This is a genomic window from Hugenholtzia roseola DSM 9546, from assembly GCF_000422585.1.
GTDB lineage: Bacteria > Bacteroidota > Bacteroidia > Cytophagales > Bernardetiaceae > Hugenholtzia > Hugenholtzia roseola.
In genome coordinates this window covers 1-57,671 of record NZ_AUGI01000043.1, presented here as the reverse complement: position 1 = coordinate 57,671, position 57,671 = coordinate 1, and the positions used below count along the sequence as shown (strand labels likewise).

The 57,671-nt window shown below is 40.3% G+C and carries 47 protein-coding genes and 1 tRNA gene (1 of these 48 running past the window's edge); 26 read left to right on the top strand and 22 right to left on the bottom strand.

All coding sequences use genetic code 11. The features are described from left to right. From G500_RS0105325 to dinD, 3 genes are all read left to right on the top strand, one after another. Positions 1 to 75: the final stretch of a VWA domain-containing protein gene (locus G500_RS0105325; RefSeq protein ID WP_161626082.1), read on the top strand. Its footprint begins 1,602 nt before the window's first position; 75 of the gene's 1,677 nt are visible here — the last part of the coding sequence; its start codon lies off the left edge, out of view; the stop codon is at positions 73 to 75. Positions 76 to 289: 214 nt separating this feature from the next. Then, a complete protein-coding gene (locus tag G500_RS0105315; RefSeq protein WP_027001834.1) occupies positions 290 to 700 on the top strand; it encodes a SpoIIAA family protein in 411 nt (136 codons plus the stop codon). 65 nt (positions 701 to 765) lie between these two features. Beyond that, positions 766 to 1,620 carry a DNA damage-inducible protein D gene (gene dinD / locus G500_RS0105310; RefSeq protein WP_027001833.1) on the top strand — a complete coding sequence of 285 codons (855 nt, stop codon included), beginning with the start codon at positions 766 to 768 and terminating at the stop codon, positions 1,618 to 1,620. A 120-nt stretch (positions 1,621 to 1,740) separates the two neighbouring features. Here dinD and yaaA read toward each other — a convergent pair whose 3' ends face one another. After that, positions 1,741 to 2,550: a peroxide stress protein YaaA gene (gene yaaA / locus G500_RS0105305; RefSeq protein ID WP_027001832.1), complete on the bottom strand. Its 810-nt coding sequence runs from the start codon at positions 2,548 to 2,550 to the stop codon at positions 1,741 to 1,743. Between the two features lie 142 nt (positions 2,551 to 2,692). Between yaaA and G500_RS0105300 the strand changes: the two genes are divergently transcribed. The 3 genes from G500_RS0105300 (at position 2,693) to G500_RS0105285 (ending at position 6,254) form a co-directional block, all read left to right on the top strand. Then, the gene (locus G500_RS0105300; protein ID WP_027001831.1) at positions 2,693 to 4,099 is read left to right on the top strand and encodes a TIGR00341 family protein; all 1,407 of its coding nucleotides are present in this window, start codon (positions 2,693 to 2,695) and stop codon (positions 4,097 to 4,099) included. 307 nt (positions 4,100 to 4,406) lie between these two features. Next, complete coding sequence (gene folB / locus G500_RS0105290; RefSeq protein ID WP_027001829.1) at positions 4,407 to 4,772, top strand: dihydroneopterin aldolase; 366 nt, start codon at positions 4,407 to 4,409, stop codon at positions 4,770 to 4,772. A gap of 102 nt (positions 4,773 to 4,874) precedes the next feature. Continuing rightward, positions 4,875 to 6,254, top strand: coding sequence for a protoporphyrinogen/coproporphyrinogen oxidase (locus G500_RS0105285; RefSeq protein WP_051203302.1), 1,380 nt, complete (start codon positions 4,875 to 4,877; stop codon positions 6,252 to 6,254). Positions 6,255 to 6,545: 291 nt separating this feature from the next. Here G500_RS0105285 and G500_RS0105280 read toward each other — a convergent pair whose 3' ends face one another. Continuing rightward, a complete protein-coding gene (locus tag G500_RS0105280; protein ID WP_027001827.1) occupies positions 6,546 to 7,157 on the bottom strand; it encodes a hypothetical protein in 612 nt (203 codons plus the stop codon). A 111-nt stretch (positions 7,158 to 7,268) separates the two neighbouring features. Here G500_RS0105280 and G500_RS25940 point away from each other — a divergent pair, with 111 nt between their 5' ends. Both G500_RS25940 and G500_RS0105265 read left to right on the top strand, forming a co-directional pair. Continuing rightward, the gene (locus G500_RS25940; protein ID WP_161626081.1) at positions 7,269 to 7,439 is read left to right on the top strand and encodes a hypothetical protein; all 171 of its coding nucleotides are present in this window, start codon (positions 7,269 to 7,271) and stop codon (positions 7,437 to 7,439) included. A gap of 425 nt (positions 7,440 to 7,864) precedes the next feature. After that, positions 7,865 to 7,940, top strand: a tRNA-His gene (locus G500_RS0105265). A 263-nt stretch (positions 7,941 to 8,203) separates the two neighbouring features. Here G500_RS0105265 and G500_RS0105255 read toward each other — a convergent pair. From G500_RS0105255 to G500_RS0105235, 4 genes are all read right to left on the bottom strand, one after another. Next, positions 8,204 to 9,157: a hydrogen peroxide-inducible genes activator gene (locus G500_RS0105255; RefSeq protein ID WP_027001824.1), complete on the bottom strand. Its 954-nt coding sequence runs from the start codon at positions 9,155 to 9,157 to the stop codon at positions 8,204 to 8,206. 70 nt (positions 9,158 to 9,227) lie between these two features. Then, a complete protein-coding gene (locus tag G500_RS0105250) occupies positions 9,228 to 11,453 on the bottom strand; it encodes a S9 family peptidase (RefSeq protein ID WP_027001823.1) in 2,226 nt (741 codons plus the stop codon). Between the two features lie 101 nt (positions 11,454 to 11,554). Further along, positions 11,555 to 12,112: an AAA family ATPase gene (locus G500_RS0105240; protein WP_027001822.1), complete on the bottom strand. Its 558-nt coding sequence runs from the start codon at positions 12,110 to 12,112 to the stop codon at positions 11,555 to 11,557. A 93-nt stretch (positions 12,113 to 12,205) separates the two neighbouring features. Beyond that, on the bottom strand, positions 12,206 to 12,739 hold the full coding sequence (locus tag G500_RS0105235) for a hypothetical protein (protein ID WP_154657026.1): 534 nt from the start codon (positions 12,737 to 12,739) through the stop codon (positions 12,206 to 12,208). A gap of 242 nt (positions 12,740 to 12,981) precedes the next feature. Between G500_RS0105235 and G500_RS0105230 the strand changes: the two genes are divergently transcribed. Next, positions 12,982 to 13,758 carry a metallophosphoesterase family protein gene (locus G500_RS0105230; protein ID WP_051203301.1) on the top strand — a complete coding sequence of 259 codons (777 nt, stop codon included), beginning with the start codon at positions 12,982 to 12,984 and terminating at the stop codon, positions 13,756 to 13,758. An 11-nt stretch (positions 13,759 to 13,769) separates the two neighbouring features. Here G500_RS0105230 and G500_RS0105225 read toward each other — a convergent pair whose 3' ends face one another. Further along, a complete protein-coding gene (locus tag G500_RS0105225; protein ID WP_027001819.1) occupies positions 13,770 to 14,855 on the bottom strand; it encodes an acyltransferase family protein in 1,086 nt (361 codons plus the stop codon). 175 nt (positions 14,856 to 15,030) lie between these two features. Here G500_RS0105225 and G500_RS0105220 point away from each other — a divergent pair, with 175 nt between their 5' ends. Next, positions 15,031 to 15,774, top strand: a complete 744-nt coding sequence (locus G500_RS0105220) for a tetratricopeptide repeat protein (protein ID WP_027001818.1) — start codon at positions 15,031 to 15,033, stop codon at positions 15,772 to 15,774. 227 nt (positions 15,775 to 16,001) lie between these two features. After that, positions 16,002 to 16,514, top strand: a complete 513-nt coding sequence (locus tag G500_RS0105215; protein ID WP_027001817.1) for an HNH endonuclease — start codon at positions 16,002 to 16,004, stop codon at positions 16,512 to 16,514. Between the two features lie 95 nt (positions 16,515 to 16,609). On the opposite strand, the gene G500_RS0105210 is transcribed toward G500_RS0105215, so the two are convergent. From G500_RS0105210 to G500_RS22405, 4 genes are read right to left on the bottom strand one after another with little or no spacing between them, the layout of a single operon-like run. After that, positions 16,610 to 19,336, bottom strand: a complete 2,727-nt coding sequence (locus G500_RS0105210; RefSeq protein ID WP_027001816.1) for a peptidase associated domain and porin domain-containing protein — start codon at positions 19,334 to 19,336, stop codon at positions 16,610 to 16,612. 13 nt (positions 19,337 to 19,349) lie between these two features. Beyond that, positions 19,350 to 20,111 carry a GLPGLI family protein gene (locus tag G500_RS0105205; protein WP_027001815.1) on the bottom strand — a complete coding sequence of 254 codons (762 nt, stop codon included), beginning with the start codon at positions 20,109 to 20,111 and terminating at the stop codon, positions 19,350 to 19,352. 12 nt (positions 20,112 to 20,123) lie between these two features. After that, entirely contained in the window at positions 20,124 to 22,013 is a 1,890-nt protein-coding gene (locus tag G500_RS0105200; RefSeq protein ID WP_154657024.1) for a M56 family metallopeptidase, read from the bottom strand. A gap of 10 nt (positions 22,014 to 22,023) precedes the next feature. Further along, entirely contained in the window at positions 22,024 to 22,410 is a 387-nt protein-coding gene (locus tag G500_RS22405; RefSeq protein ID WP_035756366.1) for a BlaI/MecI/CopY family transcriptional regulator, read from the bottom strand. A gap of 335 nt (positions 22,411 to 22,745) precedes the next feature. On the opposite strand from G500_RS22405, the gene G500_RS0105190 reads away from it, so the two are divergent. Further along, positions 22,746 to 23,657 carry a DUF58 domain-containing protein gene (locus G500_RS0105190; RefSeq protein ID WP_035756364.1) on the top strand — a complete coding sequence of 304 codons (912 nt, stop codon included), beginning with the start codon at positions 22,746 to 22,748 and terminating at the stop codon, positions 23,655 to 23,657. Positions 23,658 to 23,867: 210 nt separating this feature from the next. Here the strand turns inward: G500_RS0105190 and G500_RS0105185 are convergent, their stop codons facing one another. Beyond that, positions 23,868 to 24,581: a head GIN domain-containing protein gene (locus tag G500_RS0105185; protein ID WP_161626080.1), complete on the bottom strand. Its 714-nt coding sequence runs from the start codon at positions 24,579 to 24,581 to the stop codon at positions 23,868 to 23,870. Between the two features lie 497 nt (positions 24,582 to 25,078). On the opposite strand from G500_RS0105185, the gene G500_RS0105175 reads away from it, so the two are divergent. Continuing rightward, entirely contained in the window at positions 25,079 to 25,624 is a 546-nt protein-coding gene (locus G500_RS0105175) for a DUF6702 family protein (protein ID WP_154657023.1), read from the top strand. Between the two features lie 53 nt (positions 25,625 to 25,677). Here G500_RS0105175 and G500_RS0105170 read toward each other — a convergent pair whose 3' ends face one another. The 4 genes from G500_RS0105170 to G500_RS0105150 form a co-directional block, all read right to left on the bottom strand. Next, positions 25,678 to 26,337 (bottom strand): ABC transporter ATP-binding protein, encoded by a 660-nt coding sequence (locus tag G500_RS0105170; RefSeq protein ID WP_211220140.1) that lies wholly within the window; start codon positions 26,335 to 26,337, stop codon positions 25,678 to 25,680. A gap of 91 nt (positions 26,338 to 26,428) precedes the next feature. Further along, positions 26,429 to 27,370, bottom strand: coding sequence for an FKBP-type peptidyl-prolyl cis-trans isomerase (locus G500_RS22400; RefSeq protein ID WP_154657022.1), 942 nt, complete (start codon positions 27,368 to 27,370; stop codon positions 26,429 to 26,431). A gap of 121 nt (positions 27,371 to 27,491) precedes the next feature. Further along, positions 27,492 to 28,460 carry an FKBP-type peptidyl-prolyl cis-trans isomerase gene (locus G500_RS24820; protein ID WP_051203299.1) on the bottom strand — a complete coding sequence of 323 codons (969 nt, stop codon included), beginning with the start codon at positions 28,458 to 28,460 and terminating at the stop codon, positions 27,492 to 27,494. Positions 28,461 to 28,708: 248 nt separating this feature from the next. Then, on the bottom strand, positions 28,709 to 29,788 hold the full coding sequence (locus G500_RS0105150; protein ID WP_027001809.1) for a DHH family phosphoesterase: 1,080 nt from the start codon (positions 29,786 to 29,788) through the stop codon (positions 28,709 to 28,711). Positions 29,789 to 30,103: 315 nt separating this feature from the next. Here G500_RS0105150 and G500_RS0105145 point away from each other — a divergent pair, with 315 nt between their 5' ends. Beyond that, entirely contained in the window at positions 30,104 to 30,283 is a 180-nt protein-coding gene (locus G500_RS0105145; protein WP_027001808.1) for a Lacal_2735 family protein, read from the top strand. An 83-nt stretch (positions 30,284 to 30,366) separates the two neighbouring features. On the opposite strand, the gene gldC is transcribed toward G500_RS0105145, so the two are convergent. Beyond that, positions 30,367 to 30,708, bottom strand: a complete 342-nt coding sequence (gene gldC, locus G500_RS0105140) for a gliding motility protein GldC (RefSeq protein ID WP_027001807.1) — start codon at positions 30,706 to 30,708, stop codon at positions 30,367 to 30,369. A gap of 254 nt (positions 30,709 to 30,962) precedes the next feature. Here gldC and G500_RS0105130 point away from each other — a divergent pair, with 254 nt between their 5' ends. The 7 genes from G500_RS0105130 to G500_RS24815 all read left to right on the top strand — a co-directional run bounded on the left by G500_RS0105130 (position 30,963) and on the right by G500_RS24815 (position 40,041). After that, positions 30,963 to 31,460 carry a SixA phosphatase family protein gene (locus G500_RS0105130; RefSeq protein WP_027001806.1) on the top strand — a complete coding sequence of 166 codons (498 nt, stop codon included), beginning with the start codon at positions 30,963 to 30,965 and terminating at the stop codon, positions 31,458 to 31,460. Positions 31,461 to 31,505: 45 nt separating this feature from the next. Continuing rightward, the gene (gene nuoK, locus G500_RS0105125) at positions 31,506 to 31,817 is read left to right on the top strand and encodes an NADH-quinone oxidoreductase subunit NuoK (RefSeq protein WP_051203297.1); all 312 of its coding nucleotides are present in this window, start codon (positions 31,506 to 31,508) and stop codon (positions 31,815 to 31,817) included. A gap of 60 nt (positions 31,818 to 31,877) precedes the next feature. Further along, positions 31,878 to 33,272: a class II fumarate hydratase gene (gene fumC / locus G500_RS0105120; RefSeq protein WP_035756362.1), complete on the top strand. Its 1,395-nt coding sequence runs from the start codon at positions 31,878 to 31,880 to the stop codon at positions 33,270 to 33,272. A 496-nt stretch (positions 33,273 to 33,768) separates the two neighbouring features. Continuing rightward, complete coding sequence (locus G500_RS0105110) at positions 33,769 to 34,956, top strand: serine hydrolase (RefSeq protein ID WP_086047819.1); 1,188 nt, start codon at positions 33,769 to 33,771, stop codon at positions 34,954 to 34,956. A 189-nt stretch (positions 34,957 to 35,145) separates the two neighbouring features. Beyond that, positions 35,146 to 36,123, top strand: a complete 978-nt coding sequence (locus G500_RS0105105) for a hypothetical protein (protein ID WP_027001801.1) — start codon at positions 35,146 to 35,148, stop codon at positions 36,121 to 36,123. A 62-nt stretch (positions 36,124 to 36,185) separates the two neighbouring features. Beyond that, a complete protein-coding gene (locus tag G500_RS22390; RefSeq protein WP_035756360.1) occupies positions 36,186 to 38,048 on the top strand; it encodes a DUF4209 domain-containing protein in 1,863 nt (620 codons plus the stop codon). Next, positions 38,035 to 40,041, top strand: a complete 2,007-nt coding sequence (locus G500_RS24815) for an N-6 DNA methylase (RefSeq protein WP_051203296.1) — start codon at positions 38,035 to 38,037, stop codon at positions 40,039 to 40,041. Before G500_RS22390 ends, G500_RS24815 begins: the two co-directional genes overlap by 14 nt. Positions 40,042 to 40,354: 313 nt before the next feature. Here G500_RS24815 and G500_RS0105090 read toward each other — a convergent pair whose 3' ends face one another. Continuing rightward, positions 40,355 to 40,816 carry a hypothetical protein gene (locus G500_RS0105090; protein ID WP_027001800.1) on the bottom strand — a complete coding sequence of 154 codons (462 nt, stop codon included), beginning with the start codon at positions 40,814 to 40,816 and terminating at the stop codon, positions 40,355 to 40,357. 183 nt (positions 40,817 to 40,999) lie between these two features. Between G500_RS0105090 and G500_RS0105085 the strand changes: the two genes are divergently transcribed. Then, a complete protein-coding gene (locus G500_RS0105085; protein WP_027001799.1) occupies positions 41,000 to 42,253 on the top strand; it encodes an ABC transporter permease in 1,254 nt (417 codons plus the stop codon). A 91-nt stretch (positions 42,254 to 42,344) separates the two neighbouring features. Here the strand turns inward: G500_RS0105085 and scpA are convergent, their stop codons facing one another. Further along, on the bottom strand, positions 42,345 to 44,510 hold the full coding sequence (scpA, locus tag G500_RS0105080; protein ID WP_027001798.1) for a methylmalonyl-CoA mutase: 2,166 nt from the start codon (positions 44,508 to 44,510) through the stop codon (positions 42,345 to 42,347). 640 nt (positions 44,511 to 45,150) lie between these two features. Between scpA and G500_RS0105070 the strand changes: the two genes are divergently transcribed. Continuing rightward, complete coding sequence (locus tag G500_RS0105070) at positions 45,151 to 49,176, top strand: LamG-like jellyroll fold domain-containing protein (protein WP_027001796.1); 4,026 nt, start codon at positions 45,151 to 45,153, stop codon at positions 49,174 to 49,176. Positions 49,177 to 49,275: 99 nt separating this feature from the next. Here the strand turns inward: G500_RS0105070 and G500_RS0105065 are convergent, their stop codons facing one another. Next, complete coding sequence (locus G500_RS0105065) at positions 49,276 to 50,523, bottom strand: nucleoside recognition domain-containing protein (RefSeq protein ID WP_027001795.1); 1,248 nt, start codon at positions 50,521 to 50,523, stop codon at positions 49,276 to 49,278. Positions 50,524 to 50,540: 17 nt separating this feature from the next. Continuing rightward, a complete protein-coding gene (locus G500_RS0105060; protein WP_027001794.1) occupies positions 50,541 to 54,119 on the bottom strand; it encodes a PAS domain S-box protein in 3,579 nt (1,192 codons plus the stop codon). A gap of 10 nt (positions 54,120 to 54,129) precedes the next feature. Between G500_RS0105060 and G500_RS0105055 the strand changes: the two genes are divergently transcribed. Then, positions 54,130 to 54,318, top strand: a complete 189-nt coding sequence (locus tag G500_RS0105055; RefSeq protein WP_027001793.1) for a hypothetical protein — start codon at positions 54,130 to 54,132, stop codon at positions 54,316 to 54,318. A gap of 269 nt (positions 54,319 to 54,587) precedes the next feature. Then, positions 54,588 to 55,685, top strand: coding sequence for a tetratricopeptide repeat protein (locus tag G500_RS0105050; RefSeq protein ID WP_027001792.1), 1,098 nt, complete (start codon positions 54,588 to 54,590; stop codon positions 55,683 to 55,685). A 47-nt stretch (positions 55,686 to 55,732) separates the two neighbouring features. On the opposite strand, the gene G500_RS25635 is transcribed toward G500_RS0105050, so the two are convergent. After that, the gene (locus G500_RS25635; protein WP_154657021.1) at positions 55,733 to 55,894 is read right to left on the bottom strand and encodes a hypothetical protein; all 162 of its coding nucleotides are present in this window, start codon (positions 55,892 to 55,894) and stop codon (positions 55,733 to 55,735) included. 85 nt (positions 55,895 to 55,979) lie between these two features. Between G500_RS25635 and G500_RS22380 the strand changes: the two genes are divergently transcribed. Continuing rightward, the gene (locus G500_RS22380; RefSeq protein WP_051203295.1) at positions 55,980 to 57,269 is read left to right on the top strand and encodes a chorismate-binding protein; all 1,290 of its coding nucleotides are present in this window, start codon (positions 55,980 to 55,982) and stop codon (positions 57,267 to 57,269) included. The last annotated feature ends 402 nt before the right edge of the window (positions 57,270 to 57,671 follow it).

Here is a 57,671-nt window from a genome sequence, read left to right as displayed (position 1 = left end):
TATGACCCCGAAGAAAAGCAGGTCATCAAACAAATTTGGGAAGATTTGCAAATCATTCGCCACCGCGAACTTTAAAGCCGCTAAAAAAACTAAAAAAAATTTCAACACAACGAAAACGCTTTTCTGACGTTTCTAAGAGAGTGTACCTTTCATAAAAAATTCTAAAAAAAATCGCGTCATATTGACACAAAAACGCGAAAAAGTCCTATCTCCTTTTTGAATACCTAAAAATTAGCGGCATTTTTTCAGACAATTATATTTCCCTTTTTTAAGATTCACAAAAATTCACATGGAAATTTTGATAGAAAAAGAAGGCGTTTCGCTTACTTTCGAGCCGACGCAAAACTACATGCGCCTGCTTTTCAAGGGCAGCGTTTCCGACGACGACTACAAAGCCGTCTTTAATATGGGCTTGGAAAAGTCCATCGAGCTAAATTGCCACCGCCTACTCTTAGACCACCGCAAAGCAGGCTACGTGAGCATGTCGGCACGCGCTTGGCTTGTAGTCAAATGGATTCCCGAAACCAAAAGGCGTATCCCCGAACAGACGCATCGAAAGACTGCCATTCTGTCTTCTTCGCATATCCTACACAAAACAGGCATGAACTATATCTTGGAAGCCGTTTCGAAAAATACAAGCCAGCAAACGCGCTATTTTAGCGACGAAGAGGCGGCTTTGGCTTGGCTTTTGAGCGAATAAGGGGCTGCTTCCAGACCGATTAGGCGAATTATTTTTGTTATTATCTCACTCAAATACAGATACTTATGAACAAACTTACCATTGAAAAGCTCCGCAAACAGTTTGAAGAATCGGCACACAAAGACAAAGAGGAAGTAGAATTTTGGTATGCTCGCGAATTGAAAGCCTTGCTCAATTATAGCCTTTGGCAAAACTTTCAGAATGTAATTGAAAAAGCAAAGGTTTCCTGTGCTAATAGCGGTCAAAAAGTAGCCGACAACTTCAAAGATGTGCAGCGCGTCCAGACCATGTGGAATGGGGGCGAGCGAAAAGTAGCCGACCTACAACTGACGCGCTACGCCTGTTATCTAATTGCACAAAATGCCGACCCCGCTAAAAAAGAAGTCGCTTTTGCACAGACCTACTTTTCCCTACAAACGCGCAAGCAGGAACTTTTAGAGCAAAGGCTCAAAGAAAAAGAACGCCTCCAAGAGCGCAAACTCCTGCACCAAACCGAAAAGCAATTGAGCCGAAGTATGCTCGAAAGAGGGTTGGAAAAAGACGAAGTGCGCCACATCAGGCGCAAAGGCGACAAAGAACTCTTTGGCGGTATGGGCAGTCGCGACCTCAAAGCCCAGCTCGATGTGCCACTGCATCAGCCCCTTAATAATTTTTTGAGCAGTGTTGTTTTGAGTGCCAAGCGTTTTGCAGCCTCCCTGACCTTCCTCAACGTCGAGCATCAAGACCTACAAGACAAAGACAGCATTTCGGCGGCACACAAAAGCAGTAATCAGGCTGTGCGCGAAACTTTTATCGCCCAGACGCAAATCAGACCCGAAGAACTCCCTGCCGAAGAAGATTTGAGTGCCATTCGAAGCCGCCTCAAAGAAGAGGAAAAAGTGGTCTTCAAATTAGAAATTAAATCTAAAAAAAGAAAATAGTCCGATTTGAAAATATGTAGTTAGGACAATACCAATATTGTCCTAACTATGCCCAAACAGGCTAAAAACGTTTTTCAAACCTACAAAGAAAATAAAAAATTAAAAGATAAAAAAACGAAGCTATCTACCAAAAACCCAATCGCACTCGGTAGAAAGGTCGGCTAAAAATTGATAACGCTCGTCCTGAAAACTTTTAAGGGCTTCGGGGTCTTGTATTTGGTGCTGAATGGCGAAGCGTGCCATGCGCCCTCTGGCTTTTTTGGCAAAAATGGCAACAACGCTATAACGGTTGCCCTTTTTTTCTTTAAAGTGAATATTGATAACTTTTTCTTTAAGTTTTTTTGTAAAACTTTTTGTCTGAATGGCTTTGAAATATTCCTGCGAAGCCAAATTGACTATCTTTTGCTCACCTGCCAACGCCAAAAGACGCTGGGAAAGTTTTTCGCCCCAAAATTCGTATAAATTTTTAAAGGTAAAATCAGATTCGCCTTCTTTTACTTTGCCTTTTAAAGCAGTTTTCATTTCTAAGCGATAAGGCTGTATGGAGTCCAAAGGTTGTAAGATGCCATACAGACCCGACAAAATAAGTAGGTGTTTTTGTGCAAAAAGCAATTCTTTTTCCGAAAAATCGCGTGCTTCTAACCCTTCATAGACATCGCCTTGAAAGGCAAAGATGGCAGGTTTCTGTTGGTGCGCCCTTTCAAAGGTAGGGTCAAAGGTTTTGAAGCGTCCCTGATTGAGCAGTGCCAATTTGGGGCTAATTTGCATCAAAGATTCCAATTCGGCAGTGTCGAATTTTTTTAATAAAGCCACCAAATTTTCGATTTCTGTCTGAAAATAAGGCTTCTGCAAAGGCAGGGTTTGCTTTTTTTCCAAAAGGTGTGCCGTTTCAAAATCTTGCGTCTTGGAAGGCGATAAGAGTAAAATCATAGGTAGGAAGGTTGTGAGATTGCAAAAATAGTGTATTTTTGCCGATAAGAAACGGCAATTCGAAACGCTTATCAGAAGCAACACCCTATTTTGCAAGCCTATCTTTTTTTATTTTGCCTACGTTTTATCTTATCCAAAAGACATGGAAAACCTAATCTTTCGCGTGCGCACTTTTTTGAATATTCGTGATAGCTCGGATATTCCCAAAACCATTTCAGAAATAGAAACAAACATAGAGCTAAAAGGCTACAATGTTTGGATTTTAGCCTGCGCCGCGCTTCTTGCTTCCATTGGTTTGGATACCAATTCTACGGCGGTTATCATTGGTGCGATGTTAATTTCGCCGCTGATGTCGCCCATTTTAGGGGTTGGGCTTTCTTTGGGCATACAAGATAGAGAGATGCTCATTCGCTCGGTGCGCAATTTGGCAGTGGCAACCTTGGCAAGTTTGGGAACAAGTTTTATTTATTTCAATATCACGCCTTTGGGCGAGGCTACCCCCGAAATTTTGGCACGCACACAGCCTACGCTTTTAGATGTTGCTGTTGCACTTTTTGGAGGTATTGCAGGTATCGTTTCGGGTTCGCGCAAAGAAAAGACCAACGCCATACCGGGCGTAGCGATAGCAACGGCTTTGATGCCGCCACTTTGTGCGTCGGGGTTTGGCTTGGCAACGGGAAATTGGGCGGTTTTTTTGGGTGCTTTTTATCTCTTTTTTATCAATGCCGTTTTTATTAGTCTTTCTACCTTTGTAGTAGTCAAATATTTGCGCTTTCCTGTAAAAGAATATTTAGACAAAAAAACAGAAAATAAAGTAACACGACTTTTGTTAGCATTTTTAATCGTAATCCTAACGCCAAGCGTCTATTTTCTATACACTGTTTATCAGCAAACACAAACACAAAAGCTAATAGAAACCTTAGTAATCAATAAGTTACGTACCAACGAAAGCGAGGTTTTGAAGTGGGAGGTCTATGACGCTGATAGCCTACAACAGGTAAAGATATACCTTTCGGGAACAAATATTTCCGAAGCCCAAAAACAAAGTTATGATAGTACCTTAGCGGCTAATGGGCTTAAAAAGCACAAAGTTTCTATTTTTAGAGTCAATATGTCGCGCGAGGAAGTGGCAAAATTGAGTGCCGAAGTCATGCAAAATACCCTCAAAACCATCGAGATACAGACGCGCGAATTGGCAGCCAAAGTAGAAGAAAAGAAAGAAGAAATTTTACAACAAGAACAAAACATTGGCGAACTAAGGGGCGAAATGGAAGCCCTCTTTCCCGACCTCGAACATTTTTCTATGGGCGAAGTGGTGAGCAGCCGTCGAGATTCGCTTTTGCACTTAGATACGCTCACTACTGTTATCATTTCTTGGAAAATGCCGCAAGAAGACCCCAAAATCAGCCGCTACGCACAGCAACTCAAAAGGCAGGAATGGCAGGCAGAAAAGGCAGAGAAAAACCAGAAACTATACCGTTTTTTCAAACAAAGACTCAATAAAGATACGCTTTATTTGGTAAATGAGCCATTGCCAACCCTCAAATAAATGGCGTGTTTTGAATCAAAAAAAACTTCAACGTTTTACTATTACAACAAAAAACAATAACTTTGTGCCATAAAACAAGGCGTTGTTACAACGGTCAGAAAGTCAAAAAAAGTGGGGGCTTCGCACAAACCTCCTGACCCCCCACCCTGCCCTCCCCCCATAGGGGAGGGTTCGAAAACCAAATCATTTTTTTATGCGAGCATAAAAAAATGATACCGAATAAAAGCCCCTCCCTTTGGGGGAGGGGTTTGGGGTGGGGTGCATTTAAAGCTTTTATCCTTGCAACAATGCCATAAAACAACCGACTATGGGAAAAATCAGTTTAGAAGGCATGGAATTTTTCGCCAAACATGGCGTATATGAGCAAGAGCGCGTTATCGGCAATCGCTATCGCGTAGATGTGGAAGTGGAAGCCTCACTTTGGCAGGCAGCATTGAGCGACAAGGTCGAGGATACGATAGATTATGGAAAAATTTATCATATCGTAGAAAAAGAAATCTATAAGCCCGCTCACCTTTTAGAGCATTTGGCAGGCAATATTTTAAACCATCTTTTTCTACAAATTGTGGAAATAGAAAAAGCGCAAGTAAGCGTCTATAAGTACAATGCACCCATTGGGGGGCTTTGCACTTGGGCAAAAGTTACGCTTTCAAAGAGCCGCAGCGAAAAGTAGCCGCCTACAAAAGGCAAGCAAGCGGCTTATTTTGCACCCCAAAGGAAATTTTTTGTAATTTTGAGCGCATCAAATCCTCACCCTCTTTCCCATTCGATACCGATGGCACAACAAACGACTCCTCACGAAAAAACGCAACCTACCGAATTGCTCGATGTCTTGGTAGTAGGTGGCGGCTTGGCAGGGCTTACAGCAGCGGTGCGCCTGCACCGTCGCGGTTTGCACGTAAAGATTTTAGAAGCGACAGAGCGCGTAGGCGGACGCATCAAAACCGACGTACTACATGGGTTTCGTTTAGATAGAGGCTTTCAGGTCTTGCCTTTGGCATACCCCGAAACCAAGCGCATGCTTAACTATAAAAAGTTGAATTTGAAGAAGTTTGGGACAGGCGCATTAGTACATTTAGACAATGGCAAGATTGCAGAAATTGCAGACCCCCTACGTAGCCCCGCCACAGTAGGCAGGACGCTCAAAGCTCCTATCGCAAGTTGGGCGGATAAAATTCGTATGCTCTTAGTCAAGACCGAAATTTTAGCCAAAACAGAAAAGGAAATTTTTGAGCAACCCGAAACAACGACCTTAGCAGCCCTACGCCAATATGGTTTTAAGTCTAAAATGATAGAAAACTTTTTCGAGCCTTTTTTAGGGGGCATTTTTTTAGAAAAAGACTTGCAGACTTCTAACCGTATGTTCGATTTTGTCTTTCAAATGTTTTCTGCCGACTCTGTCGCGATTCCAGCCTTAGGCATGGAGGAAATTCCCAAGCAGTTGGCTGCCGAATTGCCGCAGGAGTGTATTCTCTGCCAAGAGCGCGTTGTGGCAATAGAAGAAAAATCATACCAAAAAGCAAACCAAGATTTTAGTTATTACAGTGTGCTAACAGAAAAAGGCGAGCGATTCGAGGCGCGAAAGGTCTTGTTAGCCACAGAGGAAAATTCCTTTTTGGCGCAATTTCGCCCACAAAGGCTTGCCCAGTCGCGCCCTCCGCGTCAGGTTACCTGCCTCTATTTTTCAGCCACCGAAGCACCCTACAAAAAGCCCATCTTAGCCCTCAATGCAGCAAAGGCGAGCTATCAAAATCAGGCGCGTTTGGTCAATAATTTTATGGTCATGGATAGCGTTGCGCCCGATTATGCACCCAAAGGGCAGCACCTTATCAGCGTTTCCATCAATGATTACTATGCCGATTCGATGGGCTACCTTGCCCCAGAGGAGGAGCAAACGCTTGTCGAGCGCGTAAAGCGCGAACTTTCCCTTTGGTATCCGCAGTCTGTTGACACGTGGCAATTTCTCAAAAGCTATTCCATTGCCTATGCCCTGCCAAACCAAATGCACGTCAGGCAGCAGAGTGCAGCAGAGGAAATTCGTATCCAACCCAATCTCTACCTTGCAGGCGACTATCTCCTTAATGGCTCTATCAATGCAGCCATGAAAGCAGGCAGAACTGCCGCCACGCTTATTGGAGATGATTTAGAGGGATAAATTAGCTACGCAACTTAGGGAAATGATTTATGTTTTTTGTTTTAAAACAAGATAAAATAAGATTTTCAAGTTGTATCCTATGGCGTTGTTCTAACGGTAAAATCTCATATTGCACCCCTGCACTTCTCGAAAGAGCGGGCAGGGGTGCAGCCTTTTCAAATGCTGCAAAAAATCTTGTGCCTCAAATTTTGAGCAAAATAAAATTTGGTCTGAACTCTATTTTTTGGTCTGGAAACGCTTTTTTATTTCAATCTCAATACGGATAAAGCCGTAACTTTCCCCTCTGCCCTTTTATTCTTTTATATATTTTTCCGTTTTTTCGTATAAATTCGGATTTAGGAGATTGCGTAAGATATAATTTTTTAGTTCAATGCTATTATTAAACTTAGGATTTTTTTCAGAAAGCAACACCAACTCCACTTCTTGGCTTGTCAGGGTTTGTACTTTGTAGAGATAATAAACCTCTGTGGGCGCAACAGCCGTCATTTCTGTTCCTTCCAAAACGCGCACCTGCAAGAAAGGCACTCCCTTTAAATAGGTCAGATGCCCTGCATAAAAACGCTTTTCATACACGCCTGTCGTTGCATTGTAGGCGTTTTCCTCTATTTTGTAGCGAAATCTATCTTGTCTATCAATCGTGAAAAAGTTTTTAGAGCCACTTTTTAGTCGCCATCTTCCTAAAAAACGCTGTTCAGTTGGCACTTTGGGCAAATCTATGGGTACATCTGATTCATAGGGGCAGGCAGTACAAAAAAATAGTGTAAAAAGCAAGAAAAGTAACTTTATAGTTGTATTTTTTTTACAATAAAAAAGAGAATTGAATAAAGGCAGCCGCTTCTCCTTTGCCGTCTTGTCCTTTGAACCCATTAAAATAAGACTTGAAAATACAACAACGCGCTTCATAACTTAGGTAAGAAAATTGTGTTTTTTGGTCTGAAACAGAAGATAGCAACTTAGCAGTTTCTAAAAGAAACTAAAAAAAACACGTTCAAAGACATTTTTAAAAACTTTTCCATGAAAATACATAATCTTTTTATCCTTAGGCAAAAAGAACGCCAAATCTTTTTCCGCATACCTCATGCCTCGCCCTTGAAAAACACTGAAAAAACACGACTCAAAACACAAGATAGGTGCGTTTTAGGCTACAAATTAGCCCAAGCCACCTCTTTTTTCGGCTTTTTCTAAAAGAACACAACTTTGCAAACCTTTGACCTTATCGGATAGACGTGCCAAAAATACAAATTCAATGCCCTACCTGCAAATTTAAAAGCAGAAAGATAAGCAGAAATCCACAAAAGGCAAAACGCGAAGGGAGAAAGCAGTAGCCTTTTGCGAAAAGCAGGGAGGTAGGAAAAAAGGTAAAAAGTATGGCTAAAAGGGATTTTTTTTCGTTTTCTTACTGTTTTCTCCTCGATTCGCCCCTAAAAATAGCTTTGAAAAACAGACAGTTAGCGATAAGCAGGCTTTTTTTCGTACTTTTTTGCAAAAAAACAGCGAAAAAAATTTGGAGCTTTCGAAAAAACGCACTACCTTTGCATCATCAAAACGGACGGAAACTAAACAAAAGCCAAAAGCGGTTTACTTTTCATAAGTTTTGGCAAAAATAAGACGGAGGTTGTAGCTCAGCTGGTTAGAGCGTCGGATTGTGGTTCCGAAGGTCGTGGGTTCGAACCCCATCAGTCTCCCTGATTAAAATATGAAAAAGCACCTTATTTAAAATAGGGTGCTTTTTTTGTGTAATGACCTTTGTAGCGCGAAATTACAGCTTCGCACGTCTGAACGCAACGCAAAACAAGAATTTTGTGCTAACTTCGGACAAGGCTCTCACCTGTAGCGCGAAGCTCCAGCTTCGCACGTCTGAACGCAACGCGAAACAAGAATTTTGTGCTAACTTGGGACAAGGCAATGCCTTGTCCCTAGATTTAGGCAAAAAAATAAAAAAACTGTTTTTATGATTTAATAGGTACAATTTTTTTTAGGTCAGATTCTCGCTCTATGTGGCTCGGTAGTTGGCTTAAAATCTCTTGTTTGAGTGCCAAAATGAGCCGCTCCTTGACAAAATACCGATAGCTAACCATGCCAATCTGACGCACAGGTGCGGGCGGCTCGAAATAGCGAATTTGCCCCTTTTCCTCCGCCGATAAGTCCAACAACGCCAAGGCGGGCAAAATCGTGATGCCCTGATGCAATTTCACCATTTTTTTGAGCGTTTCCAGACTTCCCGTTTCAAAATCTAACTGATTTTGTGAAGCATCACGCGCCTTCAATTCACACAAATTCAAGACCTGATGGCGCAAGCAATGTCCCTCTTCTAAAAGCCAAAGTTTAGAAAAATCTAAATCTTTTGGTAAAATATAAACTTTATCTTTTTCTCTATGCGAAGATGCGAAAGTAGGTGAAAAAGCAACAAACTCCTCGTAGAAAAGCGGCATTTCTTTGATTTGCGCCTCGCCCAAAGGCAGGGCTAAAATTCCCACATCAATCGTTTGATTTTCTAACTGTTTTACAATTTCTTCCGTAGTCAATTCATTGATTTTGAGTGAGATAGCCGAATATTTTTCCAAAAAAGATTTCACAAAAAGCGGCAACAAATAAGGCGCAAGCGTAGGGATAATTCCTAATTTTAGCTCGCCTTGTAATAGCGTTTGCTCCTGCTGCACAATTTGGTGCAGACGCTCCTGCTCCTGCAAAATTAGTTGCGCTTGTTTGATGATTTTAAAACCAATTTCGGTAGGAACGATAGGCAATCTGCTTCTATCAAAAATCTTAACTCCCAATTCTTCCTCTAATTTTTTAACCATCTGGCTCAAAGTAGCCTGCGTAACCGAACAGAGGTCGGCTGCCTTGACAAAATTTTGGGTTTGCGCAAGGGCTGTTATGTATTGAAGTTGTTGAAAGTTCATTTTTTTAGCTATAAAAAGTCCTTTTCTATGCTTTGAAAAAGAATAAGAAAAGGACTTATCAAATGAAAAACTATAAATTAAGTAGCCAAAATTTAAGCATTTTATTGTATAAATGAATACGGGTCATGCCCCCATAAATGCCGTGATTTTTGTCGGGATAGTAAAAGGAATCGAAATCCTTATTTGCCTGAATCAACGCCTCCTGAAAGATGACCGCATTTTGAAAATGCACATTGTCGTCGCCTGTTCCATGCACAAGCAAAAACGCACCCTTCAATTTTTTTGCGTGCGTGATGGGCGAATAGGCATCATAACCCGTCGGATTGTCTTGCGGACGCTGCAAAAAACGCTCGGTATAGACCGTATCGTAATAACGCCAACTCGTTACAGGCGCAACGGCGATACCCGCCTTGAAATAATCCGCCCCCAAAGTCATCAGCAAAGACGACATATAACCGCCGTAGCTCCAACCCCAAATGCCTATGCGTGTGGCATCTACATAAGGTAGCGTCGCCAAAAATTTTGCACCATCAATCTGGTCTTGCACCTCTAATTTACCCAAATTTCGGTAGGTAGCTTTTTTGAAAGCCGCTCCACGCGCCTCTGTGCCTCTGTTATCTACCGTAACGACAATGTATCCTTTTTGTACTAAAATTTGATGAAAATAATCATTAGGTCTGCCACCCCAAGCGTTTCTAACTTCTTGTGAAGCCGGACCGCCATAGACATACATCAAAACAGGTAGTTTTTCCTTCTTTTTAATGGAAGCAGGTTTATACATTTGATAATAAATCTTATCACCATTTGAATTAGTAAATTCCCCTATTTCCTTTTTTACCATGCCAAATTTTTGGGTAGTGGTCAGAACCAAACTGTTTTCCGCCAAAACTTTTAGTTCTTTATTTGAATTGGTTTCAAATAAGCGAACCGTAAGGGGAGTAGTTGTGTTAGAATGATTCAGAATATAATAACTAAAATCTTGACTCATATTGACTTCGTGAAAGCCTGCCATAGATGTAAGTTTTTCTTTGTTTTTACCATCTATTTGCATGCGATAGAAGTGTCGTTCTAAGGGCGATACCTCCGTAGAAAGGAAATAAAGCGTAGAAATTTCGCTGCTCTCATCAATGCCAAGTAGCTCTGTTACTTCCCAATTCCCGTTGGTAATTTGAGAAACTAACTGACCATTCATTTCATAAAGATAAAGATGATTGTAACCACTTCGCTCGCTCATCATCACGAATTGCTTGCCGTTCTTCAAATAATGTAGGTCGGAAGTGTATTCGATGTCGATATAAGTATCTTCTTTTTCTTTCAAAACCAAGACACTTTCACCCGTCTGTGCGTTGGTATGATAGAGTTCTAAATTTTGCTGCAAACGGTCTAACTTTCTGATAGCCAGCAAGTTTGCATCTTTTGTCCATTGAACGCGCGGAATGTAGATGTCGGTTTCATTTCCAATTTTTGCTCTTATTTGCGAATCATTTTCTAAATTAAAAATAGAAATGCTAACTTTAGAATTTTGCTCGCCAGCCTTTGGATATTTAAAGTGATAATCTTGGGGATAAAGACTTTTACTGCTCCATAGTTGCATATTGTACTCCTTGACTTGGCTTTCATCAAAGGTATAATAAGCTATTTTTTTGCTGTCTGGCGACCAATAAAAAGCCTGCGCAAAGCCAAATTCCTCTTCATAAACCCAATCCGTAGAGCCATGTATGATTTCATTCCTTTTTCCATCTTTTGTAATGGCAGTTTCCTTCTTCGTGGCTAAATCATAGACAAAAAGATTGTTGTTCTGCACATACGCAACCTTTTTGCCATCAGGCGAAAGCGTCGCATAAGAAATCATTTCACCATTTTTTAGTTTTTCAAATGCTTTATCATTTCTATTGTAAAGATAATAAATGGCTTGGTAGGAACGCCTATAAATAGACTCCTGATTGGTAAGGATTAGAATTTGTGCCTCGTCGCTACCCAACTGATAATCAGACACTTGTATATTGAAATCGCTACCTTCGAACCAAGTTTCTACCGCCTGCCCTGTCGTCAGGTCATATTTTACGATAGCATTGTTGGTAAGTGCCGTATAAAAACTGCCACTTTTCAACCAATTTACAGATTGTACCGATTTTTCATACAATCCTGCCGTAGTATATACCGCTTCTACCGTAAGCGCGTTTTCTGCCTGCTTGCTGTCCGCATTTTTGTTTTTTTTCTGCGCTTGCAGCGGCAAATGTAGGGGGAGGGCAATTCCTAAAAGCAAGAAAAAAGCCCAAAGTCGAAGTTTATTCATGTGAAATAGGTGTTAAAGAGTCAGAATTTGAGGTCTGCTGCAAATGTAAAAAAAAAGAGGGAAAGGAGGCTAAAAAAAAAGAGTAGGAAAAAGCACTTCTTTTAGTTTTTATCAAGAAATTGTATAATTTTTTGTAGTCTTTCCAACTCCGACCCCGAAATAAGTTCATAGACAAGGTTTCTTTTTTCTAATTCTGCTCTCATTTTCTCCTGAAAAAAATGCTGCACCGCAGGGCTTTCGCGTTGTAAATCGGGCTGCCACTGTCCCTCTGTATCGAGCAAAAAATAATGGTCGTAGGGTTGTTTTTCAATCATAGCCTCTAAAAAAACAGGAATTTGTTTATAAATTTCACGACTATACACCAGAGTAGTGATTAAATTTGTATCAAAAAAAACGTATTTTTTTTCTAATAAAGAAGCCTGTCTAAAACAGTTTTTTTCTGAAATAAGCTGTCCCAATGCAATCATTTCTACATCTGTATATGAAATTTGCTTTTGATGTTGAATTAGCCCAAAAAGATGTCGCTCCTCTAAATAGCTTCTGACAAATTCGGGATTGTAAAGCGTCTGATAATGATTTGCTAAAAGAACAGATAAGGTACTTTTACCTGTAGATTCTGCACCAAAAAGGACAACCCCCTGTGTGGAAGAATAAGGCACGTTGTAAGATTGTTAAGGTTATGAAAACTGATATAAATTTTAAAAGCTAAAAATAGATTTTTATTTTCAAAAAACTATTACCTTTATTTTTTATTATTTTTTCATTATTTTTTCGTATTTGAGTATAAAAAATTCCGCTGCAATGCGAAAGGCAAGTTCGGGCGAAAATTCCTCCTCAAATTCTACCGTCGGCACTTGTGGCGCAGGACTTTGCAGACGCTTCTGCGTCATCTTTTCGCCCGAAGGTTTATACATTATCTTTTTTAGCTTGGGATTAAAAAGCGTAATGAGATAGTTTTCTTCGTTTATTTTCCAGCGATAATCCTTTTTTTCTGAATAATAAATTTTAAGCTCAAAGATGCCCTTTTTGGGCGAAAAAGTGGCTTCACTCAAATAAACTTCTTCATAGGATACGGCATCACCTGCGGCTTCGTTTTGCGAAGTATTGCGTTTTCTTACAATAAAATCATAGTTATTTCCTGTTTTCTCTACAAAAGTATATTGATATTTTGTAAGACTATCTTTATCAAAATAAGCAGTATAAGCATTTTGCGCCCAAAGCGGGGCAAACCCTCCTGCCAAACACAAAACAAGGAAAAGGCGCAATAGGATTGGTGCAGGTGTCATATAAAATTGATTGTTTTTTTGTGAGAAAATTGTACTCATTTAGGCTTGATAACCTTACTTTTGGTCTATTTTAAAACGCAAAAATACAAAATAAATTGAAAAGGCAGCCTTCAATCGCTCTTTTTTTCGTCGCGCTCTATATTTTTCCTGCGCTACACCTATGATTTTTCCTCCGTTTTTTGTAAATTTGTATTGCTTTTCTTTTTAAAAAGCTCCCCTTTCAATCTGATAAAAACCCATTTATGTCTGCGGTGCGCCCACTTTCCGTTCCCAACTCTTTTGCCGTTCCTATGGAAAATCGGCAGGGACGGCGTTTTGCCATTTCAGATATTCATGGCTGTGCGCGAACCTTGTACGCCTTAATCGATAAAATCGGACTCACAACCCAAGACCAACTTTTTCTTTTAGGCGACTACATCAATAAGGGACCTGATTCAAAGGGAGTTTTAGATTTTATTTTAAAATTAAAACAAAAAAAGTACCAAATATTTGCATTAAGAGGGAATCACGAAGAAATTTTGATACAAAGTCAACAAAAAATTTTAATAGAAAAACAACAAAATACCTACCCCAACTACCCAACTTATCCCAACACGCGCAAACTTAAAAATATTTTAGACGAGCGCGGTCTTTTACTTCCACAGTATAGAGATTTTTTTTACAATCTTGATTATTATTTTGAAATTAATAATTTTTTATTAGTACATGCTGGTTTTGATTTTTCGCAGGCAAATCCCTTTCTCGATAAGCAAAAAATGTTATGGACACGCTATTTTGAGCCTGATATTCAAGTAGTTGGCAATAAACGCATCATTCATGGACACGTGCCAGAATATCTGCAATTTATCAAAGATGACATCGAATACGGAAACCCTGTTATTTGCATCGACAACGGTTGCGTGCATCATACGCGAAAGGCAGCAGGACTTGGAAATTTGGTAGCCCTTGATTTAGACCAAATGGATATTATTGCACAAGAAAATATAGAATTTAGAAAACAGTTTTCTATTCATTTTTAAAAATACTTAATCTATTTTAAAAACTTTTCCCTTATTTTTAACATAGGTTCTTCTATCAGAAAAGTAAAAAATATAGCTAAAAAAATGCTACATAAAAGATACAAAAAAGCCCCTGTATAGCCTGCTCCCCAATAATGTGTAAAGGGAACTATTAAAATAAAATGCCAAAGATATAAATTGTAATTGAAGTATGATAAATAGCGCAAAGGACTTAAAAAAATAGGCATTTTTTTATACAAAAGTCCCACTAAAATAAGAAAGTAACAAAAAGGCGAAAGGGCATTGAGCCAAAAAATATGAAAAAAGGATTTTTCAAAAGCCTGATGAAAAGCCAGCGTAAGTGTTAAAATACACAATCCTAAGAAAAGAAATATGCGTTTTCCTGCATATTTTTTCATAAAATCGGGAAAGGCAAATTCCAAAATGCCCAACAAAATACCCCAAGCAATTACGTCCATCTTATTGTGTGTGTAGTTAGGGTGTTCGGCAAAGCCTGTAAGATAGGCAAGAAATTTGAAAAAAATACCCAAAATAATAATGCCTATGATAAAGAGAAGCATACTTAACTTTTTGTATTTTATCTTTTTTTTACATAAAAAATGTAAGAAAATGTAAAAAAAAGGCAGCAACGTATAAAAATGCCCCTCTACACAAACCGACCAAGTATGCTCAAAAGTACGCGCAGGAGGGCTTCCATAGTTGCGATAAAAAAGAAAATAAGAAAACCATTCTTTGCCTTGTACTACTAAATCGGGAGCAAGTGGCTTGATTTGCCATAATACAAAAAAATGTCCTATTATCAAAAAAGTATAGTAAGAAGGTATAATTTTAAAGAGCCTTCTTATAAAAAAATTGCGAAAGGAGAGCCTTTCTTGGGTATCTAAAAAATCGCGCGTCAGGGGCAGACTCACCAAATAGCCTGAAAGTAAGAGAAATAAATTAGTGGGCAATCCACTAAATTGATGTAAAAATGGAATAACTTGATGATAATGCACCAAGACCACAAACAAGCCCGCTATACCGCGCATGACATCGATGCTTTGTTGCCGTTTAGGGTTTTCCAGCGTTTGATGTAAGTTTTGAAAGAAGAAACGCATTATGAAAAGCAAAAGATTTTAGAAAAACAAAGATAGGGCTAAATCTGTTAGAAGGGCAGTTTTTTAAAGATTGGCACACGAATTCGGCTTTGCCCAGCAGCTTATTTTGTTTGTCTTTTGGCAAATTTTACCCTAACTTTGTAAAAAAACAGACAAACAAATTCTTGTTTTTTCTATGAAAAACCATATTTCATTTCAAAGTATGATACAAAAAAAAGTAACCCTTGTTTTTTTCTTCGTGCTAATAGGATTTTTATCTGCCTGCAACCTTCCCACAGTAGAGGATTATTTTGAGATGGGCGAAAAATCGTATCGCGCTCAAAATTATCGCGAGGCTCTCAAAAACTACGATTATGCCCTACGTGTGCAAAAAAATCATTTTCGCAGTTGGGCGGGCAAAGGTTGGTGCTATTTGGCTCTCAAACACCACAAGGAGGCGCATCATTTTTTTGAGATTGCGCTCACCAAAAACCCCAAATTTGCAGAAGCATACAACGGACGGGGCTTGGCAAAGGTAGAATTTGCACCCGAATTGGCTAAAAATGATTTTGATAGTGCCATATTATTAAATCCAAATTATACAGAAGCCTATTACAATAGAGGACGATTAGCCTGTAAAAATGGAAGTTATGCAGTGGCTTTACAAGACTTTCAGACGGCTATTAAGCAAGATTCACTTTATAGTGCTGCCTATAATTGGGGTGGAATTGCCTTAGGTTCGTTGGGTAATTATGATAGTGCTATTGTTTATTTTACAAAAGCAATCACAATAGATGATAAAAATGCGTTTGCTTTTCACAATCGCGCCTTAGCCTACTACCGTTTGGAGCGAAAAACAGAGACCTGCCAAGATTTGGAACGTGCCGTAGAATTGGGGGACAATCAGGCTTACGAAATTCGAAAAAAGTATTGTTTTTAGCAGCGTGCGCCTTATTTTCTTCTTAATTTGATAGAATTTGGGCGATAAAATGAACTTTAACGAACTTTCTGCTTTACAACTGTGTTGTTATGGCGTTGTATTTGAGGGAATTAGGGCATTAAAAATCTTTTGCCACTTTACCCAAAAGACACAGTTTTTTAACACGCCATTCATTTAAAAGTCAAACAAGTTTTGTACTTTTGATTGAAGCCAAACTTTACAAAGTTATGTTTGAAGGTCGGAAAGTTCTCATTCTAAACGCAGACTATCGCGCCATTTCGGTTTGCAGTGTCTATAAAGCGTTTTTATTGGTGTATATGAACAAGGCAGAAATTGTCAATAGCGACCATAGCGAGTACATTCGCACCGTAACGCGTGCTTTTCCGATGCCTTCGGTCATTCGTTTGGTGAGCTATGTCAATGTGCCTTATCGTGGGGTTGTGCTTTCGCGTCAAAATATTTTCAAGCGCGACGGCTACCGCTGCGTGTATTGTGGCAATCGCAAAAAAGAGGAATTGACCCTCGACCATGTCGTGCCGCGCTCACGTGGGGGACGCTCGGATTGGCACAATTTGGTTACGGCTTGCCAAAAGTGCAATGCCAAAAAGGGCAATCTCGACTTAGAAAAAGCGGGCATGACACTACCCTACAAGCCCTTTCGCCCTACTTTTGTGATGTTTTTACGCGAATTTTCGAGTTTGGGCGACGAATCGTGGAAGCCTTTTTTGGAATCTAAATGATATGAATACAAAGTATAAGTTTCATCTTTTTTATTATCCTATTCTTTTGGTTTGAAAACGAAAAGAATAGGATTTTTTGTAAAATAAATATTAGACTAAAAATTTCGCTTCAAACCCAAAAGCCAAAATCTGCCTAAAAGAGCTTTCTGATTGGTTTCTTCGTAAAAAGGTGAGATACTAATGCTATTGATTTGATTGGTGTTTAAAACATTGAAACTTTCTGCCTCTATTTGGTACTTTTTATTGATTTTATAGCTTATTGTGCCATTTAGAAAAAAGAACTGTCGCATTTCCTCATTTTGGCGTAGGAAAAACACCTGTTCGGCTTGGGGTTTGATGATAAGTTTTTCAAAAAACTCAAAAACCAAACTACCTCGTAAATAGTGCATCTGGCTTTTTAGCGCATCTGGCTGCAAATCAGAAAGATAGCGGTTTCGTTGGTTGCGCCAACTTAATTCTATATTAAATTTTTTCTTGAAACGGGTTTGTGCAAAAAAGCTATAGTTTTGCATATAATTTTGAAAATGATTTGTCGTGTTATTCAATACATTTTCAGATTCAAATTGTGTAAGAGAAAAACTCCCTCTAAGAGTTAATGGCACTTTCCCATCAAAAGATTTACTAAAATTTCCTGTAAAAAAACGATTTTCTCTACTTACTTGTAAGGCTTGACTTGCCTGCGCACCTGCGGTAATGACTTGGCTACTGCTGATGCTCAAAGGGCTTTTATCATAGTTAAACATCAAAAAGATTTGAGTGCGCGAAAATAGGTGCATTAGAAAATATTGTCCTGAAAATGAGTGAGTTGGCATGAGTTTTAAAGGAGAAAAACCGCGCCTTAGTGTCCTGAAATCTTCTATGGCAAAACTCTCATTTAGGTCTTGATAAGAAGGCATTTCATTGCGATAGTGGTACTGAAAGGTAAGATTTTGCGACCAAGGCAAATTGAGATGAAGGCTGACATTAGGCTCGAAACGCCATTCATTTTGCCTAAATTGATTGCTTTTTCCTACAAAATCTAAATCGTAATAAGCTAAATTTGAACCAATTTGTAAGCGAAAAAGTTTATGAATATAAGCAAGATGCGTGCCTATATAAGCGCGATTGTACCAAAAATTATTCGATAAATCAAGGCTATTAGGCAACTTAAAATTAGCAATAGGTTCGTTTTGCCACACAAAGTCTGCCTTATGGGTTTGTAAATTTGTTCCTATCTCATTTTTCCATTCCCAACGCTTTTTTACTTTGTAGGTGTGGGTAGTTTTCCATTCGACTTGATAGGAATTGATGCGATTTTGCAGGGCAATTTCGAAAAACTGCAAAGTATCGCCGTTGTGTATCAAGGCATTAGCAGGTAAAAGCGTCGAAAAAACATCTTCGGTAGAGGCAAGGCGCAATCTATCTATATTCGGATTATAGATAAAATTTATATCTGTATCTAAGGTATTTTTTTCATCTATGGTAAAAAGATGCGCTGCGCCCAAGCGCGTTTTAAACTGAAAATAGCGGTGTTGGTCTTCATTTTGGTTTTCTAATCCCAAAAACAGAACACGATTTGTTCCATTTTGATTTTGATTTTGAGGTGAAAATTCAAGTGTAAAATTGAAACTATGTTTTTGATTAGGCACATAAAACAAACGATTGTGTAAAGTAGCCAAAAGGTTTCTATTCTCAAAATTGGCGGTTGCTAAATAGGGTGAATCGAGATTGGGAGAGCCAAAAATACGCTGTATTTGATTGAAATGTTGTGTATTTTTTTGATTAAAAAAGGCATAACTTCGCAATTTTAACTTATCAGAAAAACTAAAAGCCGTACTAAGTGCCGAAAAATAGGTATCCACTTGTGGCGGCAGCTCGGTTTGTGCTTGGCTAATAGGCGCGTCATTGAGGTTTATATTTCTGCGATTGTAGAGCGAACCTGTAAATTCTAAATAACTTCGAACATCAAAAGTATGTTTTCCTACGTTATTTATATCAGTTAGAAACATCGTCTTGACTTTCTTTTTTATCCAAAAAGTGTTCCCATGTAGGCGATAGCGGACTTTTGCCTTGTCATTGAGGGCATCATTGCCTGCACCTGCTACTGCTGCTATTTCGCCAAAAAGTACATTTTTTTTATCATCTCGCAGGGTCAAATTGATAGCTTTATCCTCTCCAAAGGGATTTTTTCTGCCGCCAAATTCGGTATAATTATCTAAAACTTGAATTTTATCGACGGCATCGGCTGGAAATGCTTTACTTATTGTTTCAGGACTTTTACTAAAAAGACTCTCGCCTTCTATCAAAATATCCTTGATACGCTTGCCCTTGTAGTAAATTGTGCCGTCGTCGCGCACTTCCATACCCGGTATTTTTTTCAATACATCTACCACTTTGTCGTCGCCCACGCCTTTAAAATATTCGGCATCAAATTCAAGCGTGTCTTGCTTTTCTATTACAGGCAGACGACGCGCTTCTACGGCTACTTCACCCAAAATTTCGGGGTTTTCTTTGAGTACAAAGTCCAAATTTAGCTTTCTATAATTGCTTTTTTCTACTAAAAGCTCTCGCTTTTGAGTTAAATAACCAAGCATACGCACCTCAAATTGGTACAAATTTGATTCCAAATTCAATTCAAAATCACCGCGCACATCTGCACTTACAAAGGCTTTGAGCGAAGAATCCGCCGCCGAGCGCACAATCACCTGCGCCGAAGCAATGCCCCAACCCACTTCATCTTTCACAGTTCCCTGCATTTTGAAAACTGTTTTTTGAGCGAAAAGAGAAAGCATACTAAGAAAGAAGAAGCCTGCCAATGGCAAGCCTTTTAGAAAGAATAGCATATTTTTTAATATATTATTTATCAACTTTAATAACTTGACCACCTTTAACCGCCTCATTCATGGCTCTTACCTTTTGGCTCAAAATCAAGTTAAACTCCTTTTTAGACACTTTCTTGCCATTCTTAGGGGCTTTGATTTCCACCTTTTCTGGCACTTGCGCACTAAAACTTTTGAAACGCAGGGCAGAACCATCTGATTTATAGACTTCTAAAATAAGTCCCTTTAAGCCGCCATACTCGCTACCGCCCAAAGGCAAGGCGATTTCTTCGGTATACCAAGCCTCGATGCGACTGCTATCAGTTTGCAAAACCGCCATCTTTGCCCTAAAAGGCGTGATTTCGCGCACACTATCAACCAATACCCAATCTTGTTTGGGCAGCGGTTCTTCTATCACAAATGCCTTTTCGAAGACATAAGCTTCAGAAATAGCCTTATTTTGTTTGACATTAAAATAAGTTTTTTCTATTCCCATTTTAATACCCAACTGGTTTTCTTCCCTCTCTACATAAAGAGCCTCCTGATTAGAGAAATATAGCGTTCGCTCATATTTGGGCTTTTCTTTTTGGTCTTTTTTGAAAGTTTCAATAATTTTGTCTTGCAGAGCCTCATCTTTTACCTGTTTGCGCACTTGTTTGATTCGCTTTTCCAAAGAAGCATCTGTAAGGTCTTCATACTCCTCGCTATAAACGACTGTGCCGTTATTGATTTGAGCTTTCAAGCTAAAAGAAAAAACGGATAAAATAAACAAAAGAGATAAAACTATAGTTTTTTTCATTTTATTAAAAGGTTAAAGAGATGATACATAAAAAAGAAGACGCTGGCTTGCCAAAGGGTTTCGAACAAATCTAATTTTGTAAGTAGTTTTTTCCTCTGCCTGAAAATAATGCAAAGTTTGTTCTTTTTTAGCTTCTGCATTTATTTTTGTAAGAAGTTGATTTTGAGCATCAAAAACTTGTATTTGGTAGTCAGATTCTTTATTTTCTGTTGCAATTTGAAAAGCAAGTTTTTCGCGCTTCTCTGTATTCCACTGCAATTCTACTTGTGTTTGCCCTTCTTCCAACCAAAATTGTTGTGAGGTAGTAGCCACCAACGAAGGGTCTAACTGTGCAGTAAGTTTCTTTTTTTCTGATGCGATTTTATTATGTTTTTCTAATAAATTTTGCAAATATTTAGAAGAAACTTTTTTCTCTGTTAGCCAGTCTATTTCAAGTGCAGGCTCGGAAATAAAAGCAAGCGTCAAAGGCTTTTCTTCTATCTTTTCTATGTGGAAAAGGTCTTGCAAATCTTCGTTGTTCGGACGAATTTGGATAGAAATTATATCTTTAGGCGAAGCAGAAATTTCTACCAATCCATTTTCTAAGTATTTGGAAATGAGAATATTATCTTGATTAAAAGCCTTGATTTCAAAACCCTCTCGACTAATTTGCTTTGAAGCCGATAGCGTTCTGTAATCGAGATAAAGTGTAGGATTTTTCAAATTAGAAGGTCTAATTTTGACGTTAAAAAATTTTGTAGAATCAACAGAATTTTTAAAAACTGTTTGGACAATCGTTTTTGTTTTTAAAGACTGATGAGGTTGCGTTTGCAGATGTTCTTCGAAATAAAAGAAATCTGCTGTGGCGAAAAAATAGCGATTTTCTAAATTTGAGGTTGAATCATAATCTTTTTTACTATCAAAAATTTTAACTTTTTCATTTAAGCAAGACGAAATCAACACAAACAAGACACAAATCGGAAAAAGCCAAAAATATTGCCGCCTTTTGCTTTTTGGTGTTTGAACAACCAGCATTTGAAGGCGTGCCTTTAGCTGCCCTCTTTGTATAAAAGCAAGCCCCATTTGTGGTTCAAAAAGGTTTTGCAGGGAAACGCCCAAAGCCTGTGCAGCCAAAAAGGACGCATATTCTTGTGGGGTTTTTTGGCAGAAAGCCACAGCCGCTTGGTCTGCCATGTACTCATGCACCTGCCTTATCTCACGCAAATAGGCATAAATAAATGGATTATACCAAAATAAAATTTGTATAATTTTCATAAAAAATATATCAAAAGTATGCCAATAATACACATGCGCCTGCTCGTGCGTGAGTAGGAAAGCACGTTCTTTTGCGTCTTGAAAAGCAGTAGTTTTAATAAAAATAAAATTAGAAAAAGAAAAAGTATAAGGTATTTTTTCTGACTCAAAAAGGCGAAACGTTCTTTGCTTACTCTGCCATATAAAAGTATGAAGTGATGAGGGAGTTTCTTTTTTCATTTTTCGTATAAAATAGAAAAGTTTTATATTTTGGAATATAAAAACTAATACAAATAAAAATGCAATACTATAATAAAAATATTTGTAATATTTTACTAAAAAATTTGTAAAAATATCATTGTAATTTAAAATAGTTACCATTTCAGAGGAAGCAGAAAATATTTGCGGGATTTGTTTCTGATTCACTACCGCCTCTTGTGGCAAATGCGAAAGGGCAGTTTTCAGCAAAACAAGGTCTTCTTTTTCTCTTTGCTTTACTTCTTGTTCAAAAAAATGACTCAAAGGCAATAACATTGCAAGAACAAGTGTCGCTAATAAATAAAATCGACGCAGCTGATAAAAGCTATGTTTTTTAAAAAATAGCCAGTATATCAAAAAGAAAATGCTGATATAAAACTGAACTTGTAAAAAATACAATAAATTTTCCATAAAATTGATTTTATTTTTTTGTTTTTGAATCAAAATCCTGTTCTTTATTCAAAATGTCATTGAGGTCTTCGAGGCTCAAATCATTTTTTTTCATAAAAAAAGAAAGTAAAGATTTTAAAGAGCCGCCGAAAAAGTTTTTTGTCAATTCTTTTAAAGCGAACTCTTGGTATTGCTCCTGCGAAATAAGCGGATAATATTGATGTGTGTTTCCGTAAGCCTGATGAGATACAAAACCTTTTTGCTCTAAAATTCTAATAATAGTAGAAACAGTATTGTAATTTGGCTTTGGTTCAGGGATTTTTTCTAATAAATCTTTGACAAAAGCCTTTTCTAATTGCCAAAGGAGTTGCATAATTTGTAACTCTGCTTTTGTAAGCTCGCGAAGTTGGTCTTGCATAATTTTAAAGGTCTAAGGGATAAAAGTTTGGATAGGGCAAAGATACAACGAAGTTTTTAGTTGTGCAACTAAAAACTTCGTTTTTCAACTAAAAAAACCGTTCTATGCTTCATTTGCTCACCTAAAAGACTGTTATTCAAGCACTTATTGGATACATTGTGGCAAAAAATAAATTAGCTTACCTCTAATAAAGGTGCGCTTATACAGGTGTTAAGTGCAAACTTTAACAAGAATTACAAGTATCAGAGGCAGCAGGATTGAAAAAAAAGCCGTATCTTGCCTTGTCGCTATTCAGTTATTTCACTCAACATTTCATTTTTTTATCGCATTTGGCTATGGATTTAACACAAGTTCGCGCTTTTGGGAATCTGGAACTATTGGCACGCCAAGTAGTAGAAGGGTTTATTTCGGGTTTGCACAAGTCGCCCTATCACGGTTTTTCGGTGGAATTTGCCGAACATAGGCTCTACAATGAGGGTGAGAGTATTCGCCATATAGATTGGAAAGTGTATGCGCGTACCGATAAATTATTTGTCAAACGCTATGAGGAGGAAACCAACTTACGCGCCCAAATTGTAGTCGATGCCTCGCCTTCTATGTACTATCCTGCGCCCGATTTCGGGAAAATAGGTTTTAGCGTGGCGGCGGCGGCAGCACTTTCCTACCTACTCTACAAACAGCGTGATGCCGTCGGGCTTACCACTTTTTCGGATAAAATAGAGCTGCAAACGCCTATTAAATCTACGGCTGCCCATCTCAATCAAGTTTTGCTTGCCTTAGACGCGCTTTCCAAATCTGACCCCAAGACCGAAAAAATGGAAAAAAGGACTGCCGCTGCACAGGTTTTAGACCATTTGGCACAACGCCTGCACCGCCGCTCCTTAGTTGTCATTTTTAGCGACATGCTCGATAATACCACAGACGAAAAAGCGATTTTCGAAGCCCTACAACATTTGAAACACCAAAAACACGAGGTACTGCTCTTTCATATCAAAGACAAAAAAACAGAAGAAGCCTTTGCCTTCGAAGACCGCCCCCATGAATTTATCGACCTCGAAACAAATCAAAGACTCAAATTACAACCTGCTGCGGTACGCGAATTTTACCAAAAACAAGTAAAAGAACGACACCAAAGGTTAGCCGATGCCTGCGGCAGGTATAAAATTGATTTTATAGAAGTAGATATTGCCGAAAATCTAAACCAAATACTGCTTTCGTATCTTATTAAAAGAAGTAGAATGAAGTAGTAAAAATTTTTACAAAGTAATGCGAAGCTCCCACTTCGCAAGGATAGCTTGCTACCAACAAAGCAGGAGCTTCGTGATACTAACTTCTTGATACAAAAAAAGCGAAGAAATAAATTTCTCCGCTTTTGGTTGGAAAGAGGTAGCCTTGAAGGTGGCATACCGCTTTTGAAAATAAAAGTACAAAAACTAATTTTAAGGCTGTCAGAGTTGTTACTCTACTTTATGTACCTTTCCGCTACCGCTGACATTGCTGCTAAAAGTAGCGGGATTGCCTTTGTAGTAAATATCGCCGCTGCCCGTAATGTTGGCACTAAGGGCTTCGGTAGCCCAGACTTCGATATTGCCGCTGCCGCTAATAGTGGCTCGCACCTCTTGGGCTTCTAAGCAAAAGGCTTTGATATTGCCGCTGCCATTGATAAAATAACGCGCCGTATTGGTGTTTCCGCAAAAATTCATATCGCCGCTGCCATTGATATTGGCATCGAGTTCGCCTTCTAAGCGCAGGTCTATGTCAAAATCGCCCGACCCATTAAGGGCAATATTTAGGTTTTGCCCCTGCAAAGTGCCTACCGATTCTACCTTGCCCGACCCGTCTAAAACGATACCTTTGTAGCTTGGCGAAGTAATGCGCAGCGTTACTTTTTTGGTATGATTGACACAACGGTCGTAATCTACTACCAAACGTCCGTCGCTTCGTACCTGTGTGCTAAGTTCGCTTAAAATATTTTCTTGTGCCGAAATAATAATTTTACTTTCCTGCCCTTCTTCTAATACAACATCAAAACTACCCTTCAAAACCACCTCCTCGAAGGCAGGCAAATCGCGCGTTTCGGTTACGACCTCGCCCTTGCCACGCACACAGAAAGGCTCGCTACACGAAGAAAAAGTAAGGGCGACAACCAAAGAAAGCACAAGATAAAGCAAAGAAAATAAAATTTTGCTTTTTGTAAAAATAAAAGATGAATGATGTGAAAAAGATAGTAGTTGAAAAAAAGAGTTTTTCGTTTGCATAAAATCAGAAAATTTTTAAGGTGAGAGTTAGAAAAAGAAATCAAATGAAGTTTTGCGTTTGCTTTCCTCCATGACGCAAACTCGGCTTGCTGCCCCTACTCGTTTTCGATTTTTATGGCACATTTTTTCGTTTTTTATTTGGAAGGGGAAGAAATACCCCAAAAACCTCTCTTTTTTGCTATTTTTGTCTTCGGTTTGCCTTTTTGTTTTAATCAAACGACAAGACAGTGCCTTGTCCCTACAAAAGTAATGCGAAGTTCCAACTTCGCACGTACAACTGACATCTAACGAAGCTGGAGCTTCGTGCTACTAAGGCAGTGCCTTGTCCCTACAAAAGTAAATGATAGCCCCCATTCACGCTTATTATATCTGAAATGAAGAAATATATTTGTCTAATTTTTGCTTTTTTTTTGATACTTTCTCCCCAAAAAACAGGGGCAGTGGCTTCTCTCACTAACATTAGAAAGACCAAACCGATAAGGGCGGCAGTCTTACACCCCATTCATATCAGCGTTACCGAAATGGAATATCAGGCAGCCCAAAAAACAATAGAAGTATCGCATAAAATTTTTATAGACGATTTAGAAGCCATTTTAGAAAAAAGATTTCGCAAAAAATTTCGCCTTACTTTGGAAGGAAAAGCCGAACAAAGTTCGTATATCTATGATTATTTGCGCCAAAATTTTAAACTTTCGCTACCAGCCTCCTCAAAGCAAAAAAATGAAAAAGAAAGCCTTTTGCAGGCACATTTTTTAGGTTATGAATTTGATTTTGAGGCAATTTATATCTATGCAGAGTACAAATCAGTGAAAAGTTTTAATCAGATAAAAATAGAAAACCGTATTCTTTTAGACCTTTTTGCAGACCAAAAAAATATCACGCACCTACGCTATGGGCAGGTAGAAAAAAGTAGCCTGCTACGCACAGGAAAGGTGGAAGAAGTGTTGGAATTTTGAAAAGGATAGCTAAAATAATGGAGCTAAAATAATAAAGAAGGGCTGAAAATGAGTTAGTTGATGCGCATGACCTCGCCTTTTTCTAACACAATGCGCCTATCTGCCATATTTGCAAGTTCGGTATTGTGTGTAACAATCACAAAGGTTTGTCCGATTTCGGCACGCAACTCGAAAAAGAGATGATGGAGTTGGTCGGCATTTTTTTCATCTAAATTGCCGCTGGGTTCGTCTGCAAAAATAATAGCGGGCGAATTGATAAGGGCGCGTGCCACTGCTACTCTTTGCTGCTCGCCCCCTGAAAGTTCGGAAGGCTTATGATGCGCACGTGCCGCCATGCCCAACTTTTCTAACCATTTTTCTGCCTTCTTTTCTGCCTCCTTTTTGCCCAAACCTGCAATAAAGGCAGGTAGGCAGACATTTTCTATGGCGGAAAATTCGGGGAGTAGGTTGTGAAATTGGAAGACAAAGCCGATATTTTGGTTGCGAAATTGCGCCAAGCTGCTTGCGCTCAAATGAGAAATTTGCTGTTCTTTGAAGAATACTGCACCGCTATCTGGTCGGTCGAGAGTGCCTAAAATATGAAGCAAGGTGCTTTTTCCTGCACCCGAAGCCCCTGTAATGGCGACAATTTCGGAAGTTTCAATGCTCAAATCTATTCCTTTGAGGACTGCTAAGTTGCCGTACTGTTTTTTTATTTTTTCTGCTTTTAATATCATTTTTACTTAATTTAGGATAAAATGGCTTCTTCACAACGTCAGAACCTGAAAATGCACCTCACTACACAGAGCGAGGTGCATTTGAAAACTATTTTTGTGTTGCCTCCGTTGCTTGTGCAGGCTTGACATCTAAAATTTCAACTTCAAAGATAAGCGACGAGCCCGCAGGAATAGGGTCGCGGTCTTGTGCGCCATAAGCTAAGTTGGCAGGGATATAAAGCGTACCTTTGCCGCCTTTGCCGCCCAAAAGAGGCATGCCTTCGTCCCAACCTTTGATGACTTGTCCTACGCCGATAGCGGTTTCGAAGGGCTGTCCTCTGTCGTAAGAAGAGTCGAATACCGTTCCGTCGAGCAAAGTGCCTTTGTAATGCACCACTAAGATTTCACCTGTTTTAGGCGTGCCTTCGCCTTTTTTCTCTACAACATAGTGGATACCCGATTCGGTGCGTGTGGCTTTGATACCTTTTTCAGCAATCCACTTATCTAAGGCAGCAGGGGCTTCTGTTTCCAAAGCGATTTGCTTTTGCTGCATTTCCATCATTTTTTCCTGATATTCTTTAAAGGCTTTTTCTTGGGCTGCCTGCATTTCTTTTTGGTAGTCAGCCATAGAGATGATGTCCGTAACTTTGAGTTCGTTTCTCACCATCGTACCTGCTTGGAAGATAGGCGGCATTTGCGCACCTTTGAAGATGCTATCTGCACTTAGGAAGAAAGTAACGCTATCGCCTACGTGCAACATTTTAAGCAAATCTTTAAAGAAAAGGTCGCCAAAGACGGGAATAAAAACGGGTTGGTCTTGTTCGTAAGTATTACGCACCAAAGAGTCGGTGTGGTTATACATCTTCAAATGCCCTTTGACAAACATACTATCCATTTCGTTTTGCGAAGCCTGTTTGCCGTCTTTATTAGACACATGCACGATATATTTAACGCCATTGATTTCGCCTTCTTTTTTACTATCACAAGCAGTAAAGAAAGGCAGAGAAAGCAGGGCAAAAAAGCCCAAAAGAGAGAATGATTTAAGATTCACGGGTGAATAAAGGGTTAGGTGAGATTGAAGGTTTGGATTGAAAGGTATGATTGAAAGAAGATAAAAGGCTATAAAATTTCAGAACAAAATCATAGAAACAAGGCGGCACTATGGGCAGAATTTAGTCGTGCTGGTGTCCCTGATGGTCGTGTCCGTGATGGTCGTGTGAGGCTTTTCTGTGTCGGACTTCTAAGATTTCGACATCAAAAATAAGGGGCGAATCGGCAGGAATACTACCCATGCTTCGTTTTCCATAGCCCATATCGGCAGGAATGTAGAGCGTACCTTTGCCGCCCTCGCCTAAGGTGCGGATTCCTTCGTCCCAGCCCAAGATGACCTGCCCAATTCCGACAATAAAAGTAAAGGGTTCGCCTCTATCATAGGAGGCATCAAAGACGCTGCCATCGAGGAGTTTGCCGCGATAATGCACCACAACGGTATCGCCCGCAGGAATTTCTAAGCCGCGTTTTTCTATTTTGTATCGCAAGCCTGTCGGACTTTTTTCTACTACCATTTGTTTTTCTTCTAAAAAGGCATCTAATTTTTGCCTTTGTTCGGCACTATAAGTTGCCATTTCCGCCTGTTTTTGGCGCACCATTGCCATCTGTCGCTCCTGCATTTCGGCTTGAAATTCAGAGGGATTGAGCAAGCCTACAACTTTCATTTCATTGCGCAAAAAGCTACCTTTTTCTATAAAAGGCGGCATCGCCATGCCTTTGAGCAGCGAATCGGCACGCATAAAAAAGACAACGCTATCGCCTGCGTTTACATGGCGCAAGAAAAACTTAAAGGGCAAATCCGCACCCATAGGCAGGTAGATAGGCAGTCCGCCCATCTCTTGGTAGCTGTTTCGAATCAGGCTATCCTGTGCTGTATAGAGTTTGAGATGCACCTTGACGGTAGTGCTATCGGTAGGAAAGTGCCTTTCTTGTTCGTTTTTTGCAGTAGGATTTTTGAAAATCTCGTAGCGCACGTCATTTTGCTCTCCCTTTGTAGGAAAGGAAGGATTCTGTTGAGCTTGACTGGTGGGTACAAAATGCAGCAGGGCGCAAAAAAGACCCAAGAGGACGGAAAAAGTAGGTGATTTCATAGGCATAATAACGGTGATGACAAGAGGTTGATAAAACAGAAAATTTTTTTTCTGATTTTTCTAATTTTGATGTTTTTTGTTTTTTTTGTTTTTTTTGTGTCCTATTTTTTATACAATGCGTTTGGTGCAATGCTTTCGGTACAATATTTTGGCGTGCTATTCTGATGAATTTTGTTTGACGAATCTTGTGTTTGATTCAATTTTGCGCTTGGCTCAAAATTGTACAAAACGCAGTTTTTTTGGCGAATTTAATAGGCATTTAACGCCTCTTTATTTTCTTCCAAAAGTTTTTCGAAACGCGCAAGGGCAGTTTTCAAAGGCATGCCCTGTAGCCTGCCTCCTGCTGCATTGTGGTGTCCGCCGCCGAAGAAGTGTTGTGTGGCTAATTTGGCAACCGAAAAAGCACCATGCGAGCGAAAAGAAATGCGGATTTCTTTTTCATACTCCAAAAAAATGGCAGCCAGATTGACCCCTGCTAAGGAAAGAGCGTAATTGACAATTCCCTCTGTATCGCCTGAACGCGATTTGTAGGTCTGTAAGTCGCGCAAAGAGAGGTAAAAATAGGCTGTTTTATACTCTTTCAAAACCTTTAACCTTTTAGAAAGCACAAACCCAAGAAGGCGCAGACGGTCTTCGGAACTATTGTCGTAGATGGCGCGATGAATTGCCCCTGTGTCTAAGCCGCGCTCTATCATTTGGGCAGCAATTTGATGCACATGGCTGCTCGTGCTGGGGAATTTGAAAGAACCTGTATCAGTAACGATACCTGCATAGATGCAAGAAGCGGTAGCAAGGTCTATCAAGTGGGTTTCGCCCATAAGGTCGATGAAGTCATAGATAAGTTCGGCAGTAGCGGCGGCTTCTACTTTCCAAAGCTCGAAGTCGGCAAAATCTTTTTTGCCCCCATGGTGGTCTATCAAAACGATTTTCGCATCAGGCTTACGCAAAGGCAGGAGCGTATCTAAGGGCGACATGCGAGCAGGGTCGGAAAAATCTAAACAGAAAAAGACATCGATTTGGGCAGCCAACTGACGTATGTATTGGGCGGCAATAATTGGCTCTGCCTCCTTTTGCGCTTCTTCTTGGGCGGCAGGTATGAGTTTTGCTTCCTCGTCCCAAATCAAAACCTGCTCATTTTGTGGCATCCACTTCAAAAAATCGGGATATTCGGTAGGCGATACCACCCAAACCTGATGATTTTTCTTCTCTAAATAATGTTTTAGTGCCAAACAAGACCCTAAGGCATCGGCATCAGGACGCTGGTGTGGGAAAATCATGACACGACGGGGCGTAGCCAAAAGGTCTTTGAGGACGGAAAGATTTTGCATATCAAACAAGTAGGAACAAATAAGAGGGCGGCAGCTAAATCAAATGAGCCTTCCAAACAATTTACAAAGGTAAGGCTATTTTTACAATTCTGCAAATCCTAAAATTAGCCCCTTTTCCACAAAACAAACAATCCATACTTTTTTGGCGTTTTGTAGGCGATAGCGTCTGTGAAATATTTGTACAATGTTCGTAAAATAGACCTAAATCTATTGAAAACTACTTGAAAATCAAATGATTATACAAAAGTCTATCCGACAAAACTTATTCGCAGGCGCACTGCTTTTTTCTCATTGCCAACCCTTAAACCTCTTTTTATGTGGAATCCTTTTAAAAGAAAAAGTGAAGTAGAAAAATTAAGAGAAAAATACGAAGCACTCCTGCAAGAGTCTTTCCGCCTTTCTACACAAGATAGAAAGACCTCCGACCTCAAAAGAGCCGAAGCCGAAGCGGTGATGACACAAATCTTGGCATTGGAAAAGAAATCGGAAAACTAAAACTTAGGACAAGGCAGTGCCTTGTCCCTATGCTGCTTTGGCTGTGTTTTAAAACCTCATTGTGTTTTAAAGTCTAATACCGACTAAGCCTTCTCCTCTGTTTGGGCTTCTAAATAGTTGCGAATGTTGTCGCAGGCATTTTTCATTTGTGCGACAATAAACTCGTCTTGGGTAGCCTGTGCCATCGTAGTAGTCAGCCCTAAGAGGCTTTCCAAACAAAAGATTTTCATATCATCAATGAGCATGTCTTTTGTCCAAAGGTCTAAACGCAGGGTGTTTTGCTCTTTCACGTCCCAGACGGAAATCATGATGGCTTTCGCCTCTGCCTGCCCCTCGAAGGGTGCGTCTGTGGCTCGCCAGAAAATTTTATCGGGGATACTTTCTTGGTCTAATTCGACGTGAAAGCGTATTTCAGACTGTTTCACAAGTATAAAAGGGATTTGATGAGGAATGTTGCGCTTTGGCTTTGAAGCACGCCACAAAATTAAGCCTTTTTTGCCAAGCGGTGAAAATAAAAATCGTGTGGCAGGGTCTTGTAGATAAAGAGGAGGCAGAAATTAAAGCCTCAAAAACTGAAAAATCGTTATTTTATTGCTAAATTTGGGAATATCTTTGGAAAAAGAGCTATTTTTGCAAAAATAAGTTCGACCTGCTTTTTTATATTTAAAGCCCTGCACACGTGAAAAAACTGACACTTTTACGCCATGCGCGGACGGTAGATTTCCTCAATAGCGAAACTGATAAACAACGCGCCCTAACCGAAAAAGGCTTGGAAGATGCCCTCGCCTTGGGCAAGAAATGGGCTTCGGAATCCCAGCGTTTCGATAAAATCTATTCCAGCAGTGCGGTACGCGCCCAGATGACGGTTTCGGTCATTGCAGAAAAAATCGAGTACGCGGCTTCGGAAATTACCCTCCTTGATGAGTTGTATAGTGCTTCGGAAGAATTTTTATACCACTTCATACAAGCCATACCCAACTCCTACGATACGGTACTGATAGTCAATCACAATCCTACCCTTACTTCGCTCTGCTATCGCCTTCTGGACGACTACATACCCCTGCTCTATCCCTGCACTGCCATAGAGTTGAGGTTTGAAGTAGAAAGTTGGCAGCACATCGGGCGTGGCAGTGCTACGCTTTTGCGCCGCTTAGAACCAGATATTAGCGAATATTAAGCCCTATCAGTATCCGTTTTCTATTAGACTCAAAATATCAATTTGATGCCCTCCGACGCAATTCTCCCTGCTCAGGGTTTGATAGCCCTTAGTGGCTTGCTTTTTAGCTTGGGTTTGGCTGTGGTGATAGTAAAGAAAAACCCCATCTTGATTCTTATTGGCATCGAGCTGATGCTCAATGCGGCAAATCTGAATTTTGTAGCCTTTGACAACCAACAACAAGGGCATTTGATGGCTCTTTTTGTGATGGTCTTGGCGGCAGCGGAAGTGGCAATAGCCTTAGCCATCTTGCGCCAAATTTATCAGCACCTCAAAACGACGCAATTAGACCATTTGGAAGCAAGTGAAAAAGAATAAGCCTTTGTAGGCTCTCTGCCTTTTGTTTATCTTACCTTTTACCCTTTTCGTTTCTCTGTTATGACATCATATCGCATCGAACACGACACTATGGGCGAAGTCCGCGTTCCCGCCGAAAAATATTGGGGCGCACAGACACAACGTTCTTCTGAAAATTTCAAAATTGGCGGTCAGACGATGCCAAAAGAAGTTATCCACGCTTTTGCGATTCTGAAAAAAGCCGCTGCACTTGCCAACGCCGACTTAGGCGCATTAGCTGCCGACAAAGCCGCCGCCATCGCCGAAGTCTGTGATGAAATCTTAGCTGAAAAATTGGAGGGTGAATTTCCCCTTGTCGTTTGGCAGACAGGTTCGGGAACGCAATCGAATATGAACGTCAATGAAGTTATCGCTAACCGCGCACACGTATTGAAGGGCGGCTCGCTATCAGACGAAAAAAAATGGATACACCCCAACGACGACGTAAATAAGTCGCAATCTTCAAATGACACCTTCCCTACGGCAATGCACATTGCTGCCTACAAGTTGGTCGTCGAGCATACGATTCCGAAAATAGAGAAATTGCGCCATACGTTAGCCGAAAAATCAAAAGCCTATTGGGGCGTTGTCAAAATTGGCAGAACGCACTTAATGGACGCAACGCCACTCACTTTGGGCATGGAACTTTCGGGCTATGTAGCACAGCTTGATTACGGCTTGAAAGCCCTTCGCAATACGCTCGAACACCTCTCGCATTTGGCTTTGGGCGGCACAGCAGTAGGAACGGGGCTAAATACGCCCAAAGGCTATGCCGAATTGGTGGCAAAAAAGATTGCCCAACTTGCAGGGCAGCCCTTCGTTACTGCACCCAATAAATTTGAAGCCTTAGCCGCTCACGACGCTATCGTAGAAACTTCGGGGGCGTTGCGCCAATTAGCCGTTTCGCTCATGAAGATTGCCAATGACATTCGCCTTTTGGCTTCGGGACCGCGCTGTGGTATCGGCGAAATCAATATTCCTGAAAATGAGCCGGGGTCTTCTATTATGCCGGGCAAGGTCAATCCTACTCAATCAGAAGCCCTCACAATGGTTTGCGCCCAAGTTATCGGCTGTGATGCAGCGATTGCGGTAGGCGGCATGAACGGGCATTTCGAGCTAAATGTATTCAAGCCTGTTATGATTTACAACCTCTTGATGGCGGCGCGTCTTTTGGGTGATGCCTGCGAATCCTTCAACGACAACTGCGCCATAGGCATCGAACCCAATCAGGAGCGAATTGATATGCACTTAGAAAATTCTTTGATGCTCGTTACGGCTCTAAACACCAAAATTGGGTATGAAAAGGCGGCTTCTATCGCAAAAAAGGCACACAAAGAAAACAAGACCCTGCGCCAAGCAGCAGTAGAATTGGGCTACCTCACTTCGGAAGAGTTCGACCAGTGGGTAGTACCCTCTAAAATGATTGGTGGCTTATAAAAAATGTAGTTCAGAGCTAACAGTGCTTTTAGGACTGTTAGCTCTGAAAAAATAGCGATTTTTACTTTTAAAAACATTCATATACAATGTTTGACTGCCTATTTTGTCGCAATTCTTTTTCCTACCCACATTAAACGCCTAAAAAGTGTAGAGCTAATTTCTACTTACTTACACGCGCAAACAAAAACTTTATTTTTTTTTGCAATAAACAACGTTTTTGATTTGGAAATTTGGGGAGAGTTTTGTAGGTTTGAAATGGGAAGAAAACTTCGCCCCTTTTCGGACTAAGCCTATTGAAGAGGCTTATCATACCGACATAGCAGTCCCTCTTTAAGCACAAGCTGCGCATAGAAGTTTTCTAACCAAACTGCACAGACAAAAGGCTTTTTTAACCAAATTAGCCCCTCTTTCTTATCGCCTTGTTTTTAAAAACGCTGTTTTTAGACTTGTTTTTAGGAATTTAGGCGAAAATGCGCAATAACTTGCATATAACTACATGTTAGCGGTTATGCTAACACCGACGCTACCTTTAATCAAAAAACAATATTTTAATCTAATGAACAGAAAATTTATTGCCATTTGTTTGCTTTTGACATGTCTTTTTACAGCATGCTCAAGGAATACATTTAAACAAAGCCTAAATTATAACCATTTCCCAACCACACTTACTGAAAGAGTTGACTCTCTTATTGCGAGTACAATGAATCACTATAATATACCTGGACTGTCAATTGGTATCATTAAAGATGACTCTGTAATTTTCTCAAAAGGCTATGGTGTAACAGGAATTATCAACCAAAAAAAAGTAACAGAATATTCAATCTTCCACACGGCATCAGTAAGTAAAATATTTACTGCTTTAGCTATAATGCATCTTATTGAAAATAGACAGCTTGCTCTTGACGAAAAATTGGTAACAATAATACCTAAGTTAAAATATACCGATAAAAGAGTGAATGATATAACAATTAAGACCATGTTGAATCATACTTCTGGAATTCCTGATATAAACTCATATAATTGGTCGAATAATAATCAGGATGACAGTAGTTTAAAAAATTATATTCTAAATAAAAATATAAAACTGGAATTTGCTCCCGCTACAAAGTACGCATACAGCAACTTAGCTTATGATATATTAGGCTTAGTTGTTGAACAGGTTTCAGGACTGACATTTGAGGAATATGTTAAAAGCAACATTCTTACGCCAAACGAAATGATTCAAAGTGACTTTCGCTACTTCAAAATAGCTGATTCATTAAAAACATACCCGCATTCAAAAAGTTGGCTTTCAAAAAATGTATACCAACGAAATATTTACCCATATACCAGAGAGCATTCACCAAGCAGTACACTTAATTCTTCTACAATTGAACTTTCAAAATGGATGATTTCATTTATTAAAAAATTAGATACAGAAAAAGAGCCTTATTATTTTCAGTCAATGATTAAGCAAAGTACCAATTTGAATAAATATATAGGCTTGGGGTTTCAATTAAATACAATAGAAGGGCAAAAAACAATAGGTCACTTTGGTGGCGACAAAGGATTTAGGAGTTATTTACTTATTATTCCTGATAAAAAAATCGGTGCAGTGGTTTTAGCTAACTGCGATTATAATGAAGACTTCAGACAAGAAATTATTAATCAAATTTTAAAAATTATGCTTGCAAGAGTACATTAATAGCACAAACCGCTAACAGCCGTTTGCCGCAATGGGGGCTGACGTGGTAAAATCAAGTGCAGTGCTTCTAACAACATTTGTGCTTGGTTGACATTGAAGTGCTCCGAAATCCCCCACTGCGGCAAGCGGCAAACCGTTGTGCGTGATTTGAAAGAAAACTGCTAAATTTACAAAACTTTAATCACCAAAATGCAAGACGAAATACAAGAATTTATAGAAAAACGATTTGGCGTAACGACAAATGTATTTTTACAAGCCTTACGAAGTAGCCCAAGTGCCAACGGCTACATTATGGGAGCAATTAGCGAATTATTGTTGAAACAGTATTTGGAAAATTTGGGTTACGAAGTCTTGCGTATTAAAGAAAAACCCGCAGGAGGTAATAACGCTAAGAATAGTGAGGCAAGAGGCGACTTTTATATTCGCAAAAGAGGCGAAACCAAAAATGAATGGTTAGTAATTGAGTGCAAAGGACTAAAAAGTAATTCCGAGTTTAGAGGCTCAAAGTTGGACAACAAAGATAAATTGTTTCGTTTTTTGAAACCTTTGGCTTTCCCAAAACCCGATGCCAAACAAAAGACTTACGACAAAGGACTAAAAGCCTACACCAAAACCAAAGAAGATTGGGAAAAGAAAAATCCCGATAAAACTTTTCCGCCTTTTACGTGGGTTTTGGAAACCGCAGGTGCGTTTAGCGTATATTTGGAAGGAATTTGGAAAACCGAGCAAGACCTTAAAACGTGGATTGATAATCAACCCGATGAAGTTTTTACCGAACAAGCCTACCGAAATGTAGAGGGTGCAATCGCCATTTTGGAAACCCACCAACCAAGCAAAAGAATTGGTGAAATCACACAAATAAACCAGGCAGCACCTTTGGTAAAGGACTTCAATATTATGGCAGTAGATTTGTTTTTGCGGACAGGCAGACACGAATTTGCCTTTATGAACAGCGAAAAAATTAGTCATTCGCCCACTTCACCCGAACATTTGTATCAAAACTACACGATTGATGTTTTGGTAAAAGACGAAAAAACACAACCGATTTTTACGCCACCTTGGTACAACGACCTTGAAAAATTGATACAAGAAACAAAACCTACACCAAGAGAAATTGACGAAAGCCAATTAGACACAAGAGAAGATTTTGAAGAAACAGACGAGTGATTTTTGTTTTACACAAATGTGTAGTATATTTGCGCGTGAATGTAAGCCTTAATAAAAGCAATATGAACACTCCCCATTTTTCAAAGATTGAAGATGTTTTTGCACACCTTGAATACGAAGGTTATAAATATCAACGCAATGAAAACATTGCAGATTTATTTATTCCATTTCAAAATATTGATGGCTTAGAAAATATATCTTGTTTTGAAATTATTGTTTTCAAACATCTTTATATCACAGATGATAATAAAGTTATAGAGAGTAGTATATTGACTGATACAGATGGTAATAAGCACCCAAATATTGACATAAATAATTTAACAGAAAACTTCTTTATTCGTCTTAAAGAGAGATTAGCAGAAAGTAATCACCCTTTTTTGAAAGCCTATTATTCTCACTTACTTTTGTTATTATCAAATGCAACAGAGAGCAGACGATACTACATTGAAACTGCTGTAAATTCTTATTTAGAACTTATAGAGATTTATAAGTCTGATTTAAGTATTGAAAATATAGATACTAAAATCTATCACGCAACGAGAAATGCTTGTATGATTGCTATTGAAACGAATTATAACAAACAACAGACAATCAATACTATCATAGAAAATACAACTTTTCTTTATCAAAGAAATTTTGTATTTCTTAAAGCACTTGTAACTTATTTAGTAGAAGATTTTAAAAACTTCAAAACTAAATTAATTACTTTTAATCTACAAGAAATTTGTTTTAATTCTGCACACCGACTCTTAGAAATAAAACCTATTGTAGAAATATTTGACAAAACAATAGCCTTTTTCTATTTAGGAAAAAAAATAGACCAAAAATTTAGTACCTCTACCTATAATTGGCTGTTAGAAATTGCCAAAGTGTATGAAAAAATGTCTATTGAAAGGCAAGACTTAGCCAATTCTGTTTTTTGCTTACAGGCTTTAAATATCTATTCAAGTCTAAAAATGGAGGATAAAATCCAAGAAACAGCCGAAAGGTATAAACAGTTAATAGCATCAAGGCAATTGTTTGAAACTCATCAAGTAATAGATGTTTCATCTCAAATAGAAACTTTTAATACTATGAAGGCAGAACTATTAGCAAAAGACATTAAAGAAATCCTACAATTATTATCTTCTTCAGATAATACTATGGTTTCTATTTCAGAAATTAATAGTTTAGCAAGTAATCAAGAGAATGATAGCAATAACTTTTTAAGTCAATTATCAAAGTCAGTTCTTGATAACAATGGACATACTGCTCAAGAATTTGAAGGAGGTTCAGAGAAATACGAAAAATTAAAGTTTTATGGCATTTTATTAGATACGTACTACAACTTGTTTGTGGTTCATTGTTTTAATGAATTGGTAAAAAACAAGGTTTTAACATTTGATATTTTGATTAACTTTTTAGAACAAAATACTTGGTTCGGGCAAGAAATAACTAAAAGGGCAAATGGTTTTTCTTACGAATACAAATGGACGGACTTTATTAAACCTGCTTTAGAAAATTATTTTGTAGAAATAGATAAAGCTTTTGAAAACAAAGGTTATCAGCCAAGTTTTATTTTATTTATAGATAGTTTGGCTTCTAAAATGGAAGGTATTGTAAGGGATATTTTTGAATTGAATGGTGAAATAACTTTTCAAACAAAAGGGCAAGTTAAGAATAAAACAGTTGAAAAAGACCTAAATGATTTATTTAAGGAATTAGAAGAAGGAAAAGTGTCAAACCTAATAAAAACAAACGATTGGACTTTCCTTAAATTTCTCTTAACAGATAGAGGAGTTGGCTTTAATTTGAGAAATGATATTGCACATACTTTAATGCGTTATGAAGACTACAATATCAAAGTTGCAAATTTACTTTTGCTTGCATTACTTAGATTAAGCCACTATCAACCAACTAATCAAAGCGAAAATGGAACAGCCTAACATCTTTACCCTTCAAAAAGACACTTCTCTACTCAAAAAGTTTTCCGAAATCCACAATAGCATTTACGCCAATGACGGACTCTCGGCACAGCAAGCATTAGACGAAATGCTCAAAGTATTGTTTATGAAGGTGTTTAATAGAAAATTGCGTAAAAATTGGTTTTGGATTGACGAGAAAGAATACAAAGAATGTCTGGACAATAATGTATCTAATGACTTTACGGAAAGAACATTTGAACTTTGGGAAAAATCTAAAAAAGATTTTACAGATATTTTTGAGCCTAACGAAAAGATAAAATTAAGCCTTGCAAGTTTGGCTTTTGCAGTCAATAAATTACAACATATAGACTTTTCAGATACCACAGATGCCAAAGGTTTGGCGTTTCAGAAGTTTTTGGCAAGTACCGAAAAAGCAGACAGAGGACAATTTTTTACACCTGAACCTGTGATAAATTTTTGTGTGGAATTTTTACAACCCAAGCCCCACGAAAAAATTATTGACCCCACTTGTGGCAGTGGTGGTTTTTTATTTTCCGCTTATCAATATTTGTCAGATAATTTTCAGACTTCCAAACAAGAAATTATCCCCAACCTTTTTGGCATTGACATCAATAAAACCATTGTCAAAATCGCTAAAATGAAATTGTTGTTGGAGTGCAACACCAACCTCAATATTGTTGCTCAAAATTCCTTAGAAGATTTAGACGAATTGGCTTTGTCTTTCGGGCAACAGATTGAAAATCAAATGGATATTGTTTTGGCAAATCCACCTTTTGGCACATTAGGAAAAATTACGAATGAAAAACTATTGCGGAAATACGAATTAGGCTATAAATGGCAAGGAGAAAACACTAACTATTTCAAAACCAAAACTTTACATACAGGGCAAACACCTGAAATTCTGTTTATTGAAAGGTGTTTGCAACTTTTGAAAGAAGGTGGCAGAATGGCAATCGTACTACCTAACGGAATGTTTGAAAATCCATCTTTGGAATATTTGCGATATTTTATCAAACAAAAAACAAAGGTTTTGGCAGTAGTCAATTTACCACAAGAAACTTTTATTCCATTTGGAACGGGCGTAAAAACGTCCATTTTATTTTTAGAGAAACAAACCTCACAGGTTTTGAAAACCTGTGAGGTTTCCGAACCAAAAGTATTTTTTGGCAGAGTTACCAAGTTGGGTTATCAAGGAAACAAAAACGGTAATCCAATTTACCAAAAAGATGAGTTTGGTAACTTATTGAAAAACAAGAATAAAGAGCCAATTTTAGAGGAAGATTTCAGTAAAATAATTCAAGATTACAAACAATTTCAGATAACTAACGAAATAGCAATTGAAACTGAAAATAGTTTTACGTTTCCCGTTGCTGAATTAACTGGAAGGTTTGACTTTGATTATTACGCACCTCAAAATCGAAAGTTGCTAAATAAACTCACAAGTCAAAATGCCGTAAAACTTGCAGACCTTTGTGAGATAGTAAAAATAAAAAGCAAAAAACTTTCACAAGCAAACGAAACGGTTGATTACATAGAACTTTCAGACATCAATACGCATAGTTATGAGATTATCAATGCAACAAGTTATTTAGTTCACGAGTTGCCAAGCCGAGCAAGTTATGAAGTCAGAGAAAACGATATTTTGACAGCAGTAGCGGGTAATTCCATAGGCACAAACAAGCACGCAACCGCCTTAGCGACAAAAGATTACGAAGGAAGTATTTGCACCAATGGCTTCAGAATTTTGCGAAACTGCAAAGTAGATTTGTACTATTTGCTCTACTACTTGCGAACAGAAATGTTTTTGAAACAGGTTTTTATGTACCGAACAGGTGCAGCCATTCCCAACATTTCCGACTATGATTTAGGCAGAATTTTAGTGTACCTACCCGAAGGAAAAGTTTTGCAAGAAATCAGCGAGAAAGTGCGTTATTCTTTTGAACTTCGCAAACAAGCAAAAGAGGAAGTAGAAAAAATAAGGATTGAGTTTTAGTGGAAGAAGAACCAACAGCAATCCAAAAAAGCAAGTTCCTAACAAGATAGCCTCGCCCTATTGGGCGTAGTCTCCGACTACGACCTATCAGTATGGCAAATCTTGGATTTGCGTTGTAAGATACCACAAAAATAGCAAAAAACAAATACAAAACGCTGTTTTTTAGCTTTGAAAACCCATCAAATAAAATTTTTCTGTTTAGCCTGTTTTTTAGGGCTAATTAGCCATTTAGTTTAAAGTTATGTAGTCTGAAAAAAGGAACAAAATTAGGACAAGGCAGTACCTTGTCCCTACAGGTCTTACTTTTATGACACTACTTTGTAATCCGAAACCCCAAAATAGCTACCCCACAGGGCTTTTTGCCATCGACAGAAGAAAAATTGAGGTAGTAAGGGGCGGTCTTGTTACATTCAAAGGTTACAGAGTAGTAACTTCTTTTCTTCACAGCATCATAATTAGAAGCCACAATCGCACCCGTAACGTCTTTGAATTGTGCAATTAGCCCCTGCGCCTGCCCCTCCGTACTCGAAATTTCTAAGACATAGGTATTGCCTTTGGTTAGGATACAAGTATAACTTTTATAGGTAGAACAGCCTCTACACGAAGGCTCGATGCGATAACTACGCGAAAGTTGGTATTTATTTTTGGCAAACTGCGTCATGGCTTTGGCTTGAAAGATAGAATCTATACTGCATTGCGCTTGCGCCGTTTGGAGCGAAGCCATAGCAAGCGTAGCGGCTGCAAAAAAGAAAAAGCACATCAAAAAACGTTTCATACCGATTTGGACTATGGGATAAGGAAAACAAGTTTTTACAAACATACAAAACAAAGCCCACTATGGGGTCTTGGATTCGGATTTCGAAGCTAAAATATTGCCAAAAAGAAAAAAAGCCCGCTTTTTGTAACAAGTAAGCAAGGCTCGCTACTAATAAGGTCTCATTTAGACCTATTTCAAGTTATGAAAATTCCTATCGCGATTCGCCTTTTTTGGGAATCCCTGCGCTTTGGCATGGCAGCTTTGCGCGAAAACATCTTGCGCACCGTTCTTTCTCTTTTAGGCGTTACGATTGGCATTTTTGCCATTATCGGGGTGCTGACCTTTGTAGATGCTTTGGAGCGCGGCATCAAAGATAGCCTTTCTTTTTTGGGCGAAAAGGTGATTTATGTGCAGCGCATGCCTTGGATTTTTGAGCCAGACTACCCTTGGTGGAAGTATTTTTCGCGCCCCAATCCGACAATAGAAGAATATGAATTTTTGCGCAAAAGGCTCACTAAAGCCTCTGCCGTTTCGGTCTTTACGGTGCGTGGCGGCTTTACCATCAAATACAAAGAAAATAGCGTTTCGGGGCTTGCCGTACAAGGCATTACGCACAGCCACGCCGAAGTAGCCGACATTCCCGTAGAAGAAGGGCGATATTTTACGCTACCAGAGGCAGATTATTCCGCCGAAGTAGTCATTTTGGGACACACCTTAGCCGCCGAACTTTTTGGTTTGGAAAATCCGATAGGGAAGTTTGTCAAATTGCGCGGCGAAAAGTTTAAAGTGATTGGGATTTTGAAAAAACAAGGCGAGAACCTATTAGATGCGCCAAGCAACGACAACATTTGCATTATTCCCTATTTTACTTACGTCAAAAAATTTGCCTCCAAGCGCGGGGTTTTCCCCACCATTGCCGCCAAAGGCTTTGAAAATGATACCGATTTGCAGGATTTGGAAGGTGAAATGCGCGGTCTGCTACGTAGCTATCGCGGCATTGGAGCTAAACAGGAAGATAGCTTCGCCCTCAATCGCCCAGAAATGTTTGCTAAGTTTTTAGATGGCATTATCGCCGTTCTCACGTTGGCAGGTGCCGTGATAGGGAGTTTTTCTATCTTAGTAGGAGGCTTTGGCATTGCCAACATTATGTTTGTGTCTGTAAAAGAGCGTACAAACCTTATCGGTATCCAAAAATCTTTGGGTGCGCGAAATGAATTTATCTTGTTTCAATTCCTTTTCGAGGCTATCTTTTTGAGCGTTATCGGCGGTTTCTTTGGTCTGATATTGGTTTCGCTGCTCTCCTTCCTCTCCACTGATACTTTTGTCATTGTGATAAACTACGGCAATATTTTGCTGGGCTTAGTCATTGCCCTTTTGATAGGATTGAGCGCGGGCGTAATTCCTGCTTGGATAGCCGCCCGTTTAGACCCTGTGGAGGCGATTCGCTCGAAATAGAGTAGTCTAAATGGAAGCCCTTTCATAACAATTTCCTAACAATTAGGACAAGGCAATGCCTTGTCCCTACTTTTAAGACTTGATAGTTTTTTTACTCGACTTCCAAAAGTAATTTTTCTAAAATCTTCTGCGCCGCCACTGCAATCACCGTTCCAGGACCAAAAACGGCTGCTACACCCTTTTGATACAGAAAATCGTAATCCTTTGGCGGAATCACGCCCCCTGCTACCACTAAAATATCTTCGCGCCCTACCTTTTTGAGTTCCTCAATCAGTTGGGGAATGAGCGTTTTATGCCCTGCCGCCAAAGAAGACGCACCAACCAAATGCACGTCATTTTCCATCGCCATGCGCGCAACCTCTTCGGGCGTTTGGAAAAGGGGACTGATATCGACATCAAAGCCCAAGTCTGCAAAACTTGTCGCAATTACTTTTGCCCCTCTGTCATGCCCATCTTGCCCCATCTTAGCAATGAGAATACGCGGACGACGACCCTCGAGCTGCGCAAATTGATTGGAGAGCTGTTGGGCTTTTACAAAGTCTTCGTTTTTTGCAATTTCTTTCGCATAAGTACCTGAAATTAAGCGGGTTTCTGCTTGAAATCTGCCAAAAACACTTTCCATAGCAGCAGAAATTTCACCCAAAGTAGCGCGAAGCCTTGCCGCTTCTACGGCTAATTCCAACATATTGCCACTCTGATTTTGTGCTGCCTCTTTAATCTTAAAAAGGGCTTTTTGTACGGCTTTTTCATCGCGGTTTGCCTTAATTTCGGAAAGACGCGCAATTTGCGACTCGCGCACAGCCGTATTATCTACTTCAAGTAGTTCAATTTCTGTATTTTCTTCTACCGCATACTTATTCACGCCCACAATGACATCTTTCTGCCCATCGATGCGTGCCTGCTTGCGTGCCGCCGCCTCCTCGATGCGCATCTTCGGGATTCCTGCCTCAATCGCCTTTGTCATGCCGCCCAACTTTTCTACCTCCTCTATCAGCGTCCAAGCGCGTTCTACTAAGGCGGCAGTTAGGCTTTCTACGTAATGCGAACCAGCGTAGGGGTCTATTGCTTTTGTGATTTCTGTATTTTTTTGTATAAAAATTTGTGTATTGCGTGCGATACGTGCAGAAAAGTCAGTAGGCAGTGCAATGGCTTCGTCCAAAGAGTTCGTATGCAAAGACTGTGTGCCGCCTAAGGCTGCCGACATTGCCTCGATGCAAGTGCGCGTTACGTTGTTGAAGGGGTCTTGTTCGGTCAAAGACCAGCCCGAAGTCTGACAATGTGTGCGCAGTGCCATAGATTTTTCATTTTTGGGGTTAAATTGTTTAATCAATTTTGCCCAAAGCAAACGCCCTGCCCGCATCTTAGCCACTTCCATAAAATGGTTCATGCCGATTGCCCAAAAAAAGGAAAGGCGCGGCGCAAAGTCGTCAATGTCCATGCCTGCTGCAATGCCTGTGCGAACATACTCCAATCCATCGGCTAAGGTGTAAGCCAACTCGATGTCTGCCGTTGCCCCCGCTTCCTGCATGTGGTAGCCGCTGATGCTGATAGAATTAAACTTGGGCATTTTTTCGGCAGTATATTTAAAAATATCGGCAATTAGGCGCATGCTCGGTTTGGGCGGATAGATGTAGGTATTGCGCACCATAAACTCCTTCAAGATGTCGTTCTGAATCGTGCCACTCAATTTTTCAGGACTCACCCCTTGCTCCTCTGCGGCTACGATATAAAACGCCATGATGGGAATAACGGCACCGTTCATGGTCATCGAGACGGACATCTGGTCTAAGGGAATTTGGTCGAAAAGCACTTTCATATCCTCTACCGAATCGATGGCTACCCCTGCCTTGCCTACATCTCCTACGACACGTGGGTGGTCGGAATCGTATCCTCTGTGTGTAGCCAAATCGAAAGCAACGGAAAGCCCCTTCTGACCTGCTGCCAAATTGCGCCTATAAAAGGCGTTAGACTCTTGGGCGGTAGAAAAACCTGCGTATTGGCGAATTGTCCAGGGGCGCACCGCATACATAGTGGCATAAGGTCCGCGCAAAAAAGGAGCGATACCTGCGGCAAAGTCAGGGTGCAAAAGCGGCTCACTGTCCAAAGATTGATAATAGGGCTTGACCTGAATCTGTTCGGCGGTTTGCCAAGTAGGGATAGAATCCATATCTGCCTGATAGAAAGGCGTTTGGGCTGCCTCTTGCCAAGCCTTTTCTATGGCTTGGAAGGGAATTTGGGTCAAATCGGGAGTAGGCATAGCATTAGAAAGTATGTTTTCGCGCCCTAAATTTCGCTAAAAAAATACGATTCTGCAAACGCAAGCCCAAAGCAACCTACAAATCTTGTAACTTATCCTTTGGCATAAAGAAAATGGGCAGTATTTGGTTTGGAGCGGATTCTCTTTTTCACGCAAGCCAACACTTTTTCAATACTTTTCGCACCTTTTGTAACGTTTGTAAGGAAATAGCGTAAAATCTAAAAACTTCTTAAAAGGAGCAGGATAGGGATAAAAAAAAGATTTTGGGTCAAAGTCCTTTTTTTAGAACCTTTTTTCTTTTTTTCCAAGAAAGAGTATAATTAAAACGATATGCACTTGCTTCTTATCGCTATTGTTGCGTACCTTTGCAGTATTCTTTCGAATGCCCCCTCTTCTATCGTTTTTAACATAGGGTTAGTCGAACTTTTCTTGGTTAATACAAACAATAGCATTACTTTTAAGCCAGCAATCACCACTATTTTATCGAACGCACAAAAAGAATTTTTCCGTTTTTCTAATGGAAAACACAAAACCCTTTTCTCTCCCTATTCCAACTCTGAAAAGATTGAATTTCCAAAATCTGACACGCCAAATACTTCTACAAAATGACGCTACTTTTACTCTTAAATCCCCTTTCTTTATGTTGAGGCTACATCGCTTACTCTACTCCTTACTTTTTCTGTTTGTTCTGCAAATAGGAACTCTCTTATCTCTACAGGCGCAAATTGATACGCGCTTCTGGTTTGCCGCACCCGAAGTAACCGCAGGTCATGGAGACCAAGACATTCGCTTGTATCTAACAGCTTACACACAAGAGGCAACGGTAGTTATTAGCCAACCTGCCAACGGAGCCTTTGTACCGATTGTCGTAACAATTCCAGCTAACACTGCCCAACAAATAGATTTGACAGGGCGCAAGTTTGAGATAGAAACGCCAAGAGCCATAGACCCTGCCTCCACCGCAGCAACAAATTGGGATTACACCATCAAGCACCGCACAGGTATCCTGATAGAAGCTACCGCTAAAATTTCTGGTTACTATGAAGTTGTGCGTAACAATAACCCCGACATTTTCGCCCTCAAAGGTGCAAACGGCTTAGGAACAGATTTTTATGTGCCTATGCAAACAGCATGGAATCATCAAAACAACTTAACGCCTAATGGACATTCAGGTTTTATCATTGTAGCCACAGAGGATAACACCTTAGTAACCATCAATAATACACGCGCCATCAAGGGACACGCAGCGAACTCTACTTTTAGTATTACCCTAAATAGAGGCGAAACCTATTGCGCTGCCGCCAATCAGCCTTCTGCGGGAAACGCGCCTTTCGGCTCACGTGTAACTTCTAATAAGCCCGTAGCCGTTACGGTTTATCATGATTCCATTAACAGTGGTGCAGGCGGCTGTTATGACTTGGCAGGTGACCAGATTGTGCCTGTGGATATTTTAGGTACAGAATATATCATTATGCGTGGTACTTTGGGCGTGCCAAGCAATTCTCAAGATGAAAAGGTATATATTCTGGCAATAGAAGACGGCACTACCATCAACATCAACCGCGACGGTACTGCCTTAGCAGCGGTGAATCTCAACCGGCAACAGCAGCACACTTTAAATATGCCCATGGGAAGTATAAGGGCTTATATTACTTCCAATAAGCCCGTTTATGTGCTTCACTTTTCGGGCTATGGCTGTGAAACAGGTTGCGCCTTAGTGCCGCCTATTGAATGTACAGGCTCGCGCAGGGTTAATTTTATTCGTTCTACAAATGAAAGTTTTAGTATGACCTTGCTTGTCAAGAACGGTTTTCATGATGATTTCAAAATCAATGGAACAGCCGTTCCTGCCAGTGCTTTTACCTTTGTACCCGGCACTTCTAATGTCTGGCGTTCCGCTCGCATAACCTTAGACGGCACTGGGGCTTATGCTACTGCCAGCAATAACAGCATCCCTGTGGCGGGTAATGTAATAGAAAACGACAGCGCACTCTTTCACATGGGCTTGGTAAATGGAGGAGCTTCTACAGGCTGTAGGTATGGTTATTTCTCGTCTTTTAATGCTCTTAATTTAGGTCCTGATATCAACATTTTCTATGGGACAAGCGTCCTTTTAGATGGGGAAACTTTCGGCGCGTTAGATTACCTTTGGACACCGGGCGGACAAACTACACCTCAAATTACGGTACAGGTACAACGGACTACAAACTATCAAGTAGCCGTCAATGTAGGGGGTTGTATCCTAACAAGTTCTATTTGTGTGGGAACGGTGCAATACGTCTGGACGGGCGACCAAGACGATAACTGGTTTAATATCAATAACTGGAGTCGTCCTTGTGGCGTAGATGCCCTGCCTGATTGCAATACAGATGTTGTCATTCCTGCCCAATTAGAAGGCATACCCATTACAAACTTTCCGCTTATCCGACCTGACGGCTTAGTAGCTCACCCCGGCGCAGCCACAGGAGATGCCTTTGTCCGCAACCTGACGATAGAAGCAGGCGCACAGGTCAATTTGCACCCTACACTAAACTCACATTTGCACATTTGCGGCGATTACGACCAAAAGGGTCATATCGGCATGCCCGCAGGCACGACAATAGAATTTCAAGGTAGCGCAGACCAATTCTTCCGCCGTGCCAATACTGCTACAGGCGAATTTGCAGATGTAATTATCAACAACCAAGACCCTACTTTCCCACGTGTAAAAGTAATGGGTACGAGTGAAACAAACTTCTTGGTAGCACCTTACGGCACACTTCATTTTCAACGCGGTGTTCTGCAAACAGAAGACTTAAAAGAGGTAGTTGTTAAAAATTCTGCACCTAACGCCATCACAGGCTACCCACTGACCAACACCACAAATGACAGATTTGTAGCAGGGCGTTTGCGCCGTTCTACCAATCCGCTGGGTTCGTATGATTTCCCCGTTGGTTTAGCCGCAGAAGACGCAGGAACACCGACCATACAAGCTGCCTATACGGGAAATTTTGTAGGGGCAAATACAGGCACAGCAGTTCCTTTTTGGAAAAATAACAATTTTGCAGCTTGCTTAGGGCAAACGGGTAATATTGTAGCAGACTTTTCAGGTACAAATTCTACCAAACATGGACAACTACCCAATAGCACCATCATCTTAGGAAACAACCCAAGAACCATTGAGATGTGGGTGAATGTAGATGGAGGACTTCCCGCAAATACTCCTATCTTTCAGTTTGGAAACCCGACAGTACAAAATGGCGCATTCTCACTCAGAAGAAACGGTGATGTAAACGTTGGACGTTTTATAGTGGATTTTGGAGGAGGTATTGTAACAGGGTTTACAAATATACCCGGTAGTAATGTGGGGTGGCGACATTTTGCTGTCGTTTATGACGGAAGTAGGGTAAAGGTCTATATGGACGGCATCTTACGCATTGATGTAGCAAAATCAAGCTCTGATATGAATACCCTGTTGGGAACTGCCTACATCGGTCGTTACACCGCCTCCAATGGTACAACGAATCATTACCTGCGTCGTGAGGTCGACAACGTCCGCATCTGGAACTACCCACGCTCGCAATCTGAAATTGCCACAAGCCTTTGCACCACTTACGGTTGTATTCAACCCGTCGGACTTATTGCAAGCTATGACTTTCAAGAAGGCGCAGGTACGCAATTCAACTACAAAGTTCCTTTCTGTGGCATTACCGACTTTATGTATGAACGTGCCAACATCAACTTCCAAACCCCACTTACCGATTCCGACAACCTCTTGGCTTATTTCAATCGTTATGTAGCAACGCCGGGCGCAACTGGTCAAATTGACATTTGTCAAGCCGACTTCGATGTTTGTGATGCCTTAGACCACGGCTTTTGGGATATTTCCTCCTACAATGGTGCAACCAAAACCCCCGGAAATGCTTATTATATCGGAACGTTCTACAATAGCGGCTATAATGCCCCTCCTTGTGGTGCAACCGAAGGGCAGGTTATGAAGCGTACCGCCAATACAGACCCTTGGCTTATCACAACACCCGGACAATGTATCAATAATAGCCTCGATGCTACAGCACGCGGACAAATGTACGGCTTTTCGGAATTTGGTATTGCGCTTACCTTAGACCCTATTATTCTGCCTGTGGAATGGCTCGAAATACAAGCACGCCCATTGAGCAGCAATATTTCGGTACTTTGGGACTTAGCTTCTGAAAAAGATGTAGCCCGCTATGATGTGCTGCGCTCGGAAGATGGTCAGAACTTCCGCTTTATCGGCAGTGTCTTGGCTGATGGTAGTTTGCGATACAGTTTCCTCGACCAAGAGGTACAGGTAGGAATCCGCTATTATTATCGCATCAAAGAAATCACGACCAATGGCATGGAAGGCTCTTTGAGTAAAATCGTTTCGGCGGAATTAGAGGGTAGTCAAGCAGCAAGTTTCAAAGTCTATCCTAATCCTTCCGAAGGCTTGCTCTACATAGATTTTGCAGGTAGCGAATGGCAAAATATACCCGTTCAGATTACCCTTACCAACGTCGTGGGTGCAAATGTGATGGAAACGGCTTACGAACTACCTAATAACAATTCCCAAAAAACACTTAGTTTGGAAGGACTGGCAAAAGGAGTTTATTTCCTAACCCTAACGACACCACTGCAAAAACAAACGATTAAGATTCAAAAGCAATAACAGAAAACGCGCCTTTGAGAAAATCTTATGACTTAAATAAACTATCAAAAAAGAGAAGGATTAAATCCTTCTCTTTTTTGTTTCTGCCCTATTTGCTTGCTAAAAAAATAAGTAGGCAACCCAAATAGCTGCTATCACACCCACCAAGTCTGCAAAAAGACCGCACAAGACTGCATAACGCGTATTCCTAATTCCTACCGAGCCAAAATAGACCGCCAAAACGTAAAAAGTAGTTTCGGTAGAGCCTTGCAAAATACACGCCATGCGACCGATAAGCGAATCTGCACCATGTGTCTTCATCAAATCCACCATCAAACCGCGTGCGCCCGAACCGCTCAAAGGCTTCATCAGTGCCACAGGAAGAGCCTCTATAAAAGATAAATCCATTTTGAGGTGAAAATAATCGCTTGTGTAAGCAACCAAAGTGCGCAAAGTAGAAAACAACAAGTCCATCGCACCCGAAGCGCGAAACAAGCCAATGCCTACCAAAATTGCTATCAAATATGGTACAATTCCTATCGCAACATGAAAGCCCTCTTTCGCCCCTTCTATAAAAAGTTCGTAAGCGTTGTTTTTTTTGAACGCCGCAACTGTTACAAAATAAACCATCACAGCACACAAAATAAAACCACTTATTGCAGCCGTAAGACGCTCTATTTCAGACTTTTCTACATTCAAAACGCCATAAATAATCAATGCCACAAGTAGGGAAATGCCGCCCAGATAGAGCAAAAGAATAGGCGAAAATAAGTTTATTTTTTGAAACAAACTAACAATAACAATTCCCGCAAAAGTAGAGAAAAAGGTAGCAATTAGAATAGGTAGGAACACGTCGGCAGGGTTTGCTGCCCCCAACTGCGCCCGATAGACCATAATACTCACAGGAATAAGGGTTAGCCCCGAAGTATTGAGGGTTAGAAACATAATTTGCGCCTCGCTTGCCTCTTGGGGTTTCGGATTTTCGGCTTGTAGCTCTTTCATCGCCTTCAAACCCAAAGGCGTGGCAGCATTATCAAGTCCGAGCATATTGGCAGCTAAATTCATCACCATAGCACCCATAGCAGGACTATTTTTAGATAAAGTAGGAAAAAGTTGAGAAAATAAAGGCGCAATTAGCCACGATAATTTTTCTATAATTCCATTTTTCTCTGCAATTTTCATCATTCCCAACCAAAAAGCCATCACACCCGTTAGGTATAGCGAGAGTTCGAAGCCCGTCTTCGAACTCTCAAAAGTGCTTTGCAGCATCAGATTAAAAACCTCCATCTCACCCCAAAATAGAGTGCGCAACAATGCCGTCAGGAAAGCTATCAGAAAGAAGGCTATCCAAATATAATTTAGTATCATATTTTTTGTTTAAAAAATCATTTGTTTTTAGAAACCGCCTGTATTGTCTTTTTTTCCTGCAAAAAGTTGGGCAACTCTACAAAAAAGGTAGTCCCTTTCCCTACTTTGCTTTTAAAAGAAATACGTCCGCCCAATTTCTCTACTGCCTGCTTAACGATATAAAGCCCTAAGCCCGAACCTTGCTCTTGGCTTTGGTCATTGGCACGGAAAAACATAGAAAAAAGGTGCGGTTGAGCAGCCTCCAAAATGCCAATGCCATTATCGGCTACCTGCAAAGATAAGCGTTTTTCGGTTACTCGCATCTTAATTTTGGCATAATGCGTATTTTTATTAAAATCTTGATACTTTATTGCATTTGAAATAAAGTTTTTTAATATAATTTCTAATCTTAATTTATCACCCCAATAAGGCACTTCCTGTTGAATTTCTGTTTCTATGTGTAATAAATGTGCCTGTTTCATAAATTTTAAATCTTCGCAGGTTTCTTGTACTAATTTATTCAAATTGATTTCAAGATATTCTACTTCCTGATTTCCATTTTTAGAATAGTCTAAAATGGCATGTATAAATTCGTCTAATTTCAAGACCATTGAACGAACCATGTCTAAATAACTGTAAATCTGGTCTATATTTTTACTATCACGCTCGGCATCAATGACATTGAGCAACCCCAAGATTGAGGTTAGGGGTGAGCGCAAATCGTGTGAGGTTTTATAGACAAAATGGTCTAACTCCTCGTTGGTGCGCTGCAAAGCCTCTAAGGTCTGTGTTAATTCAAATTCTGCTTGCTTTTGTTCAGAAATATCTACCAAAAAAAGTACATAAAAAGCAGGTTCTTCTTCTATATTTCGTACCAAAGACATCGTAAGTTTGACCCAAAGCAAGTCGCCGCGCTTGGGAATCAGGCGAACAAGCAGCGTAAAACGCTCGATACTGCCCTTTGTAAGGCGTTTGAGCTGCGGTAAATACTGCACCAAGTCGGGCGGATAGAGCAAATTTCGGAATTTTTCTATGGAAAGTTCAGAAAGTTGATAGCCCACCATTTGCGCCAAACGCTCATTAAAGGTAGCCCATTCCAAATCAAGCGAAAGGTGCATCACGCCAATGCTCGCCTGCTCGAAGGTAGAACGAAATTTAAGTTCGCTTTCTGCCAATAAAACCTGTGTGGCTTTTCGCTCTGAAATGTCGCGAAAAATGGCGATAAAACGCCCCTCATTGCTTCGTTGAGAAGCGGAAGTGGCAGGCAAAGATTGATTAGAAACCTGCGTATATTGCAATAGACATTCGGTCTGTAAATCAATTTTAAACCTTGTTTGAAGCGGCAATTCAAAAAGCACTTCGGGCTGACTTTCATGGCGCAAACGCTCCAAAGCCTGATAAAAAATAAGTTGCCACCTTTCGGGAATAAGGTCTAAAATCGTCTTCTCACTCATCTCTGCCTCGCCATAATTGAGCGTATCTATTGCACCTTTGTTGAAATATTGCAGTTTGGTGTCGGGATTTTCAAAGATAAAAACGCAATCTTTAGTCGCATCTAAGGTCTGTTTGAACTTGGCTAAGGAGCGCAAAAGCTGATTTTTTTCTGTCAGATTGCGAATCACAATTAAATAACCCAACCTTTCGCCCTCGCCAAAAACCATTTCTTGCGTGCCTTTTACAGGGGCAAGCACGTTTTCAGTTTCTATAATTTGCCCTTCGGCAGTTAGATAAGGCATTTCATAATGCTGCAAATCTTCTGCTAAATTAGAAATCGTATTGGTATGATTCCGATAGCGGGCTATCATATTTTCGAAACGGCTTTCTTCAAAAGGCGAAATCAGAAGCGACTCGATGGAAGTGCCAATGAGAGCCGTAAGCGAATAGCCAAAGAGTTTTTCGGCGGCAGGGTTTGCCCAAACCACTCTTTTTTGGGTATTGATGAGCAAAATCGTTTCGGGAATCCCATACAAAATCGAGCGCATCAGATTTTCTGTGCGCTGCAAAGACAATTCTACGCGCTTTTGCTCGGTAATGTCGGTATCAATTCCATTGGCGATAACAGGCTTGCCCTTGTCATCATACAAAATCTTGACATCGGTTCTGACCCAACGCAAATCGCCGCCGCTGGTCTTGATGCGATACTCATACGAACAGGGTTTTCCCGAAAGGAAAAGATTGCGATGATGGGAAACCAAATCTTGGTCGGCTTGCCAAACGGTTTCAAACCAAAGCATCTCTTGGCTCAAAATCTGCTCGGCACGCACCCCATAAAGCCTTTCTACGGCATTGGAAATGGCGATATGACGCTGCGTTTGAAGGTCTATAGACCAAAAAACGTTGTCTAAGGACTGAAAAATATTTTCTATTTCTTGTTTTGCTTGCTCCAATTCGCGCTGGTTTTTTTTCTGAACGCTAACATCGGTTACAGAAACCACAAATAAAAGCTCTGTTTTTTGTGTATTTTCTTTTAGTGTTTCTTCCCAATCGCTGCCTTCTACCCAATCTGAATTGATAGGGTTGAATTGTAATAAAGCCGAAAAAACTTCGCCTGTACGCTTGAAAAGCCTACATTCTGCCCCTCCTTGTGGGCTTTCGGAAATGTATTTCCAAACCCATTCCACCTTTTGTAGCACCGAAAGCGGCTCGGCTTTCTCTTTGGGCAAAGGCAGAAAATCCCAATACGGTTTCCCTACCAAATCCTGCGGACGGGTATAGGCAAAAAGCTGACAAAAAGCCTGATTGACGCGCCTAATTTTGAGCTGGGCATCTACCACACAAAGCCCAATTTTTACACCCTCGAAGACCGCCTGCGTTAGTTGCTGACTCTGTTTGAGATGCCACTCTGCCATTTTCTGATGGCTCAAATCGCGCATTACCGCCACATATACAGGTGCGCCCCCCCATTCTGTTTGGCTAACGGCAACGTGCAGCGGAAAAATTGTCCCATTCTTGCGCACCCCTTTTAGTTGCGTTTCTGTGATGGTACGAAGGCTACTCCAGCCTGTGGTCAGATGTAAGTTTTGTAGTGAAAATTCTTCATTTTGAAACAAAAAACCAATGCTTTTGCCTATAATTTCCGAAGCCTTGTAACCAAATAGGTGCAAAAGGGCAGGGTTGCAAGTCAAGATTCTATTTTGGCTATCAGTGGTAAGAATCCCATCAGCAACCGTCTGAACGATAGAATGAGCAACTTCGGTAGCTAAAAGTGAAACAGGTACGGGATTTTCTTGCGGCTTCGATACAAAATTTTCCACCTTTCCGATAGCATAAAAAAGTTCGTCTTTGGGTAGTACCTGCCAATGTAAGATTTTATCCTGAAAAACCATCTGAAAAGCATAAACAGAAGGCGCATCAAGCTCGAAAAAATGCTGCAATTTGGCAAGTTCGGAAGGCACAATCAAATCACTTATGTTTTTGGCTACCTTTTCGCGCACATCTGGGTCTGAGGAAGTGTCGGCGAAATAAGAAGCCACTCCAAATAATTCACACACGAAATCATTATACCCCAATAACAGCCCCTGACGGTTGCAAACCCAAATGGGAGCTGCTACTGCATCAAAAAGCGACTTAAAAAAGGCATCTTCAAACAAGGAGTTCGAAGTGGGATAAATAGGCATAAGCGAGCGTTTGAAAAAACGTAAGCAGAGGGTAGGATTTTTTTGGAAACAACAAAAGGCGGAAAGTAGGTATGAGAAAGAAGCCGAAAATTACAAAGCCCTTAGCGATTTTGTGTTCAAGCCGCGCCCCAAGCCTACTCAAAAAGGCTCTCCTGCCTGCAAAAGTTGCACAAGGGAAAGGCGCGGCGGCTTCGAATGACACTCTAAAATTACACAAAAAAAGAGAAGTCGCCAAAAGCGAAGCCTTATTTTAACGCAATTTATAGACGCGAGTTTTTTTATTTTTCAAAAACCCAAATTTTATTTTGGTACTTTGCCAAAGTCTATCTCTTTGCTAAAAAAGGATAATTCGAAGTTTTGATAAAAAAAACAAAGTAAAGCTCTCCGCTTTATCAAAAATATTTTTATTTTTGTATGTTTGCAGCGCATTAAATTTCTTTTATCCTGATGCTTTCAAAACTTTCTCTTATGTCAAGAAAAAAACAAATTTTCACCTATCTACTGACCGCTTTCCTTTTTTTCGCTGCCAAGCCGCTTTTGGCGCAAAGCCAAGCCGATAAAGACGAAGCTGGAAAAAAAGTGTCAAAAGCCATCGAGCTAATGGACAAAGGCGACTTTAATACCGCCGAAGCCCTTTTGAAAGAAGCCACCAAACTCGAACCCGATAATATTTATATCGCCTACGAAACTGCCGCCCTCTACTATCTTAAAAAAGACTACCCAAAGGCTATCAAACTTTTAAAGAGCCTGCTCAAAAAAAGTGAAGCCGACGATTATTTCTACCAACTTTTGGGCAATAGTTACAGCCTAAACGGAGAACCCGATAAAGCCGTCGATATCTACGAAAAGGGAATCAAAAAATTTCCAAATTCGGGCAAACTTTACCTCGAAAGAGGAAACATAGAGATGATGCGCGAAAATTATGACGAGGCACTCGTTTTCTACGAAGAAGGCATCAGAGTAGAGCCAAGTTTTGCTTCCAACTATTTTTGGGCTGCAAATCTTTACTGCCATAGCAACAAAGAAGTTTGGGGTATGATTTATGGTGAAATCTTTTTGAACATGGAGCGCAACACAAAGCGTACCCAAATAATAAGCGAATTGCTTTACAAAGTATATCAAAGTGAGATTAAATTAGAAAAAGATTCCCTATCTGTGAGCTTTCATAGCAACGTAGCAACCATCGATAAGAATAAAAACTTAGTCGGTCTTAGTATGTTCGCCATAGAAGTTTATGAGCCACTTTTGGCAATCGCTATCCTTTCTGAAACCGAAATTAGTTTGGCTTCGCTGCACCGTATTCGCAGCCGATTTAGCGATATGTACTTTGAAAAGGAACATCATAAAACCTATCCCAACCTGCTTTTTTCATTCCACCAAGAACTCAAAGAAAAAGGATTTCTCGAAGCCTATCACTATTGGCTGCTTATGCACGGCAATTTTGATGAATTTGAAGCGTGGAAAAACAAAAACGAAGCCCAATGGGATAGTTTTGTAGAATGGTTCAATGCTAATCCTTTGAATATGACGAAGGAAAACAAATTCCACCGAACTTTATACAAATAAAACATAAATAAAACTTATTTTTACAAAAAGCCGCTTTTGCCTGATTTTCAGTTGGGCAGAGTGTGGCTTTTTGTCGTTACCCAAACAGGCGGACGAACCGACCAATAAATAGATAGATAAGCCGCCTCATTTTTGGCTTTATTGGAAAAGGCAAACTCTTTTTTTATGTAACTTTGCAGCCTTAGCTTGCGTTTTATAGGAAGTTTCAAAAATATTTGATAGTTTTGAAAGTAGCCGCTCCTTCTCTTTCAGGGGCAAAATTCAAAAGGCTCTTGTTTAAAAAAAAGAATTTCTATGAAAAAGCCCCTCTTTTTTCCGAAAGCCCAAACCGCCTCTTTACAGCATCACGACCAGCCCTTTGACCCCCAAACGGCTCAACTCGATTTGCCACGCCTACTCCAAACGGCATTGGTGCAAAAACATGCCGTTGCGCTTTGGCGAAAACCGCTACCCCTTCCGCCCAAAAATGGAACGCATTTAGCTGCCCCCAGCGAAGTTGTCGAGCTTTTGATTTCTTTTGCAGCCCCCCTGCCCAAGCGCAAAATGGACTTAGAGGAGCTAACAGAGGGCTTTGTTGTCGCTCCTTTCGAGGAACAAGAAGAGGTCTTTTTTTTGGAAAAACATCTTTTTTTTAGTTCTCAAAATAGTTTTTTTCAAGTAGAAAAAGGCTTTGAAGCTGAAAAAATTGCGTTTTGGAAATGCTATCAAGAACTTTCCCAAAGGGCTGCGCCCCCTACTTTTCCCTATCACCTTGCCCAAAAAGCAACGCGAAACGCGCCCACAGAAAAGGCGCAATATCTACAAACCGTAGCACGCGCTATCGCTGAAATGCAGCAGCCCGAACCCAATTTTGAAAAAGTTGTCCTTTCGCGTACCAAAAAAGCACCACTTTCCAAAGATTTCAACCTTTGGCAGCTTTTTCAAAAGGCTACACAAACCTATCCACAAGCCTTTGTCGCTGCCATCTCCCTGCCAAAAATCGGAACTTGGTTTTGTGCCACCCCCGAACTGCTCATCAGTCAAGACCAAAAGGGCATCTTCCGAACTATCGCCTTAGCAGGAACGCAACCTTTTCAGCCGCATACCCCCCTTTCAGAAGTCCTCTGGAGGCAAAAGGAGATTGAGGAGCAAGCGATGGTCAGCCGCTACATCATCAACTGTTTCAAAAAAATACGATTGCGCGAATTTTCGGAAGTAGGTCCGCGCACTGCCGTTGCAGGAAACCTGATGCACCTGCGCACCGATTTTGCCGTAGATACGCAAAAGGAGCGTTTTCCACAATTAGCAACGGTGATGCTCGAACTGCTGCACCCTACCTCTGCCGTCTGCGGATTGCCAAAAGATACGGCACACCATTTTATCAAAACTGCCGAAACGCACAAACGAAACCTCTACTGCGGCTATTTGGGAACTGTCCATTTGGGCAAAGATGCCGACATCTTTGTCATGCTGCGTTGCATGGAACTCTTTGAAAATGAGGCACTTCTCTATGCAGGAGGCGGAATTACTGCCGACTCAAAGCCCGAACAAGAATGGCAGGAAACCGAATTTAAGACCCAAACCCTACTCAAACTTCTTTCCTAAGCAAAACCGAACCGTCGACGAGGCTGTTAGCCGTCGGCGAGGCTTTTTTCCTGTAGCGCGAAGCTCCAGCTTCGCCTTTCAAACCATCGACAAGATTTTTTAACTTTTTTGACCCCCGAAAACAAAAAGACCCTTAGACGTTAAAAACATCTAAGGGTCTTTTTTTGAAACCGTCGACGAGGCTGTTAGCCGTCGGCGAGGTTTTGTTTTTTTAGCTTTACGAAACCCCAAAGACTTCGCAAAAAAGCCAAACTTCTCAATCCTTGTTTTAATGGAAGAGGGTTTTAATCAGGGGGCGAGAGAGGAGGGACGAGGGAAAAGCCAAATGAAATTCCCCTATTCTCTCATCTCTAAACTCTCACCCAGTCGCAATCCTTGTTTTAATGGAAGAGGGTTTTTAAG

What these genes read in the sequence shown, in the direction of transcription:
- G500_RS0105235 (WP_154657026.1), bottom strand. Translation starts at nt 12,739, where the DNA reads ATGACACCTGCACCAATCCTATTGCGCCTTTTCCTTGTTTTGTGTTTG.
- yaaA (WP_027001832.1), bottom strand. Translation starts at nt 2,550, where the DNA reads ATGATTTTACTCTTATCGCCTTCCAAGACGCAAGATTTTGAAACGGCA.
- G500_RS0105060 (WP_027001794.1), bottom strand. Translation starts at nt 54,119, where the DNA reads ATGCCTATTTATCCCACTTCGAACTCCTTGTTTGAAGATGCCTTTTTT.
- nuoK (WP_051203297.1), top strand. Translation starts at nt 31,506, where the DNA reads ATGCCCTCCGACGCAATTCTCCCTGCTCAGGGTTTGATAGCCCTTAGT.
- G500_RS0105065 (WP_027001795.1), bottom strand. Translation starts at nt 50,523, where the DNA reads ATGATACTAAATTATATTTGGATAGCCTTCTTTCTGATAGCTTTCCTG.
- G500_RS22380 (WP_051203295.1), top strand. Translation starts at nt 55,980, where the DNA reads ATGAAAAAGCCCCTCTTTTTTCCGAAAGCCCAAACCGCCTCTTTACAG.
- G500_RS0105205 (WP_027001815.1), bottom strand. Translation starts at nt 20,111, where the DNA reads ATGAAAAAAACTATAGTTTTATCTCTTTTGTTTATTTTATCCGTTTTT.
- G500_RS0105200 (WP_154657024.1), bottom strand. Translation starts at nt 22,013, where the DNA reads ATGGAAAATTTATTGTATTTTTTACAAGTTCAGTTTTATATCAGCATT.
- G500_RS0105285 (WP_051203302.1), top strand. Translation starts at nt 4,875, where the DNA reads ATGGCACAACAAACGACTCCTCACGAAAAAACGCAACCTACCGAATTG.
- scpA (WP_027001798.1), bottom strand. Translation starts at nt 44,510, where the DNA reads ATGCCTACTCCCGATTTGACCCAAATTCCCTTCCAAGCCATAGAAAAG.
- G500_RS0105105 (WP_027001801.1), top strand. Translation starts at nt 35,146, where the DNA reads ATGCAAGACGAAATACAAGAATTTATAGAAAAACGATTTGGCGTAACG.
- G500_RS0105300 (WP_027001831.1), top strand. Translation starts at nt 2,693, where the DNA reads ATGGAAAACCTAATCTTTCGCGTGCGCACTTTTTTGAATATTCGTGAT.
- G500_RS0105050 (WP_027001792.1), top strand. Translation starts at nt 54,588, where the DNA reads ATGTCAAGAAAAAAACAAATTTTCACCTATCTACTGACCGCTTTCCTT.
- G500_RS0105220 (WP_027001818.1), top strand. Translation starts at nt 15,031, where the DNA reads ATGAAAAACCATATTTCATTTCAAAGTATGATACAAAAAAAAGTAACC.
- G500_RS0105255 (WP_027001824.1), bottom strand. Translation starts at nt 9,157, where the DNA reads ATGAACTTTCAACAACTTCAATACATAACAGCCCTTGCGCAAACCCAA.
- G500_RS25940 (WP_161626081.1), top strand. Translation starts at nt 7,269, where the DNA reads ATGAAAATACATAATCTTTTTATCCTTAGGCAAAAAGAACGCCAAATC.
- G500_RS0105225 (WP_027001819.1), bottom strand. Translation starts at nt 14,855, where the DNA reads ATGCGTTTCTTCTTTCAAAACTTACATCAAACGCTGGAAAACCCTAAA.
- G500_RS22405 (WP_035756366.1), bottom strand. Translation starts at nt 22,410, where the DNA reads ATGCAAGACCAACTTCGCGAGCTTACAAAAGCAGAGTTACAAATTATG.
- G500_RS0105085 (WP_027001799.1), top strand. Translation starts at nt 41,000, where the DNA reads ATGAAAATTCCTATCGCGATTCGCCTTTTTTGGGAATCCCTGCGCTTT.
- G500_RS0105090 (WP_027001800.1), bottom strand. Translation starts at nt 40,816, where the DNA reads ATGAAACGTTTTTTGATGTGCTTTTTCTTTTTTGCAGCCGCTACGCTT.
- G500_RS0105250 (WP_027001823.1), bottom strand. Translation starts at nt 11,453, where the DNA reads ATGAATAAACTTCGACTTTGGGCTTTTTTCTTGCTTTTAGGAATTGCC.
- G500_RS24820 (WP_051203299.1), bottom strand. Translation starts at nt 28,460, where the DNA reads ATGAAATCACCTACTTTTTCCGTCCTCTTGGGTCTTTTTTGCGCCCTG.
- G500_RS0105215 (WP_027001817.1), top strand. Translation starts at nt 16,002, where the DNA reads ATGTTTGAAGGTCGGAAAGTTCTCATTCTAAACGCAGACTATCGCGCC.
- G500_RS0105230 (WP_051203301.1), top strand. Translation starts at nt 12,982, where the DNA reads ATGTCTGCGGTGCGCCCACTTTCCGTTCCCAACTCTTTTGCCGTTCCT.
- G500_RS22390 (WP_035756360.1), top strand. Translation starts at nt 36,186, where the DNA reads ATGAACACTCCCCATTTTTCAAAGATTGAAGATGTTTTTGCACACCTT.
- G500_RS0105190 (WP_035756364.1), top strand. Translation starts at nt 22,746, where the DNA reads ATGGATTTAACACAAGTTCGCGCTTTTGGGAATCTGGAACTATTGGCA.
- fumC (WP_035756362.1), top strand. Translation starts at nt 31,878, where the DNA reads ATGACATCATATCGCATCGAACACGACACTATGGGCGAAGTCCGCGTT.
- G500_RS0105210 (WP_027001816.1), bottom strand. Translation starts at nt 19,336, where the DNA reads ATGCTATTCTTTCTAAAAGGCTTGCCATTGGCAGGCTTCTTCTTTCTT.
- folB (WP_027001829.1), top strand. Translation starts at nt 4,407, where the DNA reads ATGGGAAAAATCAGTTTAGAAGGCATGGAATTTTTCGCCAAACATGGC.
- G500_RS0105150 (WP_027001809.1), bottom strand. Translation starts at nt 29,788, where the DNA reads ATGCAAAATCTTTCCGTCCTCAAAGACCTTTTGGCTACGCCCCGTCGT.
- G500_RS0105145 (WP_027001808.1), top strand. Translation starts at nt 30,104, where the DNA reads ATGTGGAATCCTTTTAAAAGAAAAAGTGAAGTAGAAAAATTAAGAGAA.
- G500_RS0105315 (WP_027001834.1), top strand. Translation starts at nt 290, where the DNA reads ATGGAAATTTTGATAGAAAAAGAAGGCGTTTCGCTTACTTTCGAGCCG.
- G500_RS0105110 (WP_086047819.1), top strand. Translation starts at nt 33,769, where the DNA reads ATGTTAGCGGTTATGCTAACACCGACGCTACCTTTAATCAAAAAACAA.
- G500_RS24815 (WP_051203296.1), top strand. Translation starts at nt 38,035, where the DNA reads ATGGAACAGCCTAACATCTTTACCCTTCAAAAAGACACTTCTCTACTC.
- G500_RS0105280 (WP_027001827.1), bottom strand. Translation starts at nt 7,157, where the DNA reads ATGAAGCGCGTTGTTGTATTTTCAAGTCTTATTTTAATGGGTTCAAAG.
- dinD (WP_027001833.1), top strand. Translation starts at nt 766, where the DNA reads ATGAACAAACTTACCATTGAAAAGCTCCGCAAACAGTTTGAAGAATCG.
- G500_RS0105070 (WP_027001796.1), top strand. Translation starts at nt 45,151, where the DNA reads ATGTTGAGGCTACATCGCTTACTCTACTCCTTACTTTTTCTGTTTGTT.